Consider the following 57,671-nt stretch of genomic DNA (forward strand, 5'->3'; position numbering starts at 1 on the left):
CTTCGTCGCGCAGCGCAATCTCGGTGCCCGGAATCGGCAGGCCGATGCTGCCGGTGTAGCGACCCAGCAGTACCGGGTTGGCGCAGACCATAGGTGAGGCTTCGGTCAGGCCATAACCCTCGATCAGCGGCAGGCCGGTGACGGCTTGCCATTTTTCGGCCACCGCCTGCTGGATAGTGGCTCCTCCGCCTACGCTCACTTTCCAGTGCGAGAAGTCCAGCTTGGCAAAATCGGGATGATGGGCCAGTGCGTTGTACAGGGTGTTGACGCCGGTCATGCAGGTAATGGGGTAGCGCGCCAGATCCTTGATCACTGCCGGCAGGTCGCGCGGATTGCTCATCAGTACCGAGGTGCCGCCGGCACGGTTAACCAGCAGGCAATTCAGTGCCAGCGCGAGGATGTGGTACAGCGGTAACGGTGTCGCCATGACGACTCTGGCATCGCCTAGCGCGGGTAACACAATGCTGTAGACCTGCTCGATATTGGCCAGCAGATTGCCGTGGGTGAGGATGGCGCCCTTGGAAGGGCCGGTGGTGCCGCCGGTGTACTGCAAGAAGGCGATGTCGCTTTGCTGCACCTTGGCATCCTGCCATGGCAATTTCAGTCCTTGTGCCAGTACGGCATTGAAACGGATGGCGTCGGGCAGCGACCAGGCCGGCACCATCTTCTTGATGTGGCGCAGCACCATATTTACCAGTGCGCCCTTGACCGGCCCCAGCAAGTCGCCGGCGGCGGTGACGATGACCTTTTCTACCGGCGTGTTGGCGATGACCTGTTGCAGCACCGCGGCAAAATTTTCCAGGATTACAATGGCACGCGCTCCCGAGTCCTGCAGCTGGTGTTCCAGCTCGCGCGGGGTATACAGCGGGTTGACGTTGACCACGACGAGGCCGGCGCGCAGTGCGCCATAAAGCGCGACCGGGTATTGCAGCAGATTGGGCATCATCAGCGCGACGCGGTCGCCCTGTTTGAGCCCGAGCTCGGTCGTCAGATAGGCGGCAAAAGCGGCAGACTGGCGGTCCAGTTCACGGTAGCTGAGCTTGGCGCCCATATTGCAAAAAGCCGTGCGTGCCGGGTATTGCTTGACGCTGGCGGCAAGCATATCGCCCAGCGAGGCAAAGCGGTTCAGCTCGAGTGCGGTGTTCGGGTGGCTATGGCGGCTATCCATGTGCTCTCTCCTTATTATTTACCGTGCGCTTTAATCAGATTGCATCTTTGGTGCAGGCAAAGCAAACAAATTCAAACGTTTGTTGGTATTTGTGGAGATGCCGCAACGGTGGTCGCTGCGGCAGGGAAAGAGGCGGGAAAAAGCGTGCCAAAGCGCAATCAAGCACCAGGTTCTGGCGAGCAGGTATGTCACCGCTTGCGCGGCCTTGTGCCTGGTCAGCTGAGCGGTGCCAGCATCCTTGCTTCATTGGCCAGCGCCGTGATGCGCGGCCAGTCCTGTGCGGCGATGGCCTCTTCCGGGGTCAGCCATGAGCCGCCCACCGCCAGTACATTGGGCAGTGCCAGATAGCTGGCGGCATTGCCGGCGTGAATGCCGCCGGTCGGGCAAAAGCGCAGTTCGGGCAGGGGGCTGGCCAGCGCTTTAAGCAGCTGGATGCCGCCGATGGCGTCGGCCGGGAACAGTTTCTGGATAAAGAAGCCTTCATCATGGGCGTGCATGGCTTCGGACGGGGTGGCGATGCCGGGGATAAACGGCAACTCCAGTGCGCGCACCGCCGCGAGCAGTTCCGGGGTAAAGCCCGGACTGATGCCGAACATGGCACCGGCGTCGACTGCCGCCTCTACATGTGCGCGGTTGCGCAAGGTGCCGGCACCTATGATCACGCCCGGCACCTGATCGCGGATCAGGCGGATGGCGGCCAGCGCCGCCTTGGTGCGCAGCGTCACTTCCAGCACGCGGATGCCGCCATCGGCCAGCGCATGCGCCAGATCCACCGCCAGTGCCGGATCGCTGATTTGGATGACCGGTACCACCGGTCCTTGGCGCAGTAGTGTCAGTTCGTCCATATTCCCTCCTTCAGGATGGCCACAAGGGGTGGCAAAAAGTGGCGGCACCCTTTTCCGCCTCGTCGGCCAGGTGGCGCAGGCCGGCAAACAGCTCGCGCCCGCTGCCGTAGTCATTGTGGGCCAGATCGGCGGGCTCTGCCGTGCGCGTCGCCCACGCGTCCTCTGCCAGTTCGATTTCCAGTATGCCCTGATCGGCGTCCAGCACGATGATGTCGCCGTCGCGCACCCGCGCCAGCGGCCCGCCGGCGGAGGCTTCCGGCGTGACATGTATCGCTGCCGGCACCTTGCCCGAGGCGCCCGACATGCGGCCGTCGGTGATCAGCGCCACTTGAAAGCCTCTGTCCTGCAATACTGCCAGCGCCGGCGTCAGCTGGTGCAATTCCGGCATGCCGTTGGCGCGCGGGCCCTGAAAGCGCACGACGGCGACCATATCCTGCTCAAGTTCGCCGCGCTGGAAGGCTTCCAGCAGTGAAGACTGGTCATGGAACACCCGCGCCGGCGCGCGTATGCGCCGCCGCTCGGGGCTGACGGCCGAAACCTTGATCACGGCGCGTCCGAGCCGGCCGGTCAGCAGCTTGAGGCCGCCGTCCGTCTGGAAGGGCTGGCTGGCCGGGCGCAGCACACTCTCGTCGCGGCTGTGCAAGGGCGCATCGCGCCAGCTTAGCTGCCCTTGATCCAGCCATGGTTCCTGCGTATGGCGGGCCAGACCCTGGCCCAGAATGGTGGTCACGTCGGCATGCAGCAGGCCGGCATCCAGTAGTTCGCCTATCACGAAGCCCATGCCGCCAGCAGCATGGAAATGGTTGATGTCGGCCTTGCCGTTGGGGTAGACGCGCATCAATAGTGGCACCACCGCCGAGAGCTCGGAAAAATCGTCCCAGTTGATGGCGATGCCGGCAGCGCGGGCGATGGCGACCAGGTGCAGGGTGTGGTTGGTTGAGCCGCCGCTGGCGAGCAGGCCGACGATGGCGTTGACGATGGCGCGCTCGTCCACCATTTCGCCCAGCGGGGTAAAGCGTGAGCTTTGCGCGCTGATAGCCAGTGCGGCGTGCGCGCTGGCGCGCGTCAGCGCTTCGCGCAAGGGGGTGCCGGGGTTGACGAAGGCGCTGCCCGGCAGATGCAGGCCCATGACTTCCATCATCAGCTGGTTGGAGTTGGCGGTGCCGTAGAAGGTGCAGGTGCCGGGCGCATGATAGCTTTGCGCTTCGGACTCCAGCAGCACATCGCGCCCGATGAGACCCTGGGCAAACAGTTTGCGCACTTCTGCCTTGTCGTCATTGGCGAGGCCCGAAGTCATCGGGCCTGCCGGCACGAAGACCGCCGGCAGATGGCCGAAGGCCAGCGCGCCGATCAGCAGGCCGGGTACGATCTTGTCGCACACGCCCAAAAACAGCGCGGCATCGAACATGCGGTGCGCCAGCGCGATGGCCGTGGCCTGTGCAATCACATCACGCGAAAAAAGCGACAGCTCCATGCCGGGCATACCTTGGGTCACGCCATCGCACATGGCCGGTACACCGCCGGCAAATTGCGCGGTGGCGCCGGCCTTTAGTGCCTCCTCCTTGATCCACGCCGGAAAGTCCTGCAGCGGCTGGTGCGCCGACAGCATATCGTTGTAGGCCGAAATAATGGCGAGATTGGGCACGTCCAGCTGCTTGAGCCGGATCTTGGGTTCGGGCGCCATGGCGGCAAAGCCGTGAGCAAGATTGGTGCAGGACAGTTCGCTGCGCGCGACCTTGCCCTGGGCGGCCGCTTTTTGCAGTTGTGCAAGATAGGCTTGCCGCGTAGCGGCGCTGCGTGCCTGTATACGCTGGGTGACACGATGAACGACGGGGTGCAGATGCATGATGACGTCTGGTGTGCTGGGCATGCCGCTTATGCTAGGTCCGGCACCGGATCAAGGCAAGCCGCTTGCCGCTACTTTGTCCACGGTCTGGGATAAGATGAAGGGCATACGGCTGGCAGCGGGAGGCGGGAAATGAGTACGAGCCCTGATTTTGACATGGTGCTGTTTGGCGGCACCGGCGATCTGGTCATGCGCAAGCTATTGCCGGCGCTTTACCACGCATATCAGGCCGGTTTACTGGCCAGGAACGGGCGCATTCTGGCGCTGGGGCGGCAGGTGCTGACGCGTGACGGCTATCTGGCCCAGGCGTCCCCTCTGGTGCGTCCCCATCTGGAGGGGGACACGGAAACGGCCTGGCTGGATTTTTGCGGGCGGCTGGATTATCAGCAGCTGGATGCGAACCGGCCCGAGGATTATCCGGCACTTGCCGCCAAACTGGGCCACGACCCGGCGCGGGTGGTGGTGTGCTATCTCGCGACTGCACCGGCGCTGTTCAGCATGATCTGCCAGCAGCTGGCTGAGGTCGGGCTGAACCACGGACAGGTGCGCGTGGTGCTGGAAAAACCGCTGGGTCATGATCTGGCTTCATCTAATGCCATCAACGACGCGGTCGCCCGGCATTTTGGCGAGGAGCAGCTGTACCGCATCGACCATTATCTGGGCAAGGAGTCGGTGCAGAACCTGATGGCGCTGCGTTTCGGTAACGTCCTGTTCGAGCCTTTGTGGCGGCGCGAGTGGGTTCAGAGCGTGCAGATCACCATCGCCGAAGAGCTGGGCGTCGAGGGGCGCGGCGAGTTCTACGACCGCACCGGCGCGCTGCGCGACATGATGCAGAACCACCTGCTGCAGCTGTTGTGCATGGTGACGATGGAGCCGCCGGCCAGTCTGGACGCCGATGCCATCCGTGGCGAGAAGCTCAAGGTGCTGAAGGCGCTCAGGCCGTTCAGCCCCGAAGACGTCGCCGCCAAGACGGTGCGCGGCCAGTATGGCGCCGGCGCGGTTGCCGGCCAGCTGGTGGCGGGCTATCAGTCGGAAGAGGGGATTGCGCCACATAGCCATACCGAAACCTTTGTCGCGCTCAAGGCCGAGATCGATAACTGGCGCTGGGCCGGCGTGCCGTTTTTTCTGCGCACCGGCAAACGCATGCAGCAGCGCGTGGCTGAAATCGTCATCACCTTTCACGATGTGCCACACAAGCTGTTTCCGCTGGCACCGACTTGCCGCAGCGGCAACCGGCTGGTGATCGAACTGCAGCCGGAAGAAAGCGTGCGGCTGTGGTTTCAGGCCAAGGAGCCGGGCGATGGCATGAATCTGCAGCCGGTCTTTCTCAATCTCGATTTTCACGAAACCTTCCGCGTGCGCCGGGTTGATGCCTATGAGCGTCTGCTGCTGGATGTGATTCGCGGGCGTCTGGCGCTGTTTATGCGCCGTGAAGAGCTGGTCGAAGCCTGGCGCTGGGTCGAGCCGATACTGGATGCCTGGCAGCAGGGCAAGGCGCTGCCGCGGCCTTATCCGGCCGGCACTTGGGGGCCGCCTGCTGCGAGTGCCCTGCCGGCACGTGATGGCGTGACCTGGCATGAGGAGTGCTGAAGGGGGCATCTCTGAACGGGGATGGATCGCTGATGCATGAATGGCTTGTATCGCCAGCAGCACGCAACTGGAACCTCGCCTTACCCAAGCTAAAGGACTTAGCATGACCCACCTGACCAAGCTGCCGGCCTGGGCTGCACTGTGGCAGCTCTTTGATGACAGCCAGCACATCCATATGCGCACGCTGTTTGCCGAGGATCCGGCGCGTGCCGAGCGTTATGCGCTGAATGTGGGCGGACTGTTCCTCGACTATTCCAAAAACCGCATCAATGACCCGATTCTGGCGGCGCTGCTGACGCTGGCACAGCAGGCGGGCGTACCGCAGCAAATTGCCGCCATGTTTCGTGGCGACAAGATCAATACCACCGAGCAGCGTGCGGCGCTGCATGTGGCGCTGCGCAACCGCAGCAACTGCCCTGTCTGCGTCGCTGGGCGTGATGTGATGCCGGACGTCAATGCGGTGCTCTCGCGTATGGGGCGGTTTTGCCATGCGGTACGCTGCGGTGACTGGCTGGGCTATACCCGCCAGCCGATTACCGATGTGGTGAATATCGGCATAGGCGGCTCCGATCTGGGGCCTTTGATGGTGTGTTCGGCACTCAAGCCCTTTGGCCACCCGCGCTTGCGCATGCATTTCGTGTCGAATGTCGATGGTGCGCAGCTCAAGGAGACGCTGCGGCAGGTACATGTGGAAACCACGCTGTTTGTGGTGGCCTCCAAGACCTTTACCACGCAGGAGACTCTGACCAATGCACTGACCGCGCGCGAGTGGTTTGTCGCGCATGCCGGCGACCCCGCGGCGGTGGCACAGCATTTTGTCGCGGTGTCGACCAACCGCCAGGCGGTGGCCGAGTTCGGCATTGATCCTGCGCATATGTTCGAGTTCTGGGACTGGGTGGGCGGGCGTTTTTCGCTGTGGTCAGCCATCGGCCTGCCCATCATGCTGTATCTGGGCGAGGAAAATTTTGGCGAGCTGCTGGATGGTGCCCATCTGATGGATGAACACTTTCGCCATGCACCGCTAAACGCCAATATGCCGGTACTGCTGGCCTTGATCGGCATCTGGTATATCAATTTCTACGGTGGCGGCAGCCATGTGATCGCGCCTTACGACCAATATCTGCATCGCCTGCCGGCCTTTATCCAGCAGCTGGATATGGAGTCCAACGGCAAGCAGGTATGTCGTGACGGCAGCCCGGTCGGGGTGGAAACCGCCCCCATCATCTGGGGCGAGACCGGCATCAATGGCCAGCATGCCTTTTTCCAGCTGCTGCATCAGGGTACGCATATTTCGCCTATCGATTTGATCGCCACGCTGGAGAACCGTGCGGGCCTGCCAGGTCACCATGAAATTCTGCTGGCCAATGTCTTTGCCCAGGCCGAGGCCTTTATGCGCGGCAAAACAGCGGATGAAGTGCGCGCCGAGCTGGCATCCCAAGGCCTGTCGGGGGATGCGCTGGCGCGCTTGCTGCCGCACAAGGTGTTTGCCGGCAACCGCCCGAGCAATACCTTGTTGCTGGCCCAGCTCAATCCGCGCAATCTGGGCACATTAGTGGCCTTGTACGAGCACAAGATTTTCGTGCAGGGCACGATCTGGGGAATCAATAGTTTCGACCAGTGGGGGGTAGAGCTGGGCAAGCAGCTGGCGCGCACCATACACGGCGAGCTGACCGGGAAGGGCGCGGCGGGCGTACACGACAGTTCGACCGAACGCCTGATCCGCCTCTATTTGCAAAGCCGGCAGCTGGCATGAAAAAAGCGAAGCCTCAGGCTTCGCTTTTTTGTGGCTGAACAGGCAAGGCTCAGGTCATGACGATCTTCTTGCCAGTATTGAGCCGGTTGGCGGTATCGCTGGCGGCTTTTTGCGCAGCTGCCGGGGTTTCGAACGGCCCCATCTGCACGCGGTAAGCGCCCAGCTGTTTGACGATGGTCAGCTTCTCGTCATGCTGGTCCGGCAGCTTGGCCATCAGCTTTTTGATGCGTGCCTCAGCCTTGACCTTGGTCGCGTAGGAGCCCAGCTGCAGATAGATGGGCTTGTCCGACTTGGCCAGCTGTCTGGCCGGACGGGTGGCGATACGTTCGCCGTCACCGGCCGGGAATACGCGTTCGACCAGTACGTCGGCACTGCCCGACTTGATGTAGCCCAGCTGGTGTGCTGCCGCATACGACAGATCCATCACCCGGTTTTTGTGAAACGGGCCACGGTCATTGATGCGCACAATCACCGACTGGCCGTTTTTCAGGTTGGTTACCTTGGCGTAAGACGGAATCGGCAGCGTCGGATGGGCGCCGGTCATGGCGAACATATCGTAGCGTTCGCCGGACGAGGTCTTGCGACCGTGGAACTGCTTGCCATACCACGAGGCTTTGCCGCGGGTTTGAAAGGCTTCGTGGCTGGTGTCCGGGCGGAAACGCATGCCCAGCGCGCTATAAGGCAGATTGGCCGAACGTATCAGCGGTTCATCCTGCGGTACGGCATTGGGTAGCAGGTTGAGGTTGGCCGGGATGATTCTGGCCGGGCCGTCGTTCTGGAAGTAGGCCCCGCCCTTGCTGCTGGTTTTTTGTGGCGCTTTGGCCACGGGTTGAAGTTTGGCGTTGGCTGGCTGTGTGGTGGAACAGGCCACCAGTACAAGGCTGACAATTGTCAGCCACAACCATCGAAGAACAGATTGCATCGGAGCTCCTTTATGCGGAGTGCCTAGCTGCGAATCTTAACTTCCTCCGGCAAAATCGATCTGCCGCCACGCCTCGAACACCATAACGGCGACGGCATTGGACAGATTCATGCTGCGTGACTCGGGCCGCATTGGCAATCGCACCCGGCGCTCGGTCGGGAAGCCTGCAAGCAGGTTTTCCGGCAGACCGCGCGACTCGGGGCCGAACAACAGCACATCATTTGCTTCGAAAGCCACCTGGTCGTGCCGCGTGGCACCCTTGGTGGTGGCGGCGAAAATTCGCCGCCCGTGCAAGGCTGCCTGGCAGGCTTCCCAATCCTCGTGAACGATCATGCGCGCGTACTCGTGATAGTCGAGTCCGGCTCTGCGCAATTTCGCGTCATCAAGGGGAAAACCCAGCGGTTTGACCAGGTGCAATTCGCAACCGGTATTGGCACATAAACGGATCACATTGCCCGTGTTGGGCGGTATTTCCGGCTGGTAAAGAACAACAGTAAACATCGTTGCGACCTGGATTGTTCCAAGAATTCAAAAGGTTGGTCAAGTTTTCGAGTAAAAAACCCTGGCCAGCACCCAGGCTTCGACCCGTTTTGCCCCCTGTTTTTTGAGGCTGAGGGCCAGCTCGGACAGGGTGGCGCCACTGGTGGCGACATCGTCGACAATGGCGACGCAAAGCCCGTCTACACGGTGCTTTACACGAAAAGCATGACTGACGTTGTGCCGCCTCTGGCGCTGGTTCAGACGGGCCTGAGGCGGGGTGTTGCGTATCCGCTCACATAGTGTGCTGTTAAGCGGGGCGTTTATTCTACCAGCGAACGCGCGGGCAAGCTCCAGACTCTGGTTGAAGCCGCGCTCCATGCGTCTTGCATCGGCTAGCGGCACGGCCACGACCAGATCCGGCTGCACGATGGCGGGCGGTGCCAGTTCGGCCAGCAAGAATGCCAGACTGCCGGCCAGATCCAGGCGTTTGCCGTACTTGAATGCCTGTATCACGCCATCCAGCGGATAGTCGTATAACAAGGCGGCGTGCAGGACGTCGAAGGCGGGCGGCTGGCGCAGGCAGCGGCCGCAGATCTGGGCAAAGGGCGAAGCTTGGGCGCAGCGCGGACAGACTTCGGCCGGCAGGCGGACAAGATCGGCCAGGCAAGCCGCACAAACGCCATGACGGGTGCCGGCTGCGGCACAAAACAGACAGATCTGCTTAAATGGCAGGCAGTTGTCAACAATATGTCTGATGAAGTTTGACGGCACGGGTGCCCCCGCTGATGATGCCTTGATTCCATCAAGATAGATTTGATCGCCATGACCCACAGCACGATTGTTTTTCAGCGCCCGGCCAGCCCGCATCCACAGAGCACGCTCTGGCAGGTCGAAGAGATAGAGGCCTTGTTTGCCCTGCCATTTATGGAACTGGTGTTTCGTGCCGCCGAAGTTCACCGCCAGTTTTTCGACCCGAACAAGGTGCAGCTGTCTACCCTGCTATCGATCAAGACCGGGGGCTGTCCGGAAGACTGTGGCTATTGTCCGCAATCGGTGCATCACGAAACGCCGGTCGACAACCAGCCCATGCTCAGTGCCGAGCAGGTCGTGGAGGTCGCCCGTATCGCCAGGGAAAACGGTGCCAGCCGTTTCTGCATGGGCGCCGCCTGGCGCGGTCCCAAGGATGCCGACCTGCAAAAGACGCTGGCCATGGTGAGTGAAGTCAAGGCGCTGGGGCTGGAAACCTGCGCCACCTTCGGCATGCTGGCCGACGGTCAGGCCGAGCAGCTCAAGGCGGCGGGGCTTGATTACTACAACCACAACCTCGATACCTCCCCCGACAAGTACGGCGATATTATCCACAGCCGCGAATACCAAGACCGTATGGACACGCTGGGCAAGGTGCGCAAGGCCGGGCTGAATGTGTGCTGTGGCGGTATTGTCGGCATGGACGAGACGCGCCAGGACCGCGCCGGCCTGATTGCGCAGCTGGCCAACCTCGATCCGCAGCCGGAGTCGGTACCGATCAATAATCTGGTCAAGGTGGACGGTACGCCGCTGGCTGACGCCGAAGAGATAGACTGGACCGAGTTTGTGCGGGCGATTGCGGTCGCGCGCCTGACCATGCCCAAGAGCTATGTCCGCTTGTCGGCCGGGCGGCGCGGCATGCCGGAGGCGATGCAGGCGCTATGCTTTCTTGCCGGTGCCAACTCCATCTTCTATGGCGACAAATTACTGACCACCGGTAACCCGGATGTGGCCGCCGATCGTGCGCTGATGGACAAGCTGGATCTGTCTGCCCTATAGGCCGCAGGATGCGGTGACGCTTGCCGATTTTCGGTATTTTGTTTATAAGATAGGCGAGTATTGATAGGCTTAAAGATATTACATTGTATTGAATGCCGTGCGGAGAGTATCCTTTTATGCAACACCATGAGCTAGCCGCCCAGTTGGCAGCGTTGCAGCAGCGGCACCAATACCGCCAGCGCGTGCGACTGGATAGCCCGCAGGGTGTGCATGTCAGCCTGAACGGGGGCGAGACGCTGTCTTTTGCCAGCAATGATTATCTGGGGCTGGCCAATCATCCGGCGCTGGTCGACACCGCGCGCGAAGCCATGCTGCGTTGGGGTGTCGGAGCGGGTGCATCGCATCTGGTCACCGGGCATAGCGCGGCGCATGAGGAAGCCGAGGCGGTACTGGCCGACTGGATAGGTACGCCGGAAGCGCTGCTGTTCGGTTGTGGTTATCTGGCCAATCAGGCGGTGATGACGGCGCTGCTAGGACGGGGTGACGAGGTGTTTGCCGACAAGCTCAACCACGCTTCGCTGAATGATGGTGCCTTGTTATCGCGGGCGCGTTTACGCCGCTTTCGCCATAACGACCTTGCCCAGCTGGAAAGCCTGTTGCAGAACAGTCGTGCCCGCACCCGTATGATTGTGGTCGATGCGGTGTACAGCATGGATGGAGACGAGGCACCGTTGCCGGCTTTGCTCGATCTGGCACGCCGTTACGATGCCTGGCTTTTTCTCGATGATGCTCACGGTTTCGGCATCAGCGGTGGCGGGCGCGGGGCGCTCACAGAATATGCCCTGCATGACCCCCGGGTCATCTATATGGCGACGCTGGGCAAGGCGGCAGGCGTTTCCGGTGCGGTGGTGGCCGGCAGTCGCGAGTTGTGTGCATGGCTGGTCAATCGCGCGCGCGCGTATATCTACACCACCGCCAGTCCGCCTGCACTGGCGGTGACGGTCAGCCGTGCCGTCGGCCTGATCCGGGACGAGGCCTGGCGGCGAGAACGTCTGGCGGGGCATATTGCCAGGGTACAGGCGGCCAGTTTGCCTTATCCCGTGCTGGCTTCCCGTTTTGCCATACAGGCGCTCATGGTTGGCACGAATAGTGCAACGCTTGCCTTGGCGGAGCGTCTGGCGCGTGCTGGTGTGTGGGTACCCGCCATACGCCCGCCTACGGTGCCTGCCGGCACAGCCAGGCTGCGTATTTCGCTGTCGGCTGCTCATAGCGAACAGGATATTGAGGCGCTACTGGTGGCGCTGTGCCGGTCTTAGCCGGCTGTTGACGTATTACCCTTCTGCAGCAGATAGATAACGAGAATAATGCGAATGATGGATGCGCTGGAAAACAACGGGCGGCTAATCGAGGGGGCACGGGAAGCCTTGGCTTTATTGCGTCAGGCCGGCCCGATGGATACGGCGGCCATCTGGCTCAGGCAAGGACGCTACTGGCATTGTCTGGCCAGCGACGGCGCAGGGACATTATCTCCTCATCCTGCACCGGCCTCCCTGCCCGAGGGGGCTGTGCGGCATGAGCTTTCGTTGAACAGTCGCTATGGTGTCATGCTGCTGTGGCATGGCGCCGTGCATCTGGCTCAGTCGCCATGGTGCCAGATGGCTGGCCAGCTGCTGCTTAGCCGGCTTGAGGGCGCTGTGCTGGAGCAGGCGCTGGTACGATCGCGTCTGGAGCAGCACATCCTGCTGGATATTGCTACGCTAGCCAGTCATGCCCAGAGTATGGAAGCCTTTCTTGCCCGCCTGCCCGGCTTGCTGTCACAACTGATCCCCGCTTGTGATCTGGTGCTGACCCTGTCCGATGAGGGCGGCGGTCTGCTGCATTTGTCTCCTGTTCCGTTAGCGGGAGAGTCCGGACAAAAGGCCTCCGCTGCACGACCTGCCGAGCTGGCTGGTGCTCTGGCCACAGCGGTGTGCATGGCCGCTAAACCCAGATTGCTGGATACGCGCCGCATTTTGGCGTTTTGCGTGCAAGCAGATCTGCCATCGCTTGTACGCCTGCCTCGCTTCTGTCTCTGCCTGCCCTTGCTCATCTGCGGCGATCAGGCGTACAGCGCATTGACGGTACAGGTTTTTGACCCGGCGCAGCGTTACGACCGGCAGTCATTAAGCCTGTTTTTGCGTCTGGCGCGGCATGTAGCGTCATTGTTCGGCCATGTTTGCGAACGCTACCGGCTGGTACGGACGGCGCGCTGCTTTGAGCATGAGCTGGAGGCTAACCGTCTGCGTCTGCATGCAGAGCAGGGCGAGCGCCATCATGCACAAAAATTGATGCGTGCCTTGTTTGGCATTGCCAATCTATCCAATAGCAGCTTGTCGCTGCCGGCTTTTCTGGCGGGTGTGCATCGGGAGCTGCAGGGTTTGCTCAGCTGCAGCGGCTGTATGGTTGCCCTGTATGATGCCGAACAGGATAGGCTCACGTTCCCCTATGGTGCGGATGCTTTTGTTCCGAATGACCCCATGATGACGATGCGGGCAGGCCCGGTCGAGCAGGTCTTGCATAGCGGCCGCACCCTGTTGCTCAATGGCAGCGCCTTGTTAAGGTCTATTTCCGGCAAAGGCGGAGAAGGCTTGGTGAGCTGGTTGGGCGTGCCTGTGTATAGCAATCGGGAGCTCAAGGGCGTGGTGGCAGTGTTCAGTCGCGACAGCAATCTGCGCTACAGCTATCGCGAGCAGGAGTTGCTGGAGAGTGTGGCCGATCATATCGGCGGCGCCCTGACACAACTGCAGGCGAGCGCGGCGTTGCAACTGGCCAATAGCGCGCTGGAAGAGCGCGTACGCGAGCGGACACTGGCGCTGGATACCGTCAATGCCCGGCTCAAGCACGATACATTGCATGATGTACTGACCGGCCTGCCCAATCGTGCCTATTTCAACCAGACGCTGCAGTCTAACTGGCAGGCTTATAGCCGTGATGGGCGCCAGTGTTTTGCCGTCTTGTTTATCGACCTGGATCGTTTCAAGCTGATCAACGATACCCTGGGACATCAGGCCGGGGATGCCTTGCTGCATGAAGCCGGTGCCCGCATACGCCATTGCCTGCGACCGCATGATTTTTTGGCCAGGCTGGGAGGGGACGAGTTTGCGCTGATCTTGCAGCGGGTGGAGTCGACCGCACGCAGTGAACAGATCGCACAACGTATCGTGGATGAATTCGAGCGCCCCATGCTGCTAGGCGGGCGTGAAGTGTTTGCGACGGTCAGTATCGGCGCAGTGCTGGCCGACAGCCAGTATTACCAGCGCGCGGAGGATTTGCTGCGCGATGCGGATCTGGCGATGTACCGCACCAAGCAAAGCGGTCGCCACGGCTATACCTTGTTCAATCACCATTTTCGCGAGAATCAGGCCGATTTGCTGGCGCTGGAAGCCGATCTGCGGCGCGCGCTTGATGTCGATGACCAGCTGATCCCGTACTACCAGCCTTTCATCGATAGCCATAGCCAACGGCTGACCGGTTTCGAGGCACTGGTGCGCTGGCATCATCCCGAGCGGGGACTGATTTCGCCGGCCGAGTTCTTGCCCATGGCGCAGGAGTCGGGTCTGATTCGGCGGCTGGATCGTTACATGATAGAGCAGGGTTGTGCCCAGCTGGCGGCTTGGCATGATGAGGGCTATGGCGGCGAGACCTTGTCCTTGCATATCAATCTGTCTTCGGAAAACCTGCGCGATACGAGCTTGCCATCCTGGCTGGAGGCTTTGCTGACCCGATTGGCGTTGCCGCCGGCGCTGCTTTATCTGGAAGTGACGGAAAGCGCGCTGATCGATATGCCTGAAGTGGCTGCGCAAGTGATGCATGCCCTGCATCAATTGGGCGTACGTCTGGCGCTGGATGATTTCGGTACCGGCTACTCGGCCTTGGCTTATCTGCATCGTTACCAGTTCGATGTGTTGAAAATAGACCAGGCGTTTGTGCGCGAAGTCGATGTCCATACCGAGTCCCGCGCTATTGTGCGGGCTATCCTGGCATTGGCTCAGGCCTTGCATCTGGACGTTGTGGCCGAAGGGGTAGAAACATTCAGCCAGCTTTCTGCCTTGCGCGAGCTGGGCTGTCCCAAGTTGCAGGGCTATTATTTTGCCCGGCCACAGCCTGCGGCTGCTATCGCATGGGAAGGTTTACAGGCTTTGGCGCTAGAAAGCCCTTGTTGCCACTGATCCGGCTGGCCATGTCGCACCATTTTGCGGTGTGAATAAAGCACGGGCCCCGCAAATAGCGGGGCTCGTGCTTTTATTCCCGGTCGGGGTCAGGCGTGCTTGCTGCTTGCGCGTTTGATGGAAATCAGGCGCGGATTGTTCTCATTTTTATCGGTCTGGCTATCCGTTTCACTTGGTGTGTTATCCGGGCGCGTGTCTTCGCCTGATGAGGATAGCGGCGTGATATAGAGGTGCATAATCGGCTTGCCGGCCTGAGGCATGCTCAGTGCGGTGATTTCGCATGGGCGCTGGCTGCCGTCACGGCAGCGTATGCGGCACAGCAAACGCACGCTCTGGGGCATGGTGTTCTTCGATTGCGCCAGCAGTAGCAAACGCTTGGCAGTGGCATCATTGGTTTCCAAGAGCTCGGACAGATGCCGGCCGACCAGCGTCGCCGCGTGTGGTGCCTTGTACAGGGCGGCACCGGCGGCATTCAGGTCCGTGACCTGACCGTCACGCAGTTGCATCATGGCGCTTGGTGCCTGCGAGAACACCATATCCAGCTGTTGTTCGGCCGTGCGCTGCGCCTCGATAGAGGCATTCTTGCCCATGGCCAGATGGTTGATAGCACGCGCCAGATAGGAGACTTCGTCGTTGCCTTTGGTCTCGATCACGGCTACGCGCCCGGGGCGTACCATGCCATGTATGCTTTGCAGCAACCAGCCTAGACGGGTGCTGATATGGGCATGTACAACCCACCAGGCCAGCAGGCCCAGCAGCAGGGTACCGACCACGGAGAACAGGGCCAACTGTTCCAAAGAGGATGAGGCCAGACGGCTCATATCGCGTTGCTGGCTACTGCCCAGTAGCAGTGCCGGCTTGCCGCTCAGGCTATTCACGACACCCCAGCTTTCGATTTTGTCGTCGCTGCCCAGAATCAGCAGGTCTTCATTCTCGATGCCTTTGTTTATCCAGCGTTGCACTGCGTCCGGCAGATCGCGCGAAGTAATGGACAGGGCACTGGACTGGGTGGCGCTAAACGGGCCTTTGCCTTGCAGAAGCAGTTTGTCTGCCGAAACGCCCATGACCAGATAACCGCCGATAGGGCTGCTGCGGTTGGTGGTACGGATAGGAATAATGGTGACGAAGTGCGGACCACGAGCCAGACGGACGATGCCGGAGGTTGTGCTGACACGGTGTTCAATGGCGCTGGACAGCTGGCGGCCAAATTCCGTGGCGGGGGAAAGCTCGCGTACCAGTGCCAGATCGTCACGCTGTGCCGACATGCCATCCCACTCTGCCGTCGTCAGCAGTCCGCCGTTGCGGTCAAAAATGGCGAGAAAGTCGATGCCCAGCGTGTTGATCTTCTGACCCTGCAAATACGCATCCAGACGCAGCGTGTCGCCACCGGTTGCATAGTTGTAAGTATCATCCCAGTTGGCCCAACTCAAGGCCAGACGTTCGACAGTGCTGGCACTCTCCAGAAAAGCATTGCGTGTGCCGGCCGCCTGAGAGCGTGCGGCGGTGCGCTCGTACTGCTCAATCGACGGGATCAGTGTAAGCCGTCCATAAAGCCAGACCGAACCGGCTAATAGCAGTGACAGTACAGTCAGAATGAGCGCGATACGGTGCGCCAGCCTGCTAGGCAGGAATCTAGTAAAAATTGACAAAGCCTCTCCCCCGTCGCAATAACCGGTGATGTATAAGCCGACCGGCATGCGTTTATAATTTGAATTATGTGCATCTTATGTGCATTGGGTGAATGTAAGGGATGATGCCATCGTGAGTCCAGTAAGCGCGTGCTCAAACCTCATCAAAACTGGCCGATTGTGGCGTACAAGCAAAACCGGTGACGGATACGCAAAATACAAGTCGTCACCGGCAGGCAGAAGGTGCGCGCAGATGCCTGTATTGATGGTTATTTATGTCTGTCTTGGTATGTCAAAACAATGCAGGCTTCCCTTTGCCTGACACTCTTGCGAAAATGGCGCCCTTTGCCGATGGCCATGCCGATATGAACTGTTACGTCGAAACACAAGGGTGTGGGCCGGATGTGGTTCTGCTGCATGGCTGGGGTCTGCATGGCGGCGTATTTGAGCGCGTTGCGGCGGCGCTGTCCGCGCATTATTGCGTACACACGGTGGATTTGCCCGGTCATGGTGCCTCGCCTGAGCTTGAGCGCTTCGATGCTGCCGAAGTGGCGGCTGCGCTGGCGCGGCAGTTTCCCTTGCCTGTGCATGTGCTGGGCTGGTCCTTGGGCGGTTTGGTGGCCCAGCATTGGGCTGTACAGCAAGCGGCCCAGATACGCAGCCTGGCACTGGTGTCGACCAGCCCGCGGTTTGTACAAGGTCCGGACTGGGCGTTCGGGCAGCGTGCCGCCGCCATCGAAGAAGTCGGCGCGAATCTGCATAACGCATTCGAGCTGACCCTGAAAAATTTTCTTGCCCTGCAAATGCTGGGTGCGCCGCATGCGCGTGATACGCTCAAGGCCTTGAGCGGCCAGCTGTTTGCCCATGGCCGGCCGCATGGTCTGTTGCCGGCGCTGGATTGCCTGCTACAGGCGGATACGCGTGCACTGGCCGCGCAGATTCATGCACCCACTGCACTGTTCTTCGGCGCGCGTGACCGGATTACGCCCACCGGCGCCGGCCGCTGGCTGGCGGATATGTTGCCGGACGCCCGGCTGCATCTATTCGAACAAGCCTCGCATGCACCGTTTTTGTCGCACGAGCATGATTTCCTGACCCTGCTGCTTTCCCACCTGGACCGACACGCATGAGTGAAGCGTTTTATACCGATAAGGCCAAAGTCCGTGCCGCTTTCGAGCGTGCGGCCCATAGCTACGATGGCGCAGCCGTCTTGCAGCGCGAAGTGTCTGACCGCATGGCCGAGCGGCTGGATGTGATCAAGAATGCGCCGCTGATGATACTTGATGCCGGCTCCGGTACCGGCTATGGTGCCGCCGAATTGCGCCGCCGCTATCCGGCTGCGCGCGTGATCGAGCTGGATATCGCCGCCTCCATGCTCAAAGCCTCCAAGGCCAAGCAGCAGGAGGGGGCCGGCTTTTTCGGCCGTCTGATGGGGCGGGCCCAGCCATGGCAGGCTTGTGCCGATATCGAGGCGCTGCCGCTGGCGGATGCCAGCGTGGATATGGTGTGGTCGAATCTGGCCATCCAGTGGCTGAATGAGCCGGATGGCGTCTTTGCCGAGTTCCGCCGTGTACTCAAGCCGGATGGCTTGTTGATGTTTTCCACGCTGGGGCCGGATACGCTGTTTGAATTGCGGGCCGCCTTTGCCGGGCAAGACTCGGCTACCCACGTCAATCATTTCATCGATATGCATGATCTGGGCGATGTATTGGTGCGTAACGGCTTTGCCCTGCCGGTCATGGACATGGAAAAAATCGTGCTGACCTATGGCCGGGTGCGTGATGTGATGCAAGACCTCAAGTCCATCGGCGCGCATAATGTCACCGCCGGGCGCAAGGCTGGCCTGACCGGCAAGCATTTCTGGCAGCGTGTCGAAGCGGCGTACGAAGCCTACCGGCGTGATGGCAGCCTGCCTGCCACTTATGAAGTGGTCTATGGCCACGCCTGGCGTGGCGAGCCCAAGGCCAAAGCCGGGCATTTGCCCGATGGCCGTCAGGTTATTGAATTTAAAAAGTCCTGAGCCGCATTTCGCTCAAGAAAGAGTCGTTCCCGAACATGTTTTATCCTTTACGTTGTTCCGGCCTGTTGGCTGTCTTGTTGTTAAGTGCTTGCAGCAGCATCAGCCCTGCGCCACCTCTTGTTTCTCCCGCGAGTCCGCCATCGGCCAATAATGTGGCCAAGCCGGTCACCCCGGTGCCGCCGTCCGTCACGGCACCGGCTGCGCCTGAGCAGGCCAAAGTCGTACGCAAGCCCAGGATAGGCCTTGCGCTGGGCGGGGGCGCGGCCAAGGGCTTTGCCCATATCGGCGTGATCAAGGTGCTGGAAGCGAACGGCATCAAGGCCGACATCGTTACCGGTACCAGTGCCGGTGCGGTTGTGGGCGCGCTGTATGCATCGGGCATCAGTCCTTACCAGTTGCAACTGAAGGCGATGAAGCTGGACGAGAGTTCGCTCGCCGACTACACCCTGTCGACATCCGGCCTGATCAAGGGCGAAAAACTGGCCGAGTTTGTCAATCGCGAGGTGCGCAACAAGCCGCTGGAGAAACTCTCCAAACGCTTTGGTGCCGTGGCCACCGAACTGGATACGGGGGCGCGCATTGTGTTCCAGCGCGGTAACACCGGTTCGGCCGTGCGCGCCTCGGCCAGCATTCCTAATGTTTTCCAGCCGGTATCCATGAATGGTAAACGCTATGTCGATGGCGGACTGGTGAGCCCGGTGCCGGTGAGTGCGGCGCGCGAGATGGGGGCTGATGTGGTGATTGCAGTCGATATTTCGGCGCGTCCCACCGGCGGGAGCTCCGGCTTTTTGTCGCGGCTTGACCAGAGCCTGAACATCATGAGTCAGAGTGCGCTGAAGGCCGAGCTCAAGAATGCGGATGTCACCTTGCGCCCCAGCGTAGGCAAGATCGGCGCCACCGATTTCGAGAATCGCCATACCGCCATTCTGGAGGGCGAGCGCGTGGCACGCATGGCCTTGCCGGTCATAAAAAGAGCTTTGTCATTAAAAGCGCAGGCGCTTGCCAAATAATGGCATAATTGGCGTGATATTCCGTTGGACTACTCTGAGGTGGCCAGCGGATTTTGCCCTTGAAGGGGCTATGCTATTCCTATTTCAAGCCCCGGAGGCTTAGGCATGATCATCCTGCATGGCGTCGCGCTGTCCCCGTATTACACCAAGGTCAAGATTGCCCTGATCGAAAAAGGCGTGAATTACGAAGAGGTATTCACCCCGCCTGCTCAGGACGAAGTGTTTCTGGCCAAAAGCCCGATGGGCAAGATCCCTTATGTCGAGATCAACGGCTTTGCGCTGGCCGAGTCGACCGCCATTCTGGAATGGCTGGAAGATGCCTATCCGACGGCCGCGCTCTTGCCGCCTTCACCTAATGCACGCAGCCGCGCCCGTGAAATCATGCAGATGATAGAGCTGTATCTGGCCGCGCCTTGCGCACCCCTGACGCGCCATGTACTGTTTGGCGCGCCCTTGGACGAGGAAGCCCGCGAGCAGGCGCGTAGCGATATCCGCCGCGCGGTGGCGGCGCTGACCCGTCTGACCCGCTTTTCGCCGTGGCTGGCAGGAGAAGATTTCAGCTATGCCGATATTGCCGCAGCCAGTTTTTTCCCCTTGGTGTCGCAGATGACGCAGGCGGTGCTGGCCGAGGATTTGCTGGCGCCACTGCTGGACGAGACCGGCTATATGGCACGTCTGGGACAGCGCAACAGTATTGCGCAGAGCTGGGCCGGGCGTGATGCGGCCGTGGCTGCTTTTATGGCGCGGCGTAAAAAGGCTGCGCAGTCCTAATCTTCTTCCCATTCAAATTCAAGCTGGCGGGCGTCGCTGTTACCCAGGCGTACGCCCAAGCCCAGGAGGCGGACTGCGCGCCCCTGTCCTCTGGCATAGCCCGTCTCCAGCAAGCGGCCGAAGGCGTCCAGCATCAGGGTGCTTGCCGCATGTTCAACCGTGGTCTGGCTGAAGTCGGCGAATTTCACCTTCACCACCAGCGCGCGTAGCGGCGGCTCGCCGGCGCGGCTGATGCGGGACTTCAGCTGTGCCAGCAGTTCGGGCAATTCGGCGCGGCAGGCGGCAAGATCAGGCAGGTCGCGCGCATAGGTTTCTTCCACACTCACTGATTTTCTGTCCCGTTCCGGCTCGACCTCGCGCTTATCGATGCCGTGGGCAAGCTGGTGCAACCGTTCGCCGAAGCGCCCGAATTCTTGCGTCAGCAGCAGCGGATCGGCGGCCGCCAGATCGGCGCCATGGTGGATGCCCAGCGCCTTCAGGCGGGCTGCCGTCACCTTGCCGACACCAAAAAAGCGGGCCACCGGCAAGGCCGCGACAAAGGCGGCGACATCTTGCGGACGTACCACAAACTGCCCGTCCGGCTTGTTCCAGTCGGAAGCAACCTTGGCCAGAAATTTGTTCGGCGCGATGCCGGCCGAGGCAGTAATGCCGACCTCTTCGCGTATGCGTGTGCGTATGGCGGTGGCCATGCGCGTGGCGCTTCCCTGGCACAGGGTGACGCCGCTGACATCGAGATAGGCTTCATCCAGCGACAGCGGCTCGATGCGTTCGGTGAAGGCTTGATAGATGGCGTGGATCTGCTGGCTGGCGGCACGGTAGCGTGCCATATCCGGGCGGACGATCAATAGCTGCGGGCACAGCCTGAGTGCGGTGGCCGAGGCCATGGCCGAGTGGATGCCGTATTGGCGCGCCAGATAATTACAGGTTGCAATCACGCCGCGGGTTTCCGGCCTGCCGCCTATGGCCAGCGCAATATCGCGCCATTCCGGGTGGTCGCGCATTTCGACCGAGGCGTAGAAAGCATCGCAATCGACGTGGATGATCTTGCGTGCTGATGCCGTCATGGCTTTAAGCGGAAGCCGAATCGCTGTGACCCAGTGCCTTGTCCGGAGCGACGGTATCGCGCACGCGCTGTTTCAGCAGCTTGATGTCGGGAAAACCGCCATCGCGCGTGCGATCCCATAGCGTCTCGCCATTGCACAGGATGCGGAATACGCCACCGTTGCCGGGCAAGAGTGCGACTTCGCCCAGTTCTTTTTCAAAGGTGGTCAACAGCTCTTGCGCCATCCAGGCCGCGCGCAATAGCCAGCGGCAGCCGGTGCAATAGTGGATTTCAATACGGGGTAGCGGGGGCGTGGTCATCGTGCGGCAGCGTCAGGATAAAACACGATGGTAGCCGATTGCGCGTCGCCGGGCATGTCCTTCCCTGACTGACTCTTTGCGTCCTGCATGGCAGGCGCCCCTCCATCGACTTTATTATTCAGGTAAAACCTGGCGAAGGGTAAAGACAAGGCCTCGGGCGACGCGATCGGGCTGGCTAGGCACCGACGCTTTGCAGTCTGCATGCCATTAGTATTTGGGTAAAGAAGTTTGTATGTTGTCGGACGATGCTGCATTGCACGATGTAACTTTCATGCAACGCCTATGGAGATAGCCGGTAAAGCCTTGTGTTCTATGGATCTTTGTCGATGTATGTATTCGCCGGCAGGGAGAATGAACCAGGGCGAATGTAGCAGTCGCCGCTGAAGTGGCAAGAACTTGGATAATGGCGGTCGGCACAAATCTGTCATCTTTTCATCATGGTAACGTAACATTCCATATAGATACTTGCGCCGTCAAAAACCATGATGGAGTGCATGATGAAGATCTCTGCCTTGTTGTCCAGCCTGATGGCCAGCTGTTTGATCCTGCCTGCTTACGCCGCGCAAACTCCGGCCTATCCCACGCTGAGTGGCAAGGCGCCGCTGGTGATTGCCCATCGCGGTGCTTCGGGCTACCTGCCCGAGCACACGCTGGAAGCGTATGCCCGGGCCGTCGAACTGGGTGCAGACTATATCGAACCGGATCTGGTCTCGACCAAGGATGGCGTATTGATTGCCCGCCATGAGCCCAACCTGAAAGACAGCACCGATGTGGCGAGCCGCCCAGAGTTTGCCGAGCGCAAAAAGAAGTGGCTGGTTGACGGGGTGGAGGAGGAGGGCTGGTTTGCACCGGACTTTACCTTGGCCGAAATCAAGACCCTGCGTGCCGTTCAGCAGCGTGCCGACCGGCCGCAGGAGTTCAACGGCCAGTTCTCGATTCCGACTTTCGAAGAAATTCTTGTTCTGCGTGAAAAACTCAGCAAGCAGGCCGGGCGCGAGGTCGGCATCTACCCGGAAACCAAGCATCCAAGCTGGCATGCGGCCCAGCAACTGGCGCTGGAACCGGCCTTGCTGGCCAGCCTGAAAAAGCATGGCCTGAACCGCAAGAATGCACCCGTGTTTATTCAGTCATTCGAGACGGCAAACCTGAAAGCCTTGCGCAAGCAGACACCGGTCAAACTGGTGTTTCTGCTGGATGGCAATGATGTGACTGTGGATGGCAAGATGGAGGCTGGCCGGCCTTATGATTTTGTGCTGTCCGGAGATACACGGACGTTTGCCGATTTGACCAAGCCGGCTGCACTCAAGGAAATCCGCCGCTTTGCCGATGGTATTGGCCCGTGGAAGCCTTACATCATGGCAAGCGAAGGTATGGCGGACAAGAAAACCGGGCTGGCAGCCGATGTGAATGGCGACAAGGTGGTCGATATGCAGGACCGTACCTTGCTGGAGCCAGGCACTCTGGTGCGGGACGCACACAAGGCCGGGCTATTCGTCCATGCCTATACCTTCCGCAACGAGCCCAAATATCTGGCGGCGAATTTCATGAATGATCCGCAGGAAGAATATAAAGCGTATTACGCACTGGGCGTGGACGGGGTATTCAGCGACTTTGCCGATACGGCGGTCAAGGCCCGCAGCCTGAAATAAGCCGGCGGGGTTATCGATTAAGGGGAAGCATGGCGCTTCCCCTTTTTTGCTTTAGTGCTGCATGGGCATGGCAGCGGGCATGCCGTCTTCCACCACTACATCCAGTTTCACTTCGCCACCCCGTTCGAACTTCAGCGTCAGTGGAAAATGCTCGCCTTTTTGCAGCGGGCTGTTCAGCCCCATCAGCATGACATGCAGGCCACCGGGGGCGAACTTGACTGTCTGGCCGGCCGGCACGGCCACCCCGCCTTCGACTTCGCGCATGCGCATTACGCCGTTATCGTGGATATGGGTGTGCAGTTCAGCCTTTTTTGCGCGCGGGGTCTGGGCGCCAAGCAGGCGGTCAGCCTGCTTGCCGGTGTTTTCGATAAGGAAATAGGCAGCGCCATTGACCGAGGCTGCCGGCATGACCCGGCTCCATGGGTGCTGGATGGTCAGATCGGCGCTGCGGGTTTCGTGCGCGATGGCCGTAAAAGGCAGGGTAGCGAGCAGGGCAGTAAGCAGCAGCTTGTTCATGGCGATTCTGTCTGAGGGCAAAGATGAGAAGAAAAATATCACATTTGTCATCAAGAATGATGCGACACAATGTCGCAGGGGTGTTTTGTTGTGGGGGCGACAGCGGTTTTCGCGACAACGACGCCAGACTGGGCAGGGCGTGTAATCCGGATAGAATGCCGGCTTAGTCTCAACCCGTGCAAGCAAATGCTTGAGCAATTTTACCTGCAGTATCTGTTCGGTGGCCTGGTCAGTCTGATCGTCATCACCAATCCGCTGTCCAAGATTCCGCTCTTTATCAGCCTGACGCGCGGCATGAGCGAGACCCAGCGTGCCGAGCAGGCACGCATGGCTTGCGTTTACGCCGCCGCCATCATGGCGGTATCGCTGATGGCGGGTAATCTGATCCTCGAATTCTTCGGTATTTCCTACGGCGCCTTGCGTATTGCCGGTGGCCTGGTGGTGGCGGTAATCGGTTATCGCATGCTGTTTTTGCCGCCGGACAGCGGCCACAACCACAAAATGGTGGAGGAAGAGGACTGTGCCTTTTTCCCTATCGCCATGCCCGGAATCAGCGGGCCGGGCACCATTGCGGTGGTGATCGGCCTGTCGACTGAAATTGCCGAGCTTTCCAGCTGGCCAGCCAAGGCCGCCGCCATGTTCATGACCTTGCTGGCCATTGCCGGTACCAGTGTCGGGGTGTGGATGATGCTGCGCTCGTCCACGCTGATTGCGGAAAAGCTGGGCCGTGCCGGACGCGAAGTACTAGGGCGGTTGATGGGTTTTTTGCTGATTTGTGTCGGCGTGCAGTTTGTCGGCTCCGGCATCCGTACCTTTATGGCTGGCTCATGATTGACCGTTATTAATTACGGTGGCATCGTGAGGCCCTTGATGCCTGAGACTAGGTCTGTGATGTCTTCTGTACGCCATGGCTTTGCTGGTGCACGTGATACCGTGCCGATGCTGGTCGGTGCCGCACCGTTCGGGCTGATCTTCGGGGCCTTGGCCACCACTTCCCATTTGACCCCTGCCCAGACGCTGGCGATGTCGCTGCTGGTGTTTGCCGGCTCGTCGCAATTCATCGCGGTCGGACTGTTTGCCGCCGGCAGCACGCTGCCGGTGCTGTGGCTGACCACGCTGGTGGTCAACCTGCGCCATGCGCTGTATAGCGCTACCTTGCTGCCGTATGCGCGTGATTGGCCGTTGCGCTGGCGCTTGCCGCTGGCGTTCTGGCTGACCGACGAGACTTTTGCCGTGGTAGAGCACCGCCTGCGCTCGGGGGCAGTTGCGGGCGGAGCCGCGTACTGGTTCGGCTCGTCGCTGGCGATGTACGGCAACTGGCTGCTGTGGACGCTGCTGGGCATTATGGTCGGGCAGGGGATACCCGGCATCGCCGGCTGGGGGCTGGACTTCGCGATGCTGGCGACCTTCACCGCCATTGTCGCGCCGCAGCTCAAAACCCGTCCGGCACTGGCCGCTGCGCTGGTGGCCGGCACGGTGGCGCTGTGGCTGCGCGCCTTGCCGTACCAGGGCGGCCTGATGCTGGGCGCGTGTGCGGGCATCGCCACCGGCATGCTGTTGGACGGCAAGCGTCAGGAGGCCGCATGAACGTGTGGCTGGCCATTATCGGCATGGCGCTGCTGACGCTGGCAATTCGAGCCAGTTTCCTGGTGCTGGGTCGGCGTTGGGTGTTTCCGCCGTGGCTGGCGCGAGCTTTGCACTATGTCCCGGTTGCGGTGCTGTCGGCGCTGGTGGTGCCGATGGCGCTGGCTCCCGGCGGGAGCATTGCGCTGTCGTGGCAGAACTCCTATCTGATCGGCACCGTGTGCGCGGGTGCGCTGGCCTGGTATAGCGGGCGCACCTTGCCCGCGTTGCTGGCGAGTTTCGCGCTCTTTGGTGTGCTGCGTTATTTTGCCTGAGTCCGACGCGGGCAGCCCAGCTGCAGCAGGTCCCAGCGGGCTGCGCACGACGACGGTGGCGTCGTGTTCTGCGTGCGGGGCATCGGCACTCTGAACGCGCGGCCTGCGGGCCGGGCTGTGGCCGGGTTGCCATACCGCTAGGGCTTTTCGCTGGGCTACGAGCCGGGCGTCACAGGAGTGACATATGGACATGTTAATGATGCATGGACACCACTCATGAGGACGTCCAGATGCAGAAAACAGGTGCCGTCGCCTCCCTTGGGGAGCCATCCTTGCTCCTGCCTGCGTGGATTACCGCTGCGCTGGCGGCGAACGACCGGTTGAAGCTTTACCTGAGCCTGATGCAGGCCGTGATCCATGCCGTGGACCACGGCGAGGACATCGCTATCGATTGGCAAAGGGAGTTCGTCCGTCTCGGCCTGCAGAGCCAGGCCTGGCTGCCTGCCTTGGGGCATGGCGCCTACCGGCAGGGCGACGCAGTCTTTGTGCCGCGGCTAGGTGAGTGGCTGGATGCGCTGGACAGGGACCTGCATGCCCTGGCGCGCCCGGTCTGTGGGCGGCCTGAATACCCGGCGCCTGCGCTCAAGGCCAGGTGCGACGCCTGGCATGCGCGACTCGAAGCGCTGGCGGACGCGGAGGAGATCGGTTCCGGCCTGTTGCACGCCTTGACGCACGGGGACCGCAAGTCGGGGGACAGCCTGCACCTGCTGGTCATGGATCTGCACAAGGCGATCAACACCCTGGCGGGGGATGTGGCGACCGAAGAGATAGACGGCGCCCATGTCTGGCAGATCCGCGATGAGGATCGCCCACGGGTGCAGGCCTTTATGCGTGGTCTCCACTCGACCTCCGCCTTGAAGTTCGGCCATCCCGGCCTGGATACCGCCGTCACCCGCGACGGCGACCGCCTTCTGTTGCAGAACGATATCGGCACCAACGACGCCCATGTGCTGGTGATCGAATGGACACCGGACGCGCTGCACCTGACCTACTCCGACCTGCATCCCGCCCGGTTCGAATTCTTTGCCGCTATGCTGCGCCCGCTCGGATTCGACTGGGCATCGATCGCTCCGGGCACGGATGCGGCGCTCAATGCGGGCAAGTCCTATCTGGTGGGGCACGCCAGCTTGCAGTCCGACAGCGAGAGCCGCCTGGCCGAAGCGCTGGAGGGGGCTGCCTCCAGAATCGTCTTTGTCATCGACTGGAACCGGGCGCGCAAGCGCTTGCAGCACTTTGTCCGCAAGCCGGTGGCGGTCGGCATCCTCGAGCAGCTGGCGCGGGAAAACCTGGGCCATATGGCCTGGCTGCTGGCCGGAGGGGAGCTGCTGGTATACGACGCCATGCAGTCGATGGATGGTGGGGGCTTCCGTGTGGGCGACCGGCTTGACCGGGTGCTGGGCGAGGCGTCGGCACGCGAATACCTGTATGCGCTGATGCGGGAGGCCAGCATCAGGCTAAGGGAGCAGCAGCCGGTGGCGCTGGTGGCGGACGAGGCCCGCTTGCTGCTGGCGCGGGCCATGCGCAAACGCGCTTTCGAGTTCGACCTGTTGGCCGAGCAGGCCGCGTACTGTCACGCGTTGGCGCAGACCATTGTGGAAATGCTGCTCGAACAGGCTTCGCCTGCCGGGCTCCAGCAGCAGCTGGCGCGGGCCAAGGCATGGGAGCGGCAGGCTGACCATTTGCTGGTCGAGGCAAGGCAGCGCAGCCATCACTTCGAGCGCTGGCAGCCGATGCTTGGCTTGCTGGAACGGATGGACGATGTCGCCGACGTGCTGGAGGAGGCCGTTTTTGTGCTGGGTTTGCTGTTGCACCCGGGCATGCCGCAGATGCCTGCCGAGGTCAATCGCCATCTGTCGGCGATTGCCGAACTGACCCTGGGTGCGATTCAGGACCAGGTCAAGGTTGTGGAAATCGCGCGCCATCTGGAAGAAGGCGGCGCCCCGCGTGACGGCGACGAATTCCTGAAGGTGCTCTGGCGTATTGTCCGGGCCGAGCGGGCCTGTGACGAAGCGCTGCGCATGGCACGCTGGGAACTGGTCGGCCAATGGCGCGAGCAAGCGGCCGCGCTGCAAATGGCGGTCGAGTTTGCATCCAATGTCGAGCAGGCGACCGACCGCCTGCTGGAGGTGGCCTACGTCTTGCGCAGCAGGGTTCTCGAGCAGTCTGGAGTGCAGTCATGAAAATCGATACGCAGTGGCCACAGCATTTTTACCTGATAGCAGGGCGCACGTCAGCGCAGGAGGAAAAGGGTGACATCTCGCCGCAGGGCATGGGGGCGAAAGCCTACAACCTGCGCGAAATGGCCAACTTGGGCCTGCCGGTTCCGCCCGCGCTGGTGATCGGTACCACCTACACGGCGAACCCGGATGCCTGTTTGCCGTTATTGGCCACGCACGGCATGCCCGCTCTGGAAGTGGCGGCAGGCGGGATTTTTGGCGACGAGAGACGGCCGCTGCTGGTGTCCGTCCGTTCCGGAGCACCGGTGTCGATGCCCGGCATGCTGGAGACCCTGCTCAATGTCGGTCTGTGCGACAGGACGGTCAGCGGCCTGTTGCGCCAGACGGGCAACCCGCGCATGGTATGGGACGCCTACCGGCGTCTGGTCGCGACATTCGGCTCGGTTGTCGCAGGCATTCCTGCCGCGCATTTCGAGCGGCTGACGGAAGACGTTGCCCAAGGGCGCGACGAGCGGCAACTGGACTTCTCCGAGCACCGGGCGCTGGTCCGCAGCTATCTGGATTGTTTCCTGAGCTGCACCGGCCAGGACTTCCCGCAGGAGCCGCAAGCCCAGCTGCACCAGGCCGTGCTTGCTGTCTTCCGCTCCTGGCATCAGGCCAAGGCGCAGGCCTACCGGAAAATGCACGGGCTGGACGACGGGATGGGGACGGCGGTGATGGTCCAGCAGATGGTGTTCGGCAATGCCGGTTTGCGCTCCGGTGCCGGCGTGGGTTTTACCCGGAACCCGGTTACGGGTGTTCCGGGGCTTTGGTTTGATTACCTGCGCAACGCCCAGGGCGAGGATGTGGTCGGCGGGCGTCGCCGTGCGCTCGGGCAGGAGGCGGGCATGCCTCCCGAGTGTCTGACGCAGCTCGAAGAGGCGGCGCGTTTGCTGGAGCGCCATTTCCAGGACATGCAGGATCTCGAGTTTACCGTCGAGGAGGGCTGCCTGTATCTGTTGCAAACGCGTGCCGGCAAGCGCTCAGGCATCGCCCGGGCCAGGATCGCGCTGGACCTGCAGGAGGAAGGCGTGATCGACAGGGACGCCGCATTGGCCCAGACCCGGGATCTGACTGCGGGTGAACTCTCGCATACCCGCCTGGCCGTCAAGGACGCGCCAGCCATGCAGGTGCTGGCGCGGGCAACGCCAGCCAGCGCAGGGGTGGTGAGTGCCGAGGTCGTGCTCGACGCGGATTCCGCCCGGCGCAGGGCTGCGGCCGGGGCGATGGTCGTGCTGGTCAGGGCGGATGCGGAAACCGACGACATCGAAGGGCTGCAGGTGGCGGCTGGCCTGCTGACCTGTCGCGGGGCCAGAACTTCGCACGCGGCCGTGGTCGCACGGCAGTTGGGCAAGGTTTGTCTGGTTGGGTGCGAGACGATGCAGGTGGATCTCGCTCTGCGCGAGCTGCGTTTTGGCAATCAGGTGATTGCCGAGGGGGCATACCTGACGCTGGATGCCGAGGGCGGGCAGGTGATTTCCGGCGTCGCTGAATTGGTCGAAGAGCCGGACCTGCAACTGCTGTCTCGCCTGCAGGCGCTGCGTCTTGGCGCAGAGGACGCAGGAGAGGGCTGTATCAGGGTCGCCGGTTGGGCGCGGGTTGACTAGAGGGCTGCGCGCTCCTGTTACCAGAGCGGGGGGCGGGAGGGATTAAGGCTGCGCGATAGCCCCGCCGCCGCGGGGCTGGTTTGTCTGTGCCGTGCGATGTCAGCTGGACGCGTCGCGTTTGGGGCATCCCAGCTGCAGCAGGTCCCAGCGGTTGCCATACAGGTCGGTGAATACCACCACCGTGCCATAGTCTTCTTCGCGCGGGGCTTCGGCAAACGTCACACCGCGTGCGCGGTAAACATCGTAGTCGCGCCAGAAATCATCGGTATGTAAAAACAGGAACACCCGGCCTCCGGCCTGATGGCCGATGGCCTGTGTCTGTTCGGCATTGCTGGCGCGCGCCAGGAGCAGGCTGGTCTCGCCGCCGGGCGGTGTCACCCGCACCCAGCGTTTGCCGCCGCCAAGATCGCTGTCTTCGGCCAGATCGAAGCCGAGCACACCGTGGTAGTAGGCAATGGCGCGGTCGTAGTCATCGACGACGATGGCGAACTGGGCTATATGCTGTTTCATCTGGACTGTCCTGTGGGGTGGGCTGCGATGGTACACGACGCCGGTGCCGGCCGTCACAGCTTGGCCACCAGAATCAGCGCGATCAACAGTGGCGCGATGACGCAGCACATCGCGCGCATGGCCGCTTGTGCCGGGCGGGACAGCGCCAGCTCGGCACGCATCGCCGGCCATACCTTCCAGCCGGCAAACAGCGCGGTACCGATGCCGCCCAGCGGCAACAGGATATTGCTGGCGCTGTAGTCCATCAATTCGAACACATTGCGCCCGAACAGCTTGTAATCGGCCAATAGCCCGAACGACAGCGACGCGGGCACGCCGGCGGCGAATACCAGGGCGGCAATGCCGAGGGTTGCTTGCTTGCGGCTGATGCCCCACTCGTCTATCGGCAGCACCACGATCAGCTCCAGCAGCGACACCGACGAGGTCAGCGCGGCAAACAGCAGCAGGGCAAAGAAGGCGATGGCGAAGCCCTGGCCGAACGGCAGGTGGTTGAACACGATGGGCATGGTCATATAGGTCAGCCCCGGGCCGGCGGCGGCATCGAGGCCGAAGGCGGCGACCGCCGGAAAGATCATCAGCCCGGCCAGGATGGATGTCAGCGTGGTCAGGCCGGTAACCCACAAGGCGGAGCCGGTCAGCTTGATGTCGTCACCGAGGTAGGAGCCATAGGCTAGCATGCAGCCGGCACCGACCGACAGCGAGAAGAAAGCCAGCCCCAGCGCATCGACCAGCATGGCCGGCGAAACCTTGGCAAAGTCGGGCGCCAGAAACGCGGCGACACCGGCGGCGGCTCCGGGCAGGGTCAGCGAGCGCACCATCAGCACCAGCATCAGCACGAACAGTGCCGGCATCAGCACCTTGCCGGCGCGCTCGATACCGTTCTTGACGCCGGCCATCACCACGCCCAGCGTCAGCGCCATAAACAGCGCATGGGTGAGCAGGGGCTCGGTCGGGTTGGAAACATACTGGCCGAACAGTGCCGCCAGCGCGGCCGGATCATTGCTCATCACCCGTCCGTCGACGGCGCGGAGCAGGTAGCCCAGCGTCCAGCCGCCGACCACGCTGTAAAAACTCAATACCAGAAAACCGGCCAGCACGCCGGCGTAGCCGACCAGCGGCCATGCACCGCCACCCAGCTTTTTAAAGGCACTGACGGCGCCGACCTTGGCATGGCGGCCGATGGCGAATTCGGCCAGCAGCAGGGTGAGGCCCAGGGTGAAGGTCAGCGCGATAAAGACCAGCAAAAAGGCACCGCCGCCGTTCATTGCGGTGACGTAGGGGAATTTCCAGATCGAGCCCAAGCCCACCGTAGCGCCGGCCGAGGCGAGGATAAAGCCGAGGCGGGAGCCCCATTGTGATCGCTGCATACATTGCTCCTTGTGCAATTGCTGCCGGCAAGGAGGGAGGAAGAATGACACAGGCCGCCTTGTCGGCGGCCTGTTGGGGATAGTCGTGACCCGGCGCGCCGCTTAAAAGAGGCGCCACCAGTTGGAACGGAAAGTCACGGTCATCGGATTCATGGCCTCAGCATGCCTTGCCGCCGTGCCTGTCGTCAAGTGCTGGATACAATCGCCAGTGCATTACAGGTTTTTAAGCAGCACGCTGAGCACGAGTAGCGGAATCAGGTAACGGCAAGCGAGCTGCCAGCTGCGGTGCGTACGGGCGGGCAGGCCGGCTTCGTCGGCCAGGCGTTGGCCGGCGGCACTGCCAGCCAACAGCGCCAGCGCGATGCCGCCCACAGGCATGGCCAGATTGGAGACGAAGTAGTCCATCGCATCGAATATCCGCTTGCCGGCAATGCTGACATCGGAGAGCACGCCGAAAGACAGGGCAGCCGGCATGCCGCAGACAATGATGGCGGCCGTGACGGTGCATAGCGCATTGCGCCGCGACCAGCCCAGATCATCGATGAAAAAGATGGCCACCAGCTCCAGCATGGCGACCGAGGAAGACAGTGCCGCCATCGCCAGCAGGGCAAAAAAGGCCACGGCGAAGACGCTGCCCAGCGGCAGATGCTGGAACACGACAGGCATGGCGATGAAGGTCAGCCCCGGGCCTGCGGCCGGATCGAGGCCGAAGGCGGCCAGTGCCGGGAAAATCATCAGTCCGGAGAGCAGACTGACCAACACCGCCAGCGTCACCACCCAGGCTGCCGTCGGTACGATGGCGATATCGGTCTTCATATATGAGCCATAGGCGATCATGGCGCCAACACCCAGCGACAGCGAGAAAAATGCCAGTCCCAGCGCATCGACGGCACGGGCGGCGGTCAGTTTGCTAAAGTCGGGTTGCAGGAAAGCGATCACACCTGAGGCGGCGCCAGGCAGCGTCAGCGCCCGTAGCACCAGCAGCAGCATAATCACGAATAGCGCCGGCATCAGTATCTTGCCCGCCCGTTCTATGCCTTTTTCGATGCCGCCCAGCACGATGGCGAGCGTGGCGAGGGCGAACAGTGCATGTGTCAGCAGCGGCGCAAGCGGATCGGACACGAAGTTGTCGAACAGTGCCGGCAGCGCTGCCGGCGCCGTCGATATTACGCGACCATCAAGGGCAAAACCCAGATAGGCAAAGGTCCAGCCGCCGACCACGCTGTAGAACGAGAACAGCACGAAACCGGCGAGCACGCCCAGCAGCCCGGCCAGCCGCCAGCGCGGACCGCCCATCCGGGCATAGGCGACGCTGGCACCACTGCGGGTGGTGCGGCCCAGTGCGATCTCGGCCACCATCAGCGCGAGGCCGAGGGTAAAACTGAACGCCAGATAAAGCAGGATAAAGGCCCCTCCGCCGTTCTGTGCGGCGACATAGGGGAATTTCCAGATGGCGCCCAGTCCGATGGCAGAGCCGGCGGCGGCGAGAATGAAGCCGAGGCGCGAGCCCCAGCTGTGGCGGTGTTGCGGCATAGTGTCCAGTTCCGGTGGGGACTCCGGCGGGCTGGCGGCCAAATGAAATCGGGCCGCCTGAATGGGCGGCCCGATCGGAATGCATGATTTCAGAAGCTTGCAACCGTCCCGGCCGCCCTGAGCGGGCGGACCATAAAGGAAAACGCAAAAAATACGGCGTCACGGTTCATGAATATAAGTAAATCATGTACGTGCGCGGTGCGTCAAATGCAGGCTTACAGGTTCTTCAGCAAAATGGCCGCGATAGAGAGCGGTGCGACCAGGCGGCAGTTCCACTTCAGCAGCCATAGCGGCAGGCCGCCCAGGCCGGAGTGCTCACGCAGCAGCGGCCACACGCGCCAGCCGGCGAACAGCGCCACCAGAATGCCGGAGAGCGGCATCAGCACATTGCTGACGCTGTAATCCATCGCATCGAAGATATTCTTGCCGAACACGCTGATATCCGACCACGGCCCCAGCGACAGCGATGCCGGCACGCCGCACAGGAACACGGCGAGGCTTAACGCCAGCACCACCGGCCGGCGTGGCAGCTTGAATTCGTCGAGGAACAGCGTCGCGATCAGCTCCAGCATCGATACCGACGAGGTCAGCGCCGCCACTGCCAGCAGCGTAAAAAACACGATGGCCAGGGCTTGGCCGAAAGGCAGGCTGGCGAACACCACCGGCATGGTCATGAAGGTGAGGCCGGGGCCTGCGGCCGGGTTCAGGCCGAAGGCAGTCAGTGCCGGGAAGATCATCAGCCCGGCGAGGATCGCCACCATGCACGACAGGCCCACCACCCACGCCGCCGAGTGCAGCACCGGCGTCTGCTGCTTCACGTACGAGCCGTAGGCGATCATGCCGCCGGTACCCAGCGACAGCGAGAAGAAGGCTAAGCCCAGCGCGTCACCGACCATGGCCGGGGTAACGGCGTTAAAGTCGGGGGTAAAGAAGGCGAGCGCGCCGGCGGCGGCGCCGGGCAGGGTCAGCGAGCGCACGATCAGCCCCAGCATCATCAGGAACAGGGCCGGCATCAACAGCTTGCTGGCGCGTTCGATGCCTTTTTCCACCCCGCCCAGCACGATGGCCAGGGTTGAGAGCGCGAAGGCGGCATGGCTGACGATGGGCCACAGCGGATCCTCGACATAGCGGGCGAAGGTCTGCTGCAGCACGCCGCTATCGGTGGTCAGCACCGAGCCCTCGACCGCGAGTGCGATATAGCCCAGCGTCCAGCCGCCGACCACGCTGTAGAAGCTGTACAGTACGAAGGCGGCGAAGATGCCCATCAAGCCCACCAGCGGCCAGGCGCCACCGGCCAACTGGCGGAACATGCCGACCGGGCCGGTTTGCGCCGCGCGCCCCAGCGTGAACTCGACCAAAAGCTGAGCCAGGCCCAGGGTGAAGCTGAACAGCAGAAACAGCAGGATAAAGGCACCGCCGCCATTCATGGCGGTGACAAAGGGAAACTTCCAGATGGCGCCCAGGCCGACGGCCGAGCCGGCAGAGGCGAGGATAAAACCGAGGCGCGAGCCCCAGGCGGAACGTGTCGTCATGATGGTCCTTGTCGTGGGACCTTCACCCGCTCACCACCCATGGCGTCCAGCAACAAAAAGGCCGCCTTGGGCGGCGGCCTGGATGTCGGTCGATTCTGTTGTTCAGACGCGCGCAAATTCTCCGGCCACCAAATGGAGGACCGGATAATAAGACTGGCCGAAGCGGGCCGCGCGCTGTGCGTTTTTCATTGTGCGGCCATCATGGCTTGCCGGCGGACAGGCTGTCAAGCGTTGGCGATTGAGCGGTCGCTATTTTTTCGGCCTCTTCCGGCGTGCCGAACAAGAGTAGTAGCCGCTTGCGCCATGAGCGTGCCCGGCTGGTTTCGCGGGCCATGTCCAGCCATTCGGTCAGCGAAACCACCAGCGGGTTGAAGCTCGTCACCGGCTTGACCGTGCCGTAGTCGCACGGCTCGGCCGGATCCTCGGCGACAAAGCTGCCGAACAGCTTGTCCCATACCACCAGCACGCCGGCGAAATTGCGGTCGAGATAGCGCGGGTTTTTCGCATGGTGTACGCGGTGGATGGACGGGGTGTTGAACAGCTTTTCAAAGGCGCCCAGATGCGGGATGGCCTGGGTGTGGATATAGAACTGGTAGGCCAGATTAACGAGCACGATGCCGACGATGGCTTGCGGCGGAAAGCCCAGCCACGCCAGCGGCAGCCAGAATGCCCACATGCCGGCGACCGGGTACATCAGGCTCTGGCGGAAGGCGGTGGTGAAGTTCATCCGCGTCGAGCTGTGGTGCACGCTGTGCGCCGCCCACAGCCAGCGCACGCGGTGGCTGGCGCGGTGAAAACCGTAGTAGAGCAGGTCCTGCACGATAAACAGCGCGAAAAAAGCCGGCCACGACAGCTCGAAGTGGAACAGACGGTACTGGTACACCCAGGCGTAGAGCGGGATCACCAGAAACCACGCCAGCTTGTCGGCGCCCTGGTGCAGCAAGCCCAGTGCCGCATTGCACAGGCTGTCGCGCCAGTCGTAGACATCGCCCCGCCCCTGGCGCGCCCAGTAGCGGATTTCCCATGCCACCGCCAGCAAAAACACCGGCGTCAGCCCCAGCAACAGCAACTCGATATCGAACCCCATGGCCATCTCCTCATGTCTGCCGGCCACCATGCGTGGGTGGCCGGCTTGATTATCGTGATGATTATGGCATGAGCCCGGTTGGGCAGCCCTTTAGTTTGTCCGGACTCTTTAATGACCGGTCCGGAATTTCTGCCACAGTCGGGTGTAACCCTGCATGGTTTTGGCATCCAGGGGCTTGGCAACAAAGCTGTCCTTAAGGTCGCCTGAGGTCGGGTAGATTGTGCGGTTATTGGTCAATTCGGGTTTTACATATGGCCGCGCAGCCAGAACCGACGTTGCATAGGCGACATGGTTGGCGTTGGCAGCCGCCATCTTCGGCTCAAGCATGGCGTTGATCCATGCGTGTGCATTGTCAACATTGGGTGCGTCCTTCGGGATGGTGAGTACGTCGACCCAGACATCCAGGCCGGTCTTGGGCAGCAGGGCCTGCACCTTGACGCCATTCTTTGCTTCCTGTGCGCGTTTTTGTGCGAAGTTGAAGTCTCCGTTGTAACCCATGGCCGCGCAGAGCGAGCCGCCTGCCATCTCGTTGTAGTAACTGGAGGACGAGAAGCGGGTGATGTAGGGGCGTAGTGCCATCAGCTTGGGCATGATGGCCTGGTAGTCGGCCAGGTTATTGCTGTTCGGGTCTTTGCCGTAGTAATGCAGGGCGACCGGGAAAAACTCGCTGGGCGAATCGAGCACGCTGACGCCGCAGCCTTTGAGGCGGGAGAGGATCTCCGGTTTGAAGATCAGATCCCACGGGTTTTCCGGAAGTTTGCCGCCCAGTGCCTTTTTGACCTGATCCGTGTTGATGCCTACCGTGTTGAATCCCCAGAAGTTCGGGACTGCGTAGCGATTGCCGGGGTCGAACGGTTGCAGCAGCTTGAGGATGGCAGGGTCCAGATTTTTCGCGTTTGGAATCTTTTTCATGTCCAAAGGCTGGAACAGCCCCGCCTTGATGCCCAGCGCCAGTGTGTTGTGCGAGGGAACGACTACGTCGTAGCCGGACTGGCCGGTCATCAGCTTGGCACGCAGAATCTCGTTGCTGTCGAAGACGTCGTAGCGAACCTTGATGCCGGTGGCCTTGCTAAAGGCAGGCACCGTGCTTTCGGCAACGTAGTCTGTCCAGTTGTAGATGTTGACGTTACCGCCAGCCATTACGCCGGCAGCCGACAAGGTGATCAGTGCTGACAGGGCAATCGTTTTTGTTTTCATGGTGAGGTCTCCTCTGTTTTTCGCCGGCGCCTGGCGGGTGCCGGGCGGGTGAATGCCGGTCAGCCGGCAATCTCTTTTGCTGCCCGCTGGCCGGATAGCCACGCCCCGTGAACGGTTGCGTAATGGTCGCGGTGGGTGGCTTCGCCAGCAAAGTGGATGCGGCCGCTGCTTGCCGCCAGTTGGTCGCGGTTGCCTGGTGTACTGCCTGCCTTGTTGAAGGAGTAGGCACCACGCGCAAAGGGGTCGCTGCTCCAGCGTGTCAGCTGTGCGTCGATCGGGTCAGGCACTTGGCCTCCGAACATCGTGCGCAGGGTGCTGACTGCTCCCGCGATGATTTGTGCGTCGGACAGCTTCTCGACGGCCAGGCCGTAATCCGCAGCGTTGAAGCCGAGCAGCACAGGCTTGCCGCTGACGCGGGCAAGGCTCAGCCATTCAGTCCACTGGCCACGGCGTTGCTCGGGCGTGATGTATTCCAGCCAGTCCTTGTCTGCTGGCCAGAAAGCTTTTGTGAAGCGCAGATAGCATTTGTTGTAGTGCCCCATGCCCAATGCGGAAATGGCGGCCTGCTTGGCTGCCGGCAGCGCCGGGGAAAAGCCTACGGCGCCAGCTTGCAGGACGCCAAGCGGCAGCGTGACGACGACCCTGTCACCCTCGAAGGTTCCCCTCCGGGTCGACACCGAGACTCCGCCTGCCCGGCTGGCGATGTGCTGGACGACCTCGCCCAGGCGGACATCCAGCCCCTGTGCCAGATGGCGTGGAAGGGCCGAGTAGCCGCCGGGGAACAAGACATCGTTGCCCGGGTAGGACTTCATGGCGTCAAACCACCATGCCGACAACTGGCGGGCGGAGCCGGCATACTCGTGCTCGATGCTACTGTTGACTACGAAGTGCGCGAGGGTACGTTCTTCTTCGTCAAGTGAGTCCCATTCCAGTTGTTCTTCCAGTGTGCTCTGCAGTGGCAGGTCGTTGTCCGCTTTCTGCGCCTGCACGACCGCCTGCTCGACGTAGTCCTGCCAGTGCTCCAGCTGTTTGCTGCGCGCACTGGACAGCACGCCACCCTGACTGTCGAAAACCTGGTTCCGGTCATAAAAGGTCGGCACGGTCTTGGCCCCGGCCGCCTTGGCGAGCGAGGTCAATGGGTTGCCCTGATGCCCGTGGATCCAGGATGCACCCAGATCGACAGGCAGGTCTGCCCAGCGCCGGCTGGTCCATAAGCGGCCGCCGATACGCTCCCTTGCTTCCAGTACGGTGACCTGCCAGCCCCGGTCTTTCAGGTAGCGGGCCGCAGACAGACCCGCCATGCCGGCACCAACGACGATCACGCGCCCCGGACTCTGGCGGGGTGCGGCAAAAGAGGGGGCGATGCCTGACGCAAACAAGGCGCTGGCGTAGGAGAGGAGTTGTCGGCGTTTCATATTGTTTGTTTTTTTACGGTGGATGGGGTTTGTTTATCGGGCACATTGATCGAGCAAGGCATATCGGCTGTACGCCAGCCGCAGTCCGAGTTTTTGTAGCCAGTTACCGGATGGCAGCTTGGGCGGCAGGCCCTGGAAGACGGGGCAGGCCTCGGTCGGGGTCGGCAAACTGCCTGCAATTTGCCGCGCCAGCGTGCGGCCCATCCAGGGCATGGTGTTGACGCCGTTTCCGAAGCAGCCGAAGGCGTACCAAAGGCCGCTACCCTGTTCGGTTTCACCCATGGCCGGGACCATCGAACGGGTGACCGAAACCAGACCTCGCCAGTAGTGCTCGACCGGCGCATCCGAGAACGCCGGAAATTTTCGTGCCAGGGCACGGCGCAGGGCCTGGCGCATGCGCTCGCCGTCCTGTTCACTGCCCGTCAAGTCGCCACGGGCGCCAAACAGCAGGCGGTTGTCCGGTAGGCGCCGGTAGTAATTGAGCAAATGCCGGGTATCGAATGCCGGACTGAGCGTTTGGTAAGCTTCGCTGGCCCAGCATTCGTCGCTGAGCGGTGCCGTGACCAGGATGTTGGAAATGGCGGGCAACAGCCTTCTGTCGAGAGCCGCGGGTTGCGCCTGTGCCGGGTAGGCGTTGGTGGCGAACACGACATGGCGCGCGCGCAGCCTGCCTTGCGCGGTTTGCAGAACATGGCCGCTACGCTCCTTGTGCAAGGCCGTGACTGCGCTGTGCGTGTAAATTTCTGCGCCGTGGCGCAAGGCGGCGCGGGCCAGACCGTATGCGAAAGCCAGCGGGTTGATGCCGCCGCCACTCTCGATATGCAGCGCACCAAACTGCTCGCTGCCGCCGTGCCCTTCGTCCGCGAAAGCATCGGCAGTCAACAGGCGGCAAGGTAGACGACTGTATCGTCTCCAAACAGCAAACTCCTCCTGCAGATCCCGCCAGGCCGACGGGGCATGCGCGACCATATAGCTTCCCCGCCCATGGCGGATCTGCAGACCCTCGCTGTCGCAGAACTCGTCGACGAGCAGCTGCCCCTCGTGCTGGGCCGCCAGAAAGTCCGAAGCGGCCTGTGTCCCCCAGCGGTCAAACAATTGGTCCAAGCCGAGTTTGGTCGCCGGCAGCGTGTTGAATCCGGCATTGCGTCCGGACGCGCCCCAGGCGAGGTCGCCGGCATCCACGACGCATGCCTGGATGCCATGGTCTCGTGCCAGGTGCAGCGCAGCCGAAAGTCCAGTAAAACCAGCGCCGACGATAGCGACATCGGCGGCATGCTCGCCGACCAGCGAGGGCAGATCCGGCCCTGGTGTGATGTGATGCCAGTACGTCTGCGCGGCGGTATCGAAGCGGTACATGTTCTGGTGGTAGAAATGACGCACGGCGGACTCCTTAGACGGTGTCATGCAAGATGCCGTGGCATGCGCCCCTTCACAACACGCATTTTTTACGGGAGCATGTAACAAAAATTAATAGCTTGGAGGTTGGAGTGTCTTCATTGCTGCGTCTGCCACCGCTCAATGCCGTGCGTGCATTCGAGGCGGCTGCCCGTCAGGGAAGTTTTGTCGCCGCCGCGGCAGAGTTGCATGTGACCCAGCCGGCGATCGGTCGCCATATCAAGCTGCTGGAAGATAGGCTGGGTGTCAGGTTGTTCGAGCGCACCCCGAGAGGCGTGGTTTTGACGAGGCAAGGGCAGTGCTACTACGCGGCTGTGAGCATCGCGTTGCAGCAGATTGCGCGTGCCGGTGCCGATTTGCTGCCTCCGTCGACAGAGCGCTGGTTGCGCCTGCTGGTCGTTCCCGGCTTTGCGACCCGCTGGCTAAACCGCCATTTGCGGGAGTTGGCTGTCCTGCGTCCCGGGCTACGCATTTCAGTCGAGCCAGATGCCACCTTCACTTCCATCGAACCTGGACGGGCCGACCTGGCCATCGCGTTTGGCGGGCCCCACGATTTTGAGGGGAACGTCATGACCTTGGCGCGACCGCGCGTGTTTCCGGTGTGCTCGCCGGCTTTTCTGCTGGAGCAGGCATCGCTGTTGCAGCCGTCGGATTTGCTGTCGCAGAAGCTGGTGCATGAAGACGATGGCTGGTGGTGGACCTGCTGGTTTGCGGCTTTTGGCGTGAAGGCGCAACTCGCGCCCGATATTTCATTTCTAAGCGCAGACCATGCGATTGACGTCGCGCTCGCCGGTGGCGGTATCGCGCTAGCCAACGAAATACTGGTGGCCGACGAGTTGCGCAGTGGCCGGCTGCAGGTAGCGATTGCCGACAGCGTACAGCTAGAGGGCTATCAGTTGCTGCTGCCCGCAGGAGATCCGAGCGATGATGTCCGCTGGTTTTGCGCGTGGTTGAGGGAAATTCTGCAGCAGGATTTTCCGGCTGCTTGTGGGCAAATGGTCTGATGGGCTCGCTGCTATCAAAAAAGTTAACTCCTGCTTCAGTTAATGTTGGTTGTTCTGCGCGGACAGCTGCTGCATGGTTATGCCAAGCCCGCCCGGATAGAGGCGGCTGCCATACAGCGGAGAACACAACATATGACCGAAGCGGAATGCAAGCTCAGCGAGCTATCTGGAAAACATTATCTGGACGGTGCCTACTGTCTCGGGCAAGGGGTACGCCACGATGTTATCGACCCGGCGACCGAGATGGTCATCGGCCAGTATGCACAGGCGACGCCCGGGGAAATCAGCCATGCCGTAGCGGTGGCCAATCGCGCGGCCCGCGCATGGTGGGCGCTGAGCGCGCCTGAGCGCACGCAGGCCTTGCACGAGGTGGCACGCAAGCTGATAGCCGGTGCGGCGCGTCTGGGGGAGGCGCTGACCCGCGAGATGGGCAAGCCCTACCGCGAGTCGCACTGGGAGGCGGGCGCTGGCGCAAGCGCTTTTGCGTATTACGCCGAGCTGGCACGCCATGATTCGGGCCGGGTGGCGGCGCCTGCCGTGGCCGGCCAGCTGCAGATGGTACTCAAAGAGCCGCTGGGGGTGGTGGTCTCCATTGTCCCCTACAACTTTCCCTGTCTGTTGTTTGCCTGGCAGGCGGCTGCCGCGCTTGCCGCCGGCAACGCCGTCATCGTCAAGCCTTCCGAGCTGACGTCGCTGTCCTTATTGCTGATGCTTGAAGCGTTCGATCATTTGCCTGCCGGGCTGGTGCAACTCGTGTGCGGGGATGCGGAAGTTGGCCGCCAGCTGGTCGCCGACCGCGATACCCATGCCGTTGCCTTCACTGGCAGCGTGTCGGCGGCGCAGGCCGTCGCCCGCAGTGCAGCGGAACGCTTCAAACCCGTGCTGATCGAGGCTTCCGGAAACGATCCGCTGATCGTGATGCCGTCCGCCGATATCCGCGTGGCGGCCAGGGCCGCAGCCTTTGCCGCCTTCCTCAATTGTGGTCAGGTGTGCACATCGGCCGAGCGCCTGTATGTGCACGAAGCCGTATACGACGAGTTTGTCGAAGCGCTGGTCTACGAGGCGAGACAGTTGCGCGTCGGACATGGCTTGGGCAAGGTGGATCTTGGCCCGATGGTTTCCCGGCGCGAACGGGACCGCGTCGAGTCGGTGGTCGCGCACGCCCTGGAACAGGGCGCCCGCCTGCGTTGCGGTGGTCATCGTCCGCCAAGGCTGGAGCGTGGCTGGTTCTATTTGCCGACTGTTCTCGAAGTGACACACGAGATGGACATCATGCATGCCGAGATTTTTGGCCCTCTCGCCCCCGTGTGCAAGGTCGCGAGTCTGGACGAGGCAATCCGGCTGGCCAACGACTCCGAGTTCGGGTTGGGTGCCAACATTTTCACCCGTGACCTTTCCGAGGCGATGCGGGCCATTGGCGAGATCGAGTCCGGCATCGTCTGGGTGAATACGCCGCTCAATGACAACGACGCGATCCCGTTCGGCGGGCGCAAGCTGACCGGTAGCGGCCGCGAGCTGGGCGGCGAGGGGCTCGAGCAATTCCGGCAGTCGAAGATGGTGATGATTTCCCCCGATTTGGCCGATGACCCGGAGTGGTTTCCCTATCCGGATCAGGACGCCTTCCCGTCTTAGCTTTGCCGTTTTCCAGCTTGAGAGCCGGTGCAGTTGACCGGCTTTTCTTCATGCTTTTTTCCATCCATCGACCAATCCTGGGAATGAAAATGAAAAAACACTTTTCCCGCCGCGACCTGCTGAAAGCAGGGGGGCTGCTGGCTGGCTCGGCCGCTGTGGCCGCTGCCTTGCCGTGGCTGTTTCCACCCCAACGCGCGCAATTCGACAACCATCCGGGAGGCTGGGGCGGAGGTCCGTTTACGCCGGCTCCGCCATTGGCGGGTCGGGTCAAGGCCGATGTGGTGATTATCGGTGCGGGTTACACCGGCCTGGCGACTGCCTTGCATCTTGCCCGCCGAGATCCTGATCTGGACATTGTCGTTGTCGAGGCGCGCCAGCCCGGATATGGCGCGTCGGGGCGCAACGGTGGCATGTTGCTGCCGCAGTTCGGTGAGGAAATGTTCGAGATGCCGGAGCAAGCCGCAGACCTGCAGCAGGCGTATGCGCTCACTGCCAACGCGATGCAGTCGATGAAGCTGCTGGCGGACGCGAGTGGCGAGGACTGCGGCTTCAAGCTGGATGGATACTGCCTGGCCATCCTTGAGGAAGACGATCTGGCCTACTATCGCGACTATGTGGCGCGTGCAGCCGGGTTGGGCATGAAACTTGAACTGTGGGATGCCGAGGCGGCGGAAGATGCGCTGGGCAGTCCGGCATTTGCTGGTGCAGTGTACGATCCTAAGGGCGGCCAAGTGCATGCAATGCGCTGGTTGCAAGTGCTGCACCGGGCAGCCCAGGCCGCAGGCGTCAAGATCTATGGTGACAGCCCGGTCACGCAGGTGCGCGAGGGAAAAGTGGTGCAGTTGCAGGTGGCTGGAGGCCGCGGAGTCGTCGAGGCCGAAGCGCTGGTGCTGGCGACTAACGGTTACACGCCGGCACTGGGTTATTTTCAGGAGCGAGTGATGCCGGTGCACGCGCCGACAGGCATCACGCAGCCGCTGACCCCGGCACAACTCGAAGCCATGGGGTGGTCCAGCCGGCTGCCTTACTTCGATACCCGCAACTTCCTCTATCATCTGGTGCTGACCGACGATAACCGCATTGTGGTCGGGGGCGGGAATGCCCGCTACCAACTGGGGGCCGACCTGGCGTATGGCGGCAACCTGGAAGACGATGCCAAGATGATGCTGGCCGATATCAGCCGCCTGTACCCGCAGTTGAAAGGATTGCGTTTCGACAAGGTGTGGACTGGCGTGATGGGCGTGACCTACGACGGCATGGAGGGGGTCGGTGTGACGGGCGAGCACGAAAACATCTACTACGCGCTCGGCTACAACGGCCACGGCATCGTATTGAGCTACCTGTTTGGCGAAGCACTGGCCTATCTGTACCTCGACCAGCCGCATCCGCTTGAGCAGACGGGACATGTGAACCATCCGCTGGCGTACATTCCGCCCGATCCTTACCGCTGGCTCGGGGCGAAGGGTACCATGGCCTACCTGCGCTGGCAGGACAGAGACTATTGATGGCTGACCGTAAGCGTCAGCGCCGATCGATATTGGCGATGCTCATCAGCATGCCCATGCCGACTGCCAGCGAGACGGTAGCAGTGCCGCCGTAGGAGACAAAGGGTAGCGGCACACCAACCACCGGCAGGATGCCGGCCACCATGCCCATGTTGACGAAGGCGTACATAAAGAAGGTCAGCGTGATCGAGCCGGCCATCAGCCGGCCGTATAGCGTCTGGGCGCGGGCGGTAATCATTAGGCCGCGGCTGAGGATGGCCATATACAGCAGCAGCAGGATGAGATTGCCGGCCAGACCGAACTCTTCCGAGTAAACGGCGAAAATGAAGTCGGTGGTGCGCTCGGGGATGAATTCGAGGTGGGTCTGGGTGCCGGATAGCCAGCCCTTGCCCCACGGGCCGCCCGAGCCGATGGCGATGGTGGACTGGATGATGTGGTAGCCATCGCCTAGCGGATCTTGAGTCGGGTCGAGCAGGGTCAGCACGCGGCGGCGCTGATAGTCGTGCATGAAGTGCCAGACTAGCGGCAGGCTGGCCAAAAAGCCGGCCCCGGCGCCGAGTATGACCTTCCATGACAGGCCGGCGAAGAACAGTACGAACAGGCCCGAGGTCATGATCAGGGTGGCGGTGCCGAGGTCGGGCTGCTTGAGAATGAGTACGCCTGGCACCAGAATAATAGCCAGCCCCACCAGATAGTGCCACCAGCGGATCTGGCCTTCATTGTGCTGGAAGTACCAGGCCACCATCATCGGCAGCGCAATTTTCATGATCTCGGACGGCTGGATGCGCATGATGCCGAGGTTCAGCCAGCGTTGCGAACCGTTGACGATAATGCCGAACAGTTCGACCGCCACCAGCAGCAGCACGCCGACCAGATAGACCGGCGGCGCGAACATCATCACCGTCTGCGGCCGGCTCCAGGCCAGTAGCCACAAGATGCCGAACGACAGCGCACTATAGACCAGCTTGTTGTCTATCTTGCCGAAGGTTTCGTTGGATGCGGAATACAGTACCAGCAGGCTGAGGACAAACAGCAGGCCGAGAAACAGCATCAGCCAGGCATCAAGCGGCTGGATGATGCTGTGCCATAAGCGTTTAAGGGGATGGGGATGCATGGGTCTTCTTATTCGGGACTGGCGCACTGGCTTCTGACACGCCGCTGTCCGGTGTTTCTGCTTGCGCCATAGTTTGCAGGAGGGCGTTTACGTCGGCCGGCACTTTGCCGGTCAGATAGTAATCAATGACACCGCGTGCCACCGGTGCGGCTGCGGCAGCGCCGAAGCCGGCATTCTCCACGATTACCGCGACGGCGATGGTCGGCTTTTCCGCCGGTGCAAAGGCAATAAACCACGAATGATCGCGGTGCTGCTCGGCAAGCGCGCCGGCATTGTATTTGGCGCCCTGCTTGATCTGTACCACCTGCGCGGTGCCGGTTTTGCCGGCCATGCGGTAAGTCAGGTTTTGTCCCAGACGCCAGGCGGTGCCGCCAGGCTTGAGCACGCCTTCCATGGCCTGCTTGATGTAGTCGTAGTTTTGCTGTTTGAAGGCGAGCTGACGTTGCGGCCTGGCTTCCACCAACTGTACCTTGCCGCTTTTGCTGTCGGTGATGGTCTGCACCAGATGCGGTTTGAACACCTTGCCGTCGGCGGCCAGTATCGCGGTGGCGTTGGCCATCTGTAGCGGGGTATACGCATTGAAACCCTGGCCGATACCGATGCTGACCACGTCGGCCGGAATCCAGCGCTGGTACTCCGGCTTCATCTTCGAGAAGCGCTTGGCTTTCCATTCTTTCGATGGCAGCACGCCGATGGCCTCGCCATCTAGGTCGATGCCGGTCCGGCTGCCCAGACCGAACTGGCCCAGTACCGGATGGATACGGTCTATGCCCATATCCCATGCCAGCTTGTAGAAAAAGGTATCACTGGAAACGGCGATGGCCTTGGACAGGTTGGCCGAGCCGTTGCCGGAGGGTTTGCTGTCGCGAAAGCGGTGGCTGGAGCCGGGCAGGGTGAAGTAACCGGGCGCACCGCGCACTTCATTGGGGCCGATGGCACCGGTTTCCAGCGCCGCCATGCCCATAAACGGCTTGAAGGTGGAGCCCGGCGGGTACAGGCCGCGCAGTGCACGGTTGATCAGCGGCTTCTGCCAGTCTTCGTTGAGGTTCTTCCAGCTTTGGGTGTCGATGCCGTCGATAAACAGCCCGGGGTCGAAGCCGGGTTTGGACAAGAGGGCCAGTACGCCGCCGGTTTGCGGGTCTATTGCCACCAGTGCGCCACGGCGCTGGCCGAACAGCTTGTCGGCGACGTCCTGCAGGCGGATGTCGAGTGCCAGTTTGAGGTCATTGCCGTTTTTGGGCGGGGTGCGCTTGAGGCTGCGGATGGCGCGGCCCAGATAATCGGTTTCGACTTCTTCGAAGCCCGGTATGCCGCGCAGTTCGTCTTCATAGACTTTTTCCAGCCCCAACTTGCCGATATGGGTCGCGCCGCGATAGTTGGCAGTCTTCTGTTCTTCGGCAATATTTTCCTTGTCGCGCGGACCGATACGGCCGATATAACCCAGTACATGGCTGGTCAGCTCCTTGTACGGATAGTCGCGGAACAGGCGGGCTTTGACTTCGACGCCGGGCAGGCGATAGCCGTTGGCGGCCACGCGAGCGGCCTCTTCGTCCGACAGCTTCATCTTCAGGACCGAAGGTTCGAACTTCTTGTTTTCGCTGAGAAACTTCCTGAAGCGCTTCATATCGCGCGGGGTCAGTTCGACCAGCGTACCCAGTTGGACCACCATTGCTTCCAGATCACCGGTTTTGGACGGGGTGATTTCCAGCGTATAGGCAGAATAATTTTGCGCCAGTACGATGCCGTTACGGTCGGTAATCAGGCCGCGGTTGGGCTGCACCGGCACCAGCGAGATCGAATTGTTTTGCGCCAGCGTCGAGTAGTGGTCGTACTGTATCACCTGCAGCCAGACGAAACGCCCGGCCAGCACCAGAAACATCAGCAGCATGAACAGGAGAGCCACGACCAGGCGCAACTGGAACTGGTTATCGTCGGCGCGTGGTGTTTTCAAACGGGTAGGGCGGGGCATGTGGCGCGTGACCTAGTGCTTCTGGCGGTAAGGGGCGAGCAGAACCTTGGTCAGCAAAGGCCAGAGCAAGGCACCGATCAGCGGCGGCAGGAAATAATGCCAGCCGACAAAGGCGGCACCCGTGGCCATGCGTGCCAGTACCATAATGATCTGGTTGGTCAGTAAGAGCGCGAGCACGACCAGCGATTGCTGGCCCAGATTGAACATCACCAGCTGGCGCTGGCGCATCTGTGCCAGATAGCAGCTGATGGAATAGGCCAGTGCATGCTGACCGAACAGGCCGGCGGTGGCAATGTCGGCAATCAGCCCGATGGTAAAACCGGTGCCGACACCGACCAGACGCGGCTGGTTGATCGCCCAGTAAATAAGCAGCAAACCGACAAAGTCGGGCATCCAGCGTGTGGAGCCGACCGGCAAAGGAATCAGCTCGGCCGTGATGGCCAGAGCAAAGCTCAGATAGATCAGGCGCAGATTGACGGGTTTGAGCAGTTCTTGCGGGTGGTCAAGCGACATGCGGCATTATCCTGGAGGCGGTGTGGCAGTAGCCGGTGCCGAGGCAGGCTGTACTGCTGCCGGCACGGTACGTACCGGTAGCGCCAGTACAAAGCGGCCATGATCGATACCGCCTAATGGTGTACTGGTAATGCGGGCAAAGGATGCACCCGAGCCGCGTTCTACTGCCGTCACTTTTGCAACCGGCAGGCCGGCCGGATACAGGCCGTCTATGCCCGACGTTTGCAGCAGGTCGCCGGGTTTGATGTCGGCGGCCGGTGGCAGATAACGCACCTCGACGCCGCCGCCATAGCCGTACAGTATGGCGCGCACACCGGTGCGCTGGATCATGACCGGTACCATCTGGTGCTTGTCGGTAACCAGCGTGACCTCGGCTGACAAAGGCTGTACCCGGGTGACCTGACCGATCAGGCCGGCTTCGTCGAGCACCGGTTGGCCAGTGCTCAAGCCGGCATCCTCGCCCTTGTCGATAATGATCTTGTGCGAGAACGGATCGCGCCCGGTGTATAGCACCTCGGCGATCTGGCCCTGATCGTTACGGCTGATGCGCAACTGGTTGGTCTTTTTCAGTTCGTTCAGGTCGCGCTCGGCGGCTTGCAGGCGCACGATTTGCGCCGCCAGTGCCAGCTGGCGGTTTTTCAGCTCGTCATTTTCCGTTTTCAGTTCGGCCTGACGGACAAAAAAATCCCCGACATGCCGTGCGGCCGACACAGGCAGGTTGACCGCCTGTTGCAGCGGATAAAGCGCGACCGACAGCCCTTCGCGGCTGCGCTCCATCAGGCCGAACTGGCTATCGCCGACCAGCAGGGCGAGAGACAGCGTGACACTGATGGCAAGACGCGCGACCGGCGAAGGTCCGTGATGGAAAAAGCTGGGCGTATTGGAAAATTCCATAGGGCAAGGCGGGCGCGCTCAGCGAGTGCGCCCTGTTCCGGCTTCGCTCAGGGTACGCTGGTGAAAATAGTGCCGTGCTTGTCCATCTTGTCCAGCGCCTTGCCCGAACCGCGCACTACGCAGGTCAGCGGTTCTTCGGCGACGAACACAGGCAGACCGGTTTCTTCGGCCAGCAGGCGGTCGATGTCTTTCAAGAGCGCGCCGCCACCGGTCAGGACCATGCCCTTGTCGGCGATATCGGCACCCAGTTCCGGCGGGGTCTGTTCCAGCGCAATCTTGACTGCCGATACGATCTGGTTCAAAGGCTCGGTCAAGGCTTCGAGAATCTCGTTGCTGGACACGGTGAATGCGCGCGGGATGCCTTCGGCCAGATTGCGGCCCTTGACTTCCATTTCGCGCACTTCGGCGCCTGGGAAGGCCGAACCAATGGTTTTCTTGATTTCTTCGGCCGTGGTTTCACCGATCAGCATGCCGTAGTTGCGGCGGATGTAATTGATGATGGCTTCGTCGAACTTGTCGCCACCGACACGTACCGAGTTGGAGTACACCACGCCACCTAGCGAGATCACGCCGACTTCGGTGGTGCCGCCACCGATATCCACGACCATGGAGCCGGTTGGCTCTTCCACCGGCAGGCCTGCACCAATGGCGGCGGCCATCGGCTCTTCGATCAGCTCGACGCGGCGTGCGCCGGCAGCCAGTGCCGAATCCTTGATCGCGCGGCGCTCAACCTGGGTCGAACCGCAAGGTACGCAGATCACGATGCGCGGACTGGCCGAGAAGAAGCGGCTGGGTGCCACTTTCTTGATGAACTGCTTGAGCATCTGCTCGGTGACCGTGAAGTCGGCGATCACGCCGTCCTTCATCGGACGGATGGCCTGAATGGAGCCGGGGGTACGGCCCAGCATGCGCTTGGCCTCGATGCCGACGGCGAGGATAGATTTTTTATTGGTCGGCGCATCGCTGTGGATGGCCACAACGGAAGGTTCGTCCAGTACGATGCCTTTGCCGCGCATGTAGATCAGCGTGTTGGCGGTGCCAAGGTCAATGGCGAGATCGTTGGAGAAATAGCCGGTCAGGGAGCGAAACATGGGTCATCCTGCAATCTGTGTGGGCACGCTTGTGTAAGCGCACCCATGAATTCTGTATATGCCGAAGGCGGAGGGGCGGGCTGCTATTCCGGCGTATTTTCCACTGCCCCGTACCGCCGTCGATCTTGGGTGAAACTAACCGCCTATGATACCCTATTACGCTTGAAAAATTAAAGACTTTGACCGAGGTTGCCATGTCGCTGACGCATCAGGACGTCGCGCGTATCGCCCAGCTTTCCCGCATCGCAGTGACCGAAGCGGAAATCGAGGCGGTTGGCGCGCAGCTTAATAATATTTTTGGCCTGATCGAGAAGATGCAGGCCGTGAACACCGACGGCATCGAGCCTATGGCCCACCCGCAGGATGTCAGTCTGCGCCTGCGCGAGGATGTCGTAACCGAGACCAACCACCGTGATGCCTATCAGGCGGTCGCGCCGCTGGTGGAAAAGGGTCTGTTCCTTGTGCCCAAGGTGATCGAGTAAACGCCGGCAACAAGCCGTCTGACTCCGCATGGCCTGTGCGCCATGCGTGCTAACCGGATTTAGAAAACGACATGATTCAAGCCACGCTCAAGCAATTGTCGCAGCAGCTGGCAGACAAGAAAGTGTCTGCCGTCGAGCTTGCTGCCGCCTATCTCGACCGTATCGAGGCATTGAACCCTGCGCTCAATGCCTTTATTACCGTTGACCGTGAAAAAACCCTGGCCGCCGCGCAGGCGGCCGACGCGCGCCGCGCCGGCGGCGACACCGGTGCCTTGGTCGGTGTGCCGGTCGCGCATAAGGATATCTTCTGCCAGCAGGGCTGGAAGACCAGTTGCGGCTCCAGAATGCTCGACAACTTTATCGCGCCTTATAGCGCGAACGTGATCGAGCAGTGTGATGCCGCCGGCCTGGTGTCGCTGGGGCGCACCAATATGGACGAGTTCGCCATGGGTTCGTCCAATGAAAACAGCTACTACGGCGCGGTCAAAAATCCGTGGGATCTGGCGGCGATTCCGGGCGGCAGCTCGGGTGGTTCGGCCGCGGCCGTTGCCGCGCGCATGACGCCAGTGGCCACCGGCACCGATACCGGCGGCTCCATCCGTCAGCCGGCCAGCCATTGCGGCATTACCGGCATCAAGCCGACTTATGGCGTGGTCAGCCGTTACGGCATGGTGGCTTACGCCAGCTCGCTGGATCAGGGCGGCCCGCTGGCGCAAACCGCTGAAGACTGCGCACTGATGCTTAATGTGATGGCAGGCTTCGATGCGCGCGATTCGACCAGCCTCGAGCGCGCCAAGGAAGACTACAGCCGCGAACTGAACCAGCCGCTGGCCGGGCTAAAAGTCGGTCTGCCACGCGAGTATTTCGCCGAAGGCTTGTCGGCCGATGTGGCACGGGTGATTACGGCCGCGGTTGCCGAGCTGAAAAAGCTGGGTGCCAGCGTGGTGGATGTGTCCCTGCCCAATACCGAGCTGTCGATTCCGGCTTATTACGTGATCGCGCCGGCCGAAGCATCGGCCAACCTGTCGCGCTATGACGGCGTGCGTTACGGACACCGTGCGACCGAGTACAAGGATCTGGTCGAGATGTACGAGAAGACCCGTGCCGAAGGCTTCGGTAGCGAGGTCAAGCGCCGCATCATGGTTGGCAGCTATGTGCTGAGCCACGGCTATTACGATGCCTACTACCTCAAGGCGCAGAAGATTCGCCGCCTGATTGCCAACGATTTCACCGCTGCCTTTGGCGATTGCGATGTGATTCTGGGGCCGGTGGCACCGACCGCCGCCTTCAATATCGGTGAAAAGTCCGGCGATCCGGTGCAGATGTATCTGTCCGATATCTATACCCTGTCGGTCAACCTGGCCGGCCTGCCGGCGATGAGCGTGCCGGCCGGTTTTGCCGACAACGGCCGCCCGGTCGGTCTGCAGATCATCGGCAACTACTTCGCCGAAGCCAAGATGCTGAATGTGGCGCACCAGTTCCAGCAGGCGACCGACTGGCACCAGCGCGTGCCGGGCCTGTGAAATGACAGCCGTGTCGCGGCGGGTGCCCGATTGGGATGCGAGCCGCGACCGCATAAAGGGATAAAGACAAGATGAAATGGGAAGTCGTTATCGGTCTTGAGGTGCATGTGCAGCTCAATACCGTCTCCAAGATTTTCTCCGGCTCCAGCACCGCTTTCGGTGCCGAGCCGAATACCCAGGCCTCGGTGGTCGAGCTGGCCTTTCCCGGCGTATTGCCGGTGATGAACAAGGCGGCGGTGGAAAAGGCGATCCGTCTGGGTCTGGCGCTAAACGCCGAGATCAACCGCAAGAATGTGTTTGCCCGCAAAAATTACTTCTACCCCGATCTGCCCAAGGGCTACCAGATCAGCCAGATGGATCATCCCATCGTCGGGCCGGGCACACTGGCGATTCAGGTCGGCGACAGCGAAAAGCTGGTGCGGGTGACGCGCGCGCATCTGGAAGAAGATGCCGGCAAGAGCCTGCATGAAGAATTTGTCGGCATGAGCGGCATCGACCTTAACCGCGCCGGTACACCTTTGCTGGAAGTGGTGTCCGAGCCGGACATGTGCTCGGCCGACGAGGCGGTTGCCTATGCCCGCGCCCTGCACACGCTGGTGACCTGGCTGGGAATTTGCGACGGTAATATGCAGGAAGGCAGCTTCCGCGTGGATGCCAACGTCTCGGTGCGCCCCGCAGGTCAGGCCGAGCTGGGTACGCGGCGCGAAATCAAGAACCTCAACTCTTTCCGCTTCTTGCAGCAGGCGATCGAATACGAGATTCAGTGGCAGATCGATACGCTGGAAGATGGCGGGCGCATCGTGCAGGGCACGGTGCTGTTTGACCCGGACTCGGGCGAGACACGCATGATGCGCAGCAAGGAAGACGCGCATGATTACCGCTACTTCCCCGATCCGGACCTGTTGCCTATCTGCCTGAGCGAAGAGCAGATCGAACGCGTGCGCGGCGAGATGCCTGAGTTGCCGGGTGCGATGAAAGCGCGTTTTGTCGAGGCTTTCGGCGTATCGGCCTATGACGCGGCCTTGCTGACCTCCAGCCGTGAACTGGCTGCTTACTTTGAAGCGGTCGCCCAGGCGACCGGCGAAGGCAAGCTGGCGGCCAACTGGGTCAATGGTGAAATTGCGGCGCGCCTGAACAAGGAAGGCCTGGCGATTGGCGATTGCCCGATTGCGGCTGCGCGCCTGTCCGAGCTGGTGCGGCGTATTGCCGACAACACCCTGTCCAGCAAGCTGGCCAAGCAGGTGTTTGAGGCCTTGTGGACGAGCGAGCTGTCGGTCGATGCCATTATCGAGCGTGACGGCCTGAAGCAGGTGTCCGATGTCGGTGCCATCGAGAAAATGGTGGATGAAGCATTGGCGGCCAACCCCAAGGCGGTGGAAGAATTCCGCGCCGGCAAGGAAAAAGCGCTGAATGCGCTGGCAGGCCAGGTGATGAAAGCCTCCAAAGGCAAGGCTAACCCAGCCCAGGTACAGGAAATCCTGCGCCAGAAGCTGGGCTGATCGGTTCTGCCTTTTGAGCGGCCAGATGGTGAGTGATCACTATCTGGCCGCTATTGTTTTGTGTGCCTCTCCCTTGTAATTAAGACTTTATTGAATATCCCCGTTTTAACTCCCTGATTCGATAAGAAAATAATAGGACGAACATTGCCTAAGTCATTGTCGCAAAAGGTGAATTACTTGACGGTGATATTGACCGTTTCAGTCTGTAGTCTTTATAGTGGCGGAAGGTGGGATAAAGTGGGTAAAAGTGGGGCAAAACCGGCATCTGATGCCAAGGAGCAAGCGCAAGCATGATCAACGGTGTCAGCCGCCTGTCGCTGGACAATAAGGGACGCTTGGCTATTCCTGCCCGGCACCGCGAGGCCTTGTTGTCTGCTTTTGGCAAGCGCCTGATGCTGACACTGGATTCTGCGCGTTTTTTATTGCTTTACCCGGAACAGAACTGGCGCACAGTTGAAGCCCGCCTGCTTGCCATGCCGGCAGGCAACCCCGTATTGCAGCGCTATCAGCGTCTGGTACTCGGCCATGCCGAGCCGGTCGAAATGGATAGCGCAGGCCGCATTTTGCTGCCCGCCCACCTGCGTGCCCTGGTCCAGCTGGATAAAGGCGTGACGCTGGTCGGCATGGGCAACCGTTTCGAGTTATGGGATGCGGCCAAGTGGGAAGAACAGACCCGCGAGGCGCTGGATATGAATCCGGCGGACCTTGCCCAGCATCTTGGAGATTTTACGTTGTGACCCAAACCGTATTTACGCACCGCACGGTGCTGCTTGCCGAAGCTGTCGACGCGCTTGCCGTCCGCCCGGATGGCGTTTATGTCGACTGTACCTTCGGGCGCGGTGGGCACAGCCGGCTGATTCTGTCCAGGCTCGGCCCTGAAGGCCGCCTGATTGCTTTTGACAAGGATCCGGAAGCGATCCGCGAAGCAGAGCAACTGGCACAGCAGGACACCCGTTTTACCATTGTGCATGAAGGGTTCGAGACGCTGGAGCGCGAGCTTGCACGGCTGAATATTGCTGCCGTTGATGGTGTACTGATGGATCTGGGCGTTTCGTCGCCGCAGATCGACGATGGCCGGCGCGGCTTCAGTTTCCGCTTTGATGCGCCGCTGGACATGCGCATGGATACCAGCCGCGGCCTGACCGCCGCCCAGTGGCTGGCCAGTGCCGATGAAACCGAAATCAGGGAGGTCATCAAAACTTATGGTGAAGAGCGGTTTGCTCGCAAGATCGCAGCAGCCATTGTTGCGCAAAGGGATGAGTCCCCCCTCACGACGACGCGTGAGCTCGCCTTGCTCGTCGCGAAAAACGTCCATTCTCGCGAACCGGGTCAGGACCCCGCGACGCGAACCTTCCAGGCCATCCGCATCCATATCAATGGCGAACTGGAAGAACTGAACCGCGTGTTGCCACAGGCCGGCCGGGTGCTGGCCGAGGGCGGGCGTCTGGCGGTGATCAGCTTCCATTCGCTGGAAGACCGTATCGTCAAACTGTTTATGCGCGATGCGGCGACGGCCGACAAACTGCCAGCCTGGGTCGCGGTGCGGGCGGTCGATATCGGCGAGGCGCCATTGAAGATTATCGGCAAGCCGGTGCGCGCTAGCAGCGACGAGATTGCCGAAAATCCGCGCTCGCGTAGTGCCATCATGCGCACCGCTTTGCGTACGGCAACGCCCTGGCCGGAGCGCGATGCGTGAATCGCTTGAACGCCATTTTACTGATGGTGCTGGTGGCTTGTGCCATGTCGGTGGTGAGCTCGCAGCATATGGCACGCAAGCTGTATAGCGAGCTGGAAAAAGAACAGAAGCAGACCAAGATGTATGGCGTCGAGTATGGCCAGCTGCTGCTGGAGCAAAGTACCTGGGGGGCGCAGGCGCTGATCGAGAAAGTCTCGTCCGAGCGTCTGGGCATGCATGCGCCCGAGCCGCGTGAAATACAGGTCGTATTTGGCAAGGGGGGGCAGTAATGCCGCCCCGCGCCTATTCGCTGCATGACCGTTCAGTGTCCAAGCCCGCCATGCGCATCGCGCCGGGCCGGGTGTCGGTGGTGCTGGGCGGCCTGGGCTTTCTATTCTTGCTGCTGCTTTTGCGGGCGCTGTATCTGCAGGTTGCCCAGCAGGATTTCCTGCAGAACCAGGGTGATGCGCGTTTTCGCCGCAGCATGACGCTGGAGGCGACCCGCGGCGTGATTGCCGATCGTAATGGCGAGCCGCTAGCCATCAGTACGCCGGTTCAGACCATCTGGGCCAGCCCTGCCGGCATGCCGGAGGTGAGTGAAACCCAGTTAGCCCAGCTTGCGCGCTTGCTGGAAGTGCCTGCCGCTGAAATCCGCAGCCGTCTGGCCGACAAGAAACGCGAATTCGTCTACCTCAAGCGCCAGATCAGCCCGGAGCAGGCCAATGCCGTGATGGAGCTGGGTATTCCCGGTGTGGCCAAACAGCAGGAGTTCCGCCGTTATTACCCGGCAGGGGAGATGCTGTCGCATATCGTCGGTTTTACCGGTGTAGATGGCAAGGGGCAGGAAGGGCTGGAGTTGGCGCGCGATGCCATGTTGTCGGGCAAGCATGGCAAGCGGGTTGTGCTGCGCGACCGGCGCGGCTACATCATCGACGATCTGGCCGCGATCGAGCCGCCCAAGGACGGCCAGACCATGACCTTGTCGATAGACCGCCGCATCCAGTACCTGGCCTACCGCGAACTGAAAAACGCCGTCGAGGTGAATAAGGCCAAGGCCGGCGGCATCGTGGTACTGGACGGCAAGACCGGCGAGATTCTGGCGCTGGCCAATTATCCGTCGTTCAATCCCAATAACCGCATGCGTCTGGACCCGGAGATGCGGCGTAACCGTGCGGTGATCGACATGTTCGAGCCGGGCTCGACCATGAAACCGTTCCCGGTCGCGATGGCGATTGAAAGCGGCAAGGTCAAACCGGGTACGGTGATGGACACCAATACCTATAAGGTCGGCTCGGGCACGGTGCGCGACACGCATCCCAAGCCGGTGATGACGGTAACCGAAGTGATCCAGAAGTCGAGCAACGTCGGCACCTCCAAGATGGCGCTGATGTTTCCGCCCGAACAGATGTGGACCATGTATGACGCAGTCGGTTTCGGCCGTAATCCGCGTGCCGGCTTCCCCGGCGAGGTCGGCGGGCGTTTGCGGGCATGGAAAAACTGGCGTCCGTTCGAACAGGCCACCATGTCTTTCGGCTACGGCGTGTCGGTCAGCCTGCTGCAGCTGGCGCGGGCCTATACGGTGTTTACTGCCGATGGCCATTTGTTGCCGGTGTCGTTTAGCCGCGTGCCGGCACCACCGGCAGGCCAGCAGGTGATCACGCCGGACACGGCGCAAAAAATGCGCGACATGATGACCAAAGTGACCGAGATCGGCGGTACCGGCGTACGCGCCCAGGTGCTGGGCTTCAATGTAGGCGGCAAGTCGGGTACTGCGCGCAAGCTGGTGGATGGGCGTTACGCGGCCGACAAGCATATCGGCCTGTTTGTCGGTTTTGCGCCGGCAACCCGGCCGCGTCTGATTGTGGCGGTCATGGTGGATGAGCCCAAGGGGGGCAGTTATTACGGCGGCACCGTCGCCGGCCCGGCTTTTTCCGCCGTGATGGGTGGTGGCTTGCGGGTGCTGGGCATCGAGCCCGACGCGCCGGCCAATAACACGCTGATTCCGGTCAACCAGATTCCGGAAATACGAGAAGAAACATGAATAGCTTGCTGACACCGCTGCCGGACTGGGATCCGGCGGCACTGGCCGGGTCCGGCATCCAGCTGACCCGGGTTGAGACCGATAGCCGCCGTGTAGGCGCGGGTGATGTGTTCCTTGCCTGTCGTGGCGAGTACGCCGACGGGCGCAACTACATTGCCGAGGCTTTGGCGCGCGGTGCATCGGCCGTATTGTGGGATCCGGCCGACGGTTTTGAGTGGAAAGACGAATGGGCTGTGCCCAATCTGGCTGTGCCTGCGCTGCGCGAACGCGCCGGCATGGTGGCGGCTTACGCCTATGGCTTGCCTAGCCGCGCGCTGAGCGTTGTCGGTATAACCGGCACCAATGGCAAAACCTCGATCTCGCACTGGCTGGCCCAGGCTTACAGCCTGCTGGGACAGAAGGCCGCACTGATCGGCACCGTCGGCAACGGCTTTTATGGCGAACTGACCGAAACCACCCATACCACGCCTGACCCGGTGACGGTGCAGCAGCGTCTGGCCGAGTATCAGCGCCAGGGCGCGAATGTGGTGACCATGGAAGTCTCCAGTCATGGCCTCGACCAGTTCCGCGTCAATGGTGTCGAATTCGACACCGCCGTGTTTACCAATCTCACACGCGACCATCTCGACTATCACGGCTCGATGGCGGCTTATGGCGCATCCAAGGCGCGCCTGTTCCACTGGGAAGGCCTGAAGCATGCGGTGATCAATGCCGACGACGAATTCGGCCGCGAACTGGCTGCCGGCATCGATGCGGCACGTACCCGCGTGATCCGCTTCGGACTGGAGCAGGGCGATGTGCGCCCGCTGTCGCTGGCTGCCAATCTCGATGGTCTGCAGATGCGTGTGACGACGCCATGGGGCGAGGGCGAAATACGTTCGCCGCTATTGGGGCGCTTTAATGCGTCGAATATGCTGGCCTGCCTCGCCACCCTGTGTGCCGGTGGCGTCGCCCTGGCCGATGCCTGCGATGTGCTGGGCCGGATCAAGCCGGCACGCGGGCGCATGCAGCGCGTGGGCGGCGAGCATGAGCCGCTGATTGTGGTCGATTACGCCCATACGCCGGATGCCCTGGACAAGGCGGCCACTACCCTGGCCGAAATCCGCCCGCAAGGCTCGCGCCTGTTTGTGGTATTCGGCTGTGGCGGCGATCGCGACAGCGGCAAGCGCCCGATGATGGGTGCCATCGCCGAGCGCGTGGCCGATGTGGCGGTGGTCACCAGTGACAACCCGCGCACCGAAGACCCGCAAGTGATTCTGAATGATATCGTGGCCGGCATGCAGGCTCCCGGCCATATCGAAATCGACCGTGCCCAGGCGATTGCCTGGGCGGTGGCGCAGGCACGCGCCGGCGACATCGTGCTGATCGCCGGCAAGGGGCATGAGGAATATCAGGACGTAATGGGCATCAAGCATGCCTTTTCCGACTTCCGCGTAGCGGAAGACGCTCTGACGGTGT

General features: G+C 61.5%; 49 protein-coding genes (2 of these 49 only partly in view). 26 read left to right on the forward strand and 23 right to left on the reverse strand.

What is annotated here, in order from left to right; translation table 11 throughout:
* The 3 genes from GQF02_RS05430 to edd all read right to left on the reverse strand — a co-directional run.
* Positions 1-1,168: the 5' portion of an AMP-binding protein gene (locus tag GQF02_RS05430; protein WP_124734870.1), read on the reverse strand. The gene continues 506 nt to the left of window position 1, outside the view; 1,168 of the gene's 1,674 nt are visible here — the first part of the coding sequence; the start codon lies at positions 1,166-1,168; the stop codon falls past the left edge of the window.
* A gap of 215 nt (positions 1,169-1,383) precedes the next feature.
* Positions 1,384-2,013 (reverse strand): bifunctional 4-hydroxy-2-oxoglutarate aldolase/2-dehydro-3-deoxy-phosphogluconate aldolase, encoded by a 630-nt coding sequence (eda, locus tag GQF02_RS05435; protein WP_124734871.1) that lies wholly within the window; start codon positions 2,011-2,013, stop codon positions 1,384-1,386.
* 10 nt (positions 2,014-2,023) lie between these two features.
* Positions 2,024-3,859, reverse strand: a complete 1,836-nt coding sequence (gene edd, locus GQF02_RS05440) for a phosphogluconate dehydratase (protein WP_160795713.1) — start codon at positions 3,857-3,859, stop codon at positions 2,024-2,026.
* A 132-nt stretch (positions 3,860-3,991) separates the two neighbouring features.
* On the opposite strand from edd, the gene zwf reads away from it, so the two are divergent.
* Positions 3,992-5,449, forward strand: a complete 1,458-nt coding sequence (gene zwf, locus GQF02_RS05445; RefSeq protein WP_160795469.1) for a glucose-6-phosphate dehydrogenase — start codon at positions 3,992-3,994, stop codon at positions 5,447-5,449.
* Between the two features lie 103 nt (positions 5,450-5,552).
* Positions 5,553-7,202: a glucose-6-phosphate isomerase gene (gene pgi / locus GQF02_RS05450; protein WP_160795471.1), complete on the forward strand. Its 1,650-nt coding sequence runs from the start codon at positions 5,553-5,555 to the stop codon at positions 7,200-7,202.
* 49 nt (positions 7,203-7,251) lie between these two features.
* Here pgi and GQF02_RS05455 read toward each other — a convergent pair whose 3' ends face one another.
* Genes GQF02_RS05455 through GQF02_RS05465 form a run of 3 tightly spaced genes read right to left on the reverse strand, consistent with a single transcriptional unit; the run spans position 7,252 to position 9,375 of the window.
* A complete protein-coding gene (locus GQF02_RS05455) occupies positions 7,252-8,124 on the reverse strand; it encodes a septal ring lytic transglycosylase RlpA family protein (protein WP_160795473.1) in 873 nt (290 codons plus the stop codon).
* A gap of 36 nt (positions 8,125-8,160) precedes the next feature.
* Positions 8,161-8,625, reverse strand: a complete 465-nt coding sequence (locus GQF02_RS05460) for a tRNA (cytidine(34)-2'-O)-methyltransferase (RefSeq protein ID WP_124734875.1) — start codon at positions 8,623-8,625, stop codon at positions 8,161-8,163.
* 39 nt (positions 8,626-8,664) lie between these two features.
* Positions 8,665-9,375, reverse strand: coding sequence for a ComF family protein (locus GQF02_RS05465; protein ID WP_328698593.1), 711 nt, complete (start codon positions 9,373-9,375; stop codon positions 8,665-8,667).
* A 51-nt stretch (positions 9,376-9,426) separates the two neighbouring features.
* Here GQF02_RS05465 and bioB point away from each other — a divergent pair, with 51 nt between their 5' ends.
* The 3 genes from bioB to GQF02_RS05480 all read left to right on the forward strand — a co-directional run bounded on the left by bioB (position 9,427) and on the right by GQF02_RS05480 (position 14,558).
* Positions 9,427-10,410: a biotin synthase BioB gene (bioB, locus tag GQF02_RS05470; RefSeq protein WP_124734876.1), complete on the forward strand. Its 984-nt coding sequence runs from the start codon at positions 9,427-9,429 to the stop codon at positions 10,408-10,410.
* Between the two features lie 116 nt (positions 10,411-10,526).
* The gene (bioF, locus tag GQF02_RS05475; RefSeq protein ID WP_160795475.1) at positions 10,527-11,666 is read left to right on the forward strand and encodes an 8-amino-7-oxononanoate synthase; all 1,140 of its coding nucleotides are present in this window, start codon (positions 10,527-10,529) and stop codon (positions 11,664-11,666) included.
* Positions 11,667-11,720: 54 nt separating this feature from the next.
* Positions 11,721-14,558 carry a putative bifunctional diguanylate cyclase/phosphodiesterase gene (locus GQF02_RS05480; RefSeq protein WP_160795477.1) on the forward strand — a complete coding sequence of 946 codons (2,838 nt, stop codon included), beginning with the start codon at positions 11,721-11,723 and terminating at the stop codon, positions 14,556-14,558.
* Between the two features lie 89 nt (positions 14,559-14,647).
* On the opposite strand, the gene GQF02_RS05485 is transcribed toward GQF02_RS05480, so the two are convergent.
* The gene (locus GQF02_RS05485; protein WP_160795479.1) at positions 14,648-16,207 is read right to left on the reverse strand and encodes a CHASE4 domain-containing protein; all 1,560 of its coding nucleotides are present in this window, start codon (positions 16,205-16,207) and stop codon (positions 14,648-14,650) included.
* A gap of 293 nt (positions 16,208-16,500) precedes the next feature.
* On the opposite strand from GQF02_RS05485, the gene bioH reads away from it, so the two are divergent.
* The 4 genes from bioH (at position 16,501) to GQF02_RS05505 (ending at position 19,987) form a co-directional block, all read left to right on the forward strand.
* Complete coding sequence (bioH, locus tag GQF02_RS05490) at positions 16,501-17,316, forward strand: pimeloyl-ACP methyl ester esterase BioH (protein WP_235930068.1); 816 nt, start codon at positions 16,501-16,503, stop codon at positions 17,314-17,316.
* Positions 17,313-18,206 carry a malonyl-ACP O-methyltransferase BioC gene (gene bioC / locus GQF02_RS05495; RefSeq protein WP_160795481.1) on the forward strand — a complete coding sequence of 298 codons (894 nt, stop codon included), beginning with the start codon at positions 17,313-17,315 and terminating at the stop codon, positions 18,204-18,206. Before bioH ends, bioC begins: the two co-directional genes overlap by 4 nt.
* Positions 18,207-18,241: 35 nt before the next feature.
* On the forward strand, positions 18,242-19,216 hold the full coding sequence (locus GQF02_RS05500; RefSeq protein ID WP_160795483.1) for a patatin-like phospholipase family protein: 975 nt from the start codon (positions 18,242-18,244) through the stop codon (positions 19,214-19,216).
* 105 nt (positions 19,217-19,321) lie between these two features.
* Positions 19,322-19,987, forward strand: a complete 666-nt coding sequence (locus GQF02_RS05505; RefSeq protein ID WP_160795485.1) for a glutathione S-transferase family protein — start codon at positions 19,322-19,324, stop codon at positions 19,985-19,987.
* Here GQF02_RS05505 and dinB read toward each other — a convergent pair.
* The gene (gene dinB / locus GQF02_RS05510; protein ID WP_160795487.1) at positions 19,984-21,051 is read right to left on the reverse strand and encodes a DNA polymerase IV; all 1,068 of its coding nucleotides are present in this window, start codon (positions 21,049-21,051) and stop codon (positions 19,984-19,986) included. The two genes, GQF02_RS05505 and dinB, sit on opposite strands and share 4 nt — an antisense overlap.
* A gap of 4 nt (positions 21,052-21,055) precedes the next feature.
* Complete coding sequence (locus tag GQF02_RS05515; RefSeq protein ID WP_160795489.1) at positions 21,056-21,349, reverse strand: SelT/SelW/SelH family protein; 294 nt, start codon at positions 21,347-21,349, stop codon at positions 21,056-21,058.
* 494 nt (positions 21,350-21,843) lie between these two features.
* On the opposite strand from GQF02_RS05515, the gene GQF02_RS05520 reads away from it, so the two are divergent.
* Entirely contained in the window at positions 21,844-22,998 is a 1,155-nt protein-coding gene (locus tag GQF02_RS05520; RefSeq protein WP_220789352.1) for a glycerophosphodiester phosphodiesterase, read from the forward strand.
* Between the two features lie 51 nt (positions 22,999-23,049).
* Here GQF02_RS05520 and GQF02_RS05525 read toward each other — a convergent pair whose 3' ends face one another.
* Positions 23,050-23,514: a copper chaperone PCu(A)C gene (locus GQF02_RS05525; protein ID WP_124734885.1), complete on the reverse strand. Its 465-nt coding sequence runs from the start codon at positions 23,512-23,514 to the stop codon at positions 23,050-23,052.
* Positions 23,515-23,700: 186 nt separating this feature from the next.
* Between GQF02_RS05525 and GQF02_RS05530 the strand changes: the two genes are divergently transcribed.
* The 5 genes from GQF02_RS05530 to GQF02_RS05550 all read left to right on the forward strand — a co-directional run bounded on the left by GQF02_RS05530 (position 23,701) and on the right by GQF02_RS05550 (position 29,235).
* Positions 23,701-24,345: a MarC family NAAT transporter gene (locus GQF02_RS05530; RefSeq protein ID WP_124734886.1), complete on the forward strand. Its 645-nt coding sequence runs from the start codon at positions 23,701-23,703 to the stop codon at positions 24,343-24,345.
* A 60-nt stretch (positions 24,346-24,405) separates the two neighbouring features.
* Entirely contained in the window at positions 24,406-25,101 is a 696-nt protein-coding gene (locus tag GQF02_RS05535) for an AzlC family ABC transporter permease (RefSeq protein WP_160795491.1), read from the forward strand.
* Entirely contained in the window at positions 25,098-25,412 is a 315-nt protein-coding gene (locus GQF02_RS05540; protein ID WP_124734887.1) for an AzlD domain-containing protein, read from the forward strand. The genes GQF02_RS05535 and GQF02_RS05540 overlap by 4 nt, the downstream gene beginning before the upstream one ends.
* Positions 25,413-25,642: 230 nt before the next feature.
* A complete protein-coding gene (locus GQF02_RS05545) occupies positions 25,643-27,592 on the forward strand; it encodes a DUF47 family protein (protein WP_160795493.1) in 1,950 nt (649 codons plus the stop codon).
* Positions 27,589-29,235, forward strand: a complete 1,647-nt coding sequence (locus GQF02_RS05550) for a PEP/pyruvate-binding domain-containing protein (protein ID WP_160795495.1) — start codon at positions 27,589-27,591, stop codon at positions 29,233-29,235. Before GQF02_RS05545 ends, GQF02_RS05550 begins: the two co-directional genes overlap by 4 nt.
* 99 nt (positions 29,236-29,334) lie before the next feature.
* Here the strand turns inward: GQF02_RS05550 and GQF02_RS05555 are convergent, their stop codons facing one another.
* The 8 genes from GQF02_RS05555 to GQF02_RS05590 all read right to left on the reverse strand — a co-directional run bounded on the left by GQF02_RS05555 (position 29,335) and on the right by GQF02_RS05590 (position 39,256).
* A complete protein-coding gene (locus GQF02_RS05555; RefSeq protein WP_160795497.1) occupies positions 29,335-29,745 on the reverse strand; it encodes a VOC family protein in 411 nt (136 codons plus the stop codon).
* Positions 29,746-29,798: 53 nt separating this feature from the next.
* On the reverse strand, positions 29,799-31,112 hold the full coding sequence (locus tag GQF02_RS05560) for a sodium-dependent transporter (protein ID WP_160795500.1): 1,314 nt from the start codon (positions 31,110-31,112) through the stop codon (positions 29,799-29,801).
* Positions 31,113-31,325: 213 nt separating this feature from the next.
* The gene (locus tag GQF02_RS05565) at positions 31,326-32,645 is read right to left on the reverse strand and encodes a sodium-dependent transporter (RefSeq protein WP_160795502.1); all 1,320 of its coding nucleotides are present in this window, start codon (positions 32,643-32,645) and stop codon (positions 31,326-31,328) included.
* A gap of 215 nt (positions 32,646-32,860) precedes the next feature.
* Positions 32,861-34,177: a sodium-dependent transporter gene (locus tag GQF02_RS05570; RefSeq protein WP_160795504.1), complete on the reverse strand. Its 1,317-nt coding sequence runs from the start codon at positions 34,175-34,177 to the stop codon at positions 32,861-32,863.
* A gap of 199 nt (positions 34,178-34,376) precedes the next feature.
* Positions 34,377-35,264, reverse strand: coding sequence for a sterol desaturase family protein (locus tag GQF02_RS05575; RefSeq protein ID WP_160795506.1), 888 nt, complete (start codon positions 35,262-35,264; stop codon positions 34,377-34,379).
* A 108-nt stretch (positions 35,265-35,372) separates the two neighbouring features.
* Entirely contained in the window at positions 35,373-36,461 is a 1,089-nt protein-coding gene (locus GQF02_RS05580; protein ID WP_160795508.1) for a polyamine ABC transporter substrate-binding protein, read from the reverse strand.
* A gap of 59 nt (positions 36,462-36,520) precedes the next feature.
* Positions 36,521-37,876 (reverse strand): flavin monoamine oxidase family protein, encoded by a 1,356-nt coding sequence (locus GQF02_RS05585; protein ID WP_160795510.1) that lies wholly within the window; start codon positions 37,874-37,876, stop codon positions 36,521-36,523.
* A 33-nt stretch (positions 37,877-37,909) separates the two neighbouring features.
* Positions 37,910-39,256, reverse strand: a complete 1,347-nt coding sequence (locus GQF02_RS05590) for an NAD(P)/FAD-dependent oxidoreductase (RefSeq protein ID WP_160795512.1) — start codon at positions 39,254-39,256, stop codon at positions 37,910-37,912.
* 107 nt (positions 39,257-39,363) lie between these two features.
* On the opposite strand from GQF02_RS05590, the gene GQF02_RS05595 reads away from it, so the two are divergent.
* The 3 genes from GQF02_RS05595 (at position 39,364) to GQF02_RS05605 (ending at position 43,412) form a co-directional block, all read left to right on the forward strand.
* Complete coding sequence (locus GQF02_RS05595; RefSeq protein ID WP_220789353.1) at positions 39,364-40,275, forward strand: LysR substrate-binding domain-containing protein; 912 nt, start codon at positions 39,364-39,366, stop codon at positions 40,273-40,275.
* Between the two features lie 132 nt (positions 40,276-40,407).
* On the forward strand, positions 40,408-41,907 hold the full coding sequence (locus tag GQF02_RS05600) for an aldehyde dehydrogenase family protein (RefSeq protein WP_160795520.1): 1,500 nt from the start codon (positions 40,408-40,410) through the stop codon (positions 41,905-41,907).
* 89 nt (positions 41,908-41,996) lie between these two features.
* Positions 41,997-43,412, forward strand: coding sequence for an NAD(P)/FAD-dependent oxidoreductase (locus GQF02_RS05605; protein ID WP_160795522.1), 1,416 nt, complete (start codon positions 41,997-41,999; stop codon positions 43,410-43,412).
* Between the two features lie 16 nt (positions 43,413-43,428).
* Here the strand turns inward: GQF02_RS05605 and rodA are convergent, their stop codons facing one another.
* From rodA to GQF02_RS05630, 5 genes are read right to left on the reverse strand one after another with little or no spacing between them, the layout of a single operon-like run.
* Complete coding sequence (rodA, locus tag GQF02_RS05610) at positions 43,429-44,526, reverse strand: rod shape-determining protein RodA (RefSeq protein WP_160795524.1); 1,098 nt, start codon at positions 44,524-44,526, stop codon at positions 43,429-43,431.
* A complete protein-coding gene (gene mrdA / locus GQF02_RS05615; RefSeq protein WP_160795526.1) occupies positions 44,507-46,495 on the reverse strand; it encodes a penicillin-binding protein 2 in 1,989 nt (662 codons plus the stop codon). Before mrdA ends, rodA begins: the two co-directional genes overlap by 20 nt.
* Before the next feature lie 12 nt (positions 46,496-46,507).
* On the reverse strand, positions 46,508-47,008 hold the full coding sequence (mreD, locus tag GQF02_RS05620; protein ID WP_160795528.1) for a rod shape-determining protein MreD: 501 nt from the start codon (positions 47,006-47,008) through the stop codon (positions 46,508-46,510).
* A 6-nt stretch (positions 47,009-47,014) separates the two neighbouring features.
* Positions 47,015-47,902, reverse strand: coding sequence for a rod shape-determining protein MreC (mreC, locus tag GQF02_RS05625; RefSeq protein WP_160795530.1), 888 nt, complete (start codon positions 47,900-47,902; stop codon positions 47,015-47,017).
* A 47-nt stretch (positions 47,903-47,949) separates the two neighbouring features.
* Positions 47,950-48,993, reverse strand: coding sequence for a rod shape-determining protein (locus tag GQF02_RS05630; protein ID WP_124734905.1), 1,044 nt, complete (start codon positions 48,991-48,993; stop codon positions 47,950-47,952).
* 194 nt (positions 48,994-49,187) lie between these two features.
* Here GQF02_RS05630 and gatC point away from each other — a divergent pair, with 194 nt between their 5' ends.
* The 8 genes from gatC to GQF02_RS05670 form a co-directional block, all read left to right on the forward strand.
* Positions 49,188-49,475 (forward strand): Asp-tRNA(Asn)/Glu-tRNA(Gln) amidotransferase subunit GatC, encoded by a 288-nt coding sequence (gene gatC, locus GQF02_RS05635; protein WP_124734906.1) that lies wholly within the window; start codon positions 49,188-49,190, stop codon positions 49,473-49,475.
* Between the two features lie 71 nt (positions 49,476-49,546).
* A complete protein-coding gene (gene gatA / locus GQF02_RS05640) occupies positions 49,547-50,998 on the forward strand; it encodes an Asp-tRNA(Asn)/Glu-tRNA(Gln) amidotransferase subunit GatA (protein WP_160795532.1) in 1,452 nt (483 codons plus the stop codon).
* A 71-nt stretch (positions 50,999-51,069) separates the two neighbouring features.
* On the forward strand, positions 51,070-52,497 hold the full coding sequence (gene gatB / locus GQF02_RS05645; protein WP_160795534.1) for an Asp-tRNA(Asn)/Glu-tRNA(Gln) amidotransferase subunit GatB: 1,428 nt from the start codon (positions 51,070-51,072) through the stop codon (positions 52,495-52,497).
* A gap of 290 nt (positions 52,498-52,787) precedes the next feature.
* Positions 52,788-53,234 carry a division/cell wall cluster transcriptional repressor MraZ gene (mraZ, locus tag GQF02_RS05650; protein WP_124734909.1) on the forward strand — a complete coding sequence of 149 codons (447 nt, stop codon included), beginning with the start codon at positions 52,788-52,790 and terminating at the stop codon, positions 53,232-53,234.
* Complete coding sequence (rsmH, locus tag GQF02_RS05655) at positions 53,231-54,193, forward strand: 16S rRNA (cytosine(1402)-N(4))-methyltransferase RsmH (RefSeq protein ID WP_124734910.1); 963 nt, start codon at positions 53,231-53,233, stop codon at positions 54,191-54,193. The genes mraZ and rsmH overlap by 4 nt, the downstream gene beginning before the upstream one ends.
* A complete protein-coding gene (ftsL, locus tag GQF02_RS05660) occupies positions 54,190-54,462 on the forward strand; it encodes a cell division protein FtsL (RefSeq protein ID WP_124734911.1) in 273 nt (90 codons plus the stop codon). Before rsmH ends, ftsL begins: the two co-directional genes overlap by 4 nt.
* A complete protein-coding gene (locus tag GQF02_RS05665; protein ID WP_124734912.1) occupies positions 54,462-56,213 on the forward strand; it encodes a peptidoglycan D,D-transpeptidase FtsI family protein in 1,752 nt (583 codons plus the stop codon). Before ftsL ends, GQF02_RS05665 begins: the two co-directional genes overlap by 1 nt.
* Positions 56,210-57,671, forward strand: the 5' portion of a protein-coding gene (locus GQF02_RS05670; protein ID WP_124734913.1) for a UDP-N-acetylmuramoyl-L-alanyl-D-glutamate--2,6-diaminopimelate ligase. The gene runs 29 nt beyond the window's last position; only the first 1,462 of its 1,491 coding nucleotides appear in the window; the start codon lies at positions 56,210-56,212; the stop codon falls past the right edge of the window. The genes GQF02_RS05665 and GQF02_RS05670 overlap by 4 nt, the downstream gene beginning before the upstream one ends.

Origin of the sequence: Craterilacuibacter sinensis (genome assembly GCF_009831765.1) — a bacterium.
GTDB classification, from domain to species: Bacteria; Pseudomonadota; Gammaproteobacteria; order Burkholderiales; family Chromobacteriaceae; genus Craterilacuibacter; species Craterilacuibacter sinensis.

Coding starts and splice junctions, on each gene's coding strand:
- GQF02_RS05565 (WP_160795502.1), bottom strand. CDS start 32,645: ATGCCGCAACACCGCCACAGCTGGGGCTCGCGCCTCGGCTTCATTCTC.
- rodA (WP_160795524.1), bottom strand. CDS start 44,526: ATGCATCCCCATCCCCTTAAACGCTTATGGCACAGCATCATCCAGCCG.
- mrdA (WP_160795526.1), bottom strand. CDS start 46,495: ATGCCCCGCCCTACCCGTTTGAAAACACCACGCGCCGACGATAACCAG.
- GQF02_RS05600 (WP_160795520.1), top strand. CDS start 40,408: ATGACCGAAGCGGAATGCAAGCTCAGCGAGCTATCTGGAAAACATTAT.
- edd (WP_160795713.1), bottom strand. CDS start 3,859: ATGCATCTGCACCCCGTCGTTCATCGTGTCACCCAGCGTATACAGGCA.
- mreC (WP_160795530.1), bottom strand. CDS start 47,902: ATGGAATTTTCCAATACGCCCAGCTTTTTCCATCACGGACCTTCGCCG.
- GQF02_RS05515 (WP_160795489.1), bottom strand. CDS start 21,349: ATGACCACGCCCCCGCTACCCCGTATTGAAATCCACTATTGCACCGGC.
- GQF02_RS05530 (WP_124734886.1), top strand. CDS start 23,701: ATGCTTGAGCAATTTTACCTGCAGTATCTGTTCGGTGGCCTGGTCAGT.
- GQF02_RS05480 (WP_160795477.1), top strand. CDS start 11,721: ATGATGGATGCGCTGGAAAACAACGGGCGGCTAATCGAGGGGGCACGG.
- gatA (WP_160795532.1), top strand. CDS start 49,547: ATGATTCAAGCCACGCTCAAGCAATTGTCGCAGCAGCTGGCAGACAAG.
- GQF02_RS05505 (WP_160795485.1), top strand. CDS start 19,322: ATGATCATCCTGCATGGCGTCGCGCTGTCCCCGTATTACACCAAGGTC.
- dinB (WP_160795487.1), bottom strand. CDS start 21,051: ATGACGGCATCAGCACGCAAGATCATCCACGTCGATTGCGATGCTTTC.
- bioC (WP_160795481.1), top strand. CDS start 17,313: ATGAGTGAAGCGTTTTATACCGATAAGGCCAAAGTCCGTGCCGCTTTC.
- GQF02_RS05540 (WP_124734887.1), top strand. CDS start 25,098: ATGAACGTGTGGCTGGCCATTATCGGCATGGCGCTGCTGACGCTGGCA.
- bioF (WP_160795475.1), top strand. CDS start 10,527: ATGCAACACCATGAGCTAGCCGCCCAGTTGGCAGCGTTGCAGCAGCGG.
- GQF02_RS05585 (WP_160795510.1), bottom strand. CDS start 37,876: ATGAAACGCCGACAACTCCTCTCCTACGCCAGCGCCTTGTTTGCGTCA.
- GQF02_RS05535 (WP_160795491.1), top strand. CDS start 24,406: ATGTCTTCTGTACGCCATGGCTTTGCTGGTGCACGTGATACCGTGCCG.
- GQF02_RS05580 (WP_160795508.1), bottom strand. CDS start 36,461: ATGAAAACAAAAACGATTGCCCTGTCAGCACTGATCACCTTGTCGGCT.
- GQF02_RS05460 (WP_124734875.1), bottom strand. CDS start 8,625: ATGTTTACTGTTGTTCTTTACCAGCCGGAAATACCGCCCAACACGGGC.
- GQF02_RS05545 (WP_160795493.1), top strand. CDS start 25,643: ATGCAGAAAACAGGTGCCGTCGCCTCCCTTGGGGAGCCATCCTTGCTC.
- GQF02_RS05520 (WP_220789352.1), top strand. CDS start 21,844: ATGATGAAGATCTCTGCCTTGTTGTCCAGCCTGATGGCCAGCTGTTTG.
- gatC (WP_124734906.1), top strand. CDS start 49,188: ATGTCGCTGACGCATCAGGACGTCGCGCGTATCGCCCAGCTTTCCCGC.
- GQF02_RS05500 (WP_160795483.1), top strand. CDS start 18,242: ATGTTTTATCCTTTACGTTGTTCCGGCCTGTTGGCTGTCTTGTTGTTA.
- GQF02_RS05555 (WP_160795497.1), bottom strand. CDS start 29,745: ATGAAACAGCATATAGCCCAGTTCGCCATCGTCGTCGATGACTACGAC.
- GQF02_RS05560 (WP_160795500.1), bottom strand. CDS start 31,112: ATGCAGCGATCACAATGGGGCTCCCGCCTCGGCTTTATCCTCGCCTCG.
- eda (WP_124734871.1), bottom strand. CDS start 2,013: ATGGACGAACTGACACTACTGCGCCAAGGACCGGTGGTACCGGTCATC.
- GQF02_RS05525 (WP_124734885.1), bottom strand. CDS start 23,514: ATGAACAAGCTGCTGCTTACTGCCCTGCTCGCTACCCTGCCTTTTACG.
- GQF02_RS05570 (WP_160795504.1), bottom strand. CDS start 34,177: ATGACGACACGTTCCGCCTGGGGCTCGCGCCTCGGTTTTATCCTCGCC.
- GQF02_RS05665 (WP_124734912.1), top strand. CDS start 54,462: ATGCCGCCCCGCGCCTATTCGCTGCATGACCGTTCAGTGTCCAAGCCC.
- mreD (WP_160795528.1), bottom strand. CDS start 47,008: ATGTCGCTTGACCACCCGCAAGAACTGCTCAAACCCGTCAATCTGCGC.
- gatB (WP_160795534.1), top strand. CDS start 51,070: ATGAAATGGGAAGTCGTTATCGGTCTTGAGGTGCATGTGCAGCTCAAT.
- GQF02_RS05550 (WP_160795495.1), top strand. CDS start 27,589: ATGAAAATCGATACGCAGTGGCCACAGCATTTTTACCTGATAGCAGGG.
- pgi (WP_160795471.1), top strand. CDS start 5,553: ATGACCCACCTGACCAAGCTGCCGGCCTGGGCTGCACTGTGGCAGCTC.
- mraZ (WP_124734909.1), top strand. CDS start 52,788: ATGATCAACGGTGTCAGCCGCCTGTCGCTGGACAATAAGGGACGCTTG.
- bioB (WP_124734876.1), top strand. CDS start 9,427: ATGACCCACAGCACGATTGTTTTTCAGCGCCCGGCCAGCCCGCATCCA.
- GQF02_RS05630 (WP_124734905.1), bottom strand. CDS start 48,993: ATGTTTCGCTCCCTGACCGGCTATTTCTCCAACGATCTCGCCATTGAC.
- GQF02_RS05575 (WP_160795506.1), bottom strand. CDS start 35,264: ATGGGGTTCGATATCGAGTTGCTGTTGCTGGGGCTGACGCCGGTGTTT.
- zwf (WP_160795469.1), top strand. CDS start 3,992: ATGAGTACGAGCCCTGATTTTGACATGGTGCTGTTTGGCGGCACCGGC.
- GQF02_RS05455 (WP_160795473.1), bottom strand. CDS start 8,124: ATGCAATCTGTTCTTCGATGGTTGTGGCTGACAATTGTCAGCCTTGTA.
- GQF02_RS05605 (WP_160795522.1), top strand. CDS start 41,997: ATGAAAAAACACTTTTCCCGCCGCGACCTGCTGAAAGCAGGGGGGCTG.